This is a genomic window from Profundibacterium mesophilum KAUST100406-0324, assembly GCF_009835145.1.
Taxonomy (GTDB): Bacteria; Pseudomonadota; Alphaproteobacteria; order Rhodobacterales; family Rhodobacteraceae; genus Profundibacterium; species Profundibacterium mesophilum.
In genome coordinates this window covers 1-56085 of record NZ_APKE01000023.1, presented here as the reverse complement: position 1 = coordinate 56085, position 56085 = coordinate 1, and the positions used below count along the sequence as shown (strand labels likewise).

Sequence of the window (56085 nt, the reverse complement as noted above, 5' to 3'; positions counted from 1 at the left end):
CAAGGGCGACGAGCATTCGGAGGGACGGCGCGAGGAATTCTTCCCCACCCGCTATGCGCTCGATCCGATCTTCATCGCGCAGAAACTCGGCGGGCTGCTGATCGAGGAAGGGCGGCGCACTGACCGGATCGAGGCGATGCTGGAGCGCCTGTTGGATGCCGCGCGCGGCGCCAATACCGAGGAGATTGCCGCGCGCCTTCCCTATTTCTGCTCCGGATGCCCCCACAATACCAGCACCAGGGTGCCGCAGGGCCACAGGGCCTATGCCGGGATCGGCTGCCACTACATGGTGCAATGGATGGACCGCGAGACGGTCGGTTTCACCCAGATGGGCGGCGAGGGGGCGAACTGGATCGGCGAGGCGCCCTTCTCCAGGCGCGCGCATGTCTTCCAGAACCTCGGGGATGGCACCTATAACCATTCCGGGGTCATGGCGATCCGGGCCGCGCTCGCCGCCGGCACGAACATCACCTTCAAGATCCTCTACAACGACGCCGTCGCCATGACCGGCGGGCAGGGCAACGAGGGCGGGCTCACCCCCGACCGCATCGCTCGCGAGGTCTCGGCCATGGGCGTGCGGGAGATCGCCGTGGTTTTCGACGAGAAGGAGGAGCCGGAGCGCGCCGATTTTCCAACCGGCGTCGCCTGGCATCCGCGCGCCGAGCTCGAACAAGTGCAGACCCGACTGGCCGAGGAGCCCGGCGTCAGCGCGATCATCTACGTGCAGACCTGCGCGGCCGAGAAGCGACGCAGGCGCAAGAGGGGCCAGTTCCCCGATCCGCAGACACGCGTTTTCATCAACACCGACATTTGCGAGGGCTGCGGCGATTGCGGCGTGCAGTCGAACTGCGTCAGCCTCGTGCCGGTCGAGACGGAGCTGGGCCGCAAGAGAGCGGTGGACCAGTCCTCCTGCAACAAGGATTACAGCTGCCTCAACGGCTTCTGCCCGTCATTCGTGACGGTCGAGGGCGGCCGGCCGCGCAAGGCCGCCGTCGCCGAGCTCGAGATCGGGGATCTGCCGCTGCCCGAACTGCCGAAGATCGCGGGAACCCATAACATCGTGATCACCGGCGTCGGCGGAACCGGGGTCGTGACCATCGGGGCGATCTTGTCGATGGCCGCCCATGTCGACGGCAAGGGGGCAGGCATGATGGAGATGGCCGGCCTGGCGCAGAAGGGCGGCGCGGTGCATATTCATTGCCGCATCGCCGAGAAGCCGGGCGATATCAGCGCGATCCGCGTGGCCACCGGTGAATGCGACGCGTTGATCGGGGGCGACCTGGTCGTCTCGGCGGGGCCCAGGACGCTCGGGCTGATGCGGCGGGAGAACGCGGGGGCCGTGGTCAACAGCCATGAGATCATCACCGGCGATTTTACGCGGGACACCGAGTTCAGGTTGCCGGCGGACCGCCTTGTCCTTGCGCTCGAACGGCGGGTGCCGGGACGGTTGCAGATTTTCGATGCCAGCGCGCTCGCCGGACGCCTCATGGGCGATACGATCTTTTCGAACATGATGATCTTCGGCGCGGCGTGGCAGCTTGGCCTGATCCCGGTCGGCTTGCCGGCGATAGAGAAGGCGATCGAGCTGAACGGTGCCGCCGTGGAGCGCAACCGCCGCGCCTTCGAGATCGGGCGCTGGGCGGCATTGCATCCCGAGGAGGTGCGCCGCCTCGGCGAGGATGCGCCCGGCATGGACATGCGCGATCTTTCGGGACGGATCGACTACAGGGTGGATCACCTCACCGCCTACCAGTCGCGCCGATACGCTGCGCGCTATCGCAAGCTGGTCGACGCGGTGTACGAAGACGCGGCGCTGCGCGAGGCGGTGGCGCTCGGCTATCACAAGCTGCTGGCCTACAAGGACGAGTACGAAGTCGCGCGGCTCCTGGCGCGCACGCGCGAAATGGTACGCGAATCCTTCGAGGGTGATGTCGGGCTGACCTTCCACCTCGCGCCGCCGGTGCTGGGCGCGAAATCCTCCGGCGGACGGCCAAAGAAGCGGCCCTTCGGTCCATGGGCCGAGCGACTCTTCCCGCTGCTCGCGCGCTTCAAGGGGCTGCGCGGCACGGGCTTCGATCCTTTCGGAAGGACGGCGGAGCGGAGGATGGAGCGCGCCCTGATCGCGCAATACGAGGCCGATATGCGGCCCCTTCTCGCGGCTCATGCCGAGGGGCGCCTGTCGCTCCAGGCGCGGGAAGCGGCGATCGAGCTCGCGCGCCTTCCCCTGGCGATCAGGGGGTTCGGCCCGGTCAAGCAAGCCGCCGAGGCAGCGGCCGCGAAGCGCCGCGAGACGCTTCTTTCCCGGATCGGCGGGAGCCCGGATGAGATGCTCACCGCGGCGGAATAGGCATTCGCGCACGTGTCTGCGCGCGCGCCGGCGCAGTGGACAACAGTCCTTACGTTGCCTATTGCAGATCGGGGCGGCCGGCGATCCCCGGTGGCCTTCCCATGGTCCCGCGCGGGCCCGGACAGGCGGAGAGAGCACGATGGCGGTAGGTATCTTCGACAGCGGATTGGGTGGGCTGACGGTCCTCGATGCGGTGGCCAAGCGCCTTCCCGATGTCCCGTTCGTCTATTTCGGCGACAATGCCAACGCGCCCTACGGCGTGCGCGACGCCGACGACATCTATGGGCTGACGACAGCCGCCACGCAGCGTCTCTTCGATGCCGGTTGCGACCTGGTGATCCTGGCCTGCAACACCGCGAGCGCGGCCGCGCTGCGCCGGATGCAGGAAAGCTGGGTTCCACCCGGCAAGCGGGTCCTTGGTGTCTTCGTTCCCATGATCGAGGCGCTGACCGAGCGTCAGTGGGGCGACAACAGCCCGCCGCGCGAGGTCAAGGTGAAGAACGTGGCGCTCTTCGCGACCCCGGCGACGGTAGCCAGCCGGGCCTTCCAGCGCGAGCTGGCTTTCCGGGCGATCGGGGTCGACGTGGAGGCGCAGGCCTGCGGCGGTGTGGTCGACGCGATCGAGGAGGGCGACCAGATCCTCTCCGAAGCGCTGGTGCGCAGCCATGTCGAGGCGCTCAAGCGCAAGATGCCCTCACCGGACGCGGCGGTGCTGGGCTGCACCCATTACCCCTTCGTGGAAGAGGTCTTTCAGGACGCGCTGGGCCCCGATGTCGAGGTCTACTCGCAGGCCCGTCTCGTCGCCGACAGCCTTGCCGACTACCTCGACCGCCATCCGGAGATGGTCGGCGGGGGCAAGGCGCGCTTCCTGACGACCGGGGACGTGCGCAAGGTTTCGGCACAGGCCACCCGCGTCCTGCGCCGCGAGATCAACTTTCAGCCGGCCTGACCTGCCGGCTTCCATCGAATATTTCCGGGAGACATCATGTCCCACAAGATCGCCATCCTCGGAGCGTCTGGCTATACCGGCGCCGAACTCGTCAGGCTCATCGCGACGCATCCCGATCTGCAGATCGCGGCGCTCAGTGCCGACCGGAAGGCCGGCGAGGAAATGGCTAGCGTCTTCCCGCACCTGCGCCATCTCGACCTTCCGCGCCTGGTGACGATCGACGAGATCGATTTCTCCGGCATCGATCTGGTCTTCTGCGCCCTGCCGCATGCCACGAGCCAGGCAGTGATCGCGACGTTGCCGCGTACGGTCAAGATCGTCGATCTGTCGGCCGATTTCAGGCTCCGCGATCCCGAGGCGTACAAAAAGTGGTACGGGAAGGCGCATGAGCAACCCGAGCTGCAGGCCGAGGCGGTCTACGGGCTCACCGAGTTTTACCGCGGCGAGATCCGCAAGGCGCGCCTCGTGGCGGGAACGGGCTGCAATGCCGCCACCGGGCAGTTCGCGCTTCGCCCGCTCATCGCGGCGGGCGTGATCGATCTCGACGAGATCGTCATCGACCTGAAGGCGGGGGTCTCCGGCGCGGGCCGCTCGCTGAAGGAGAACCTGCTCCATGCCGAGCTTGCCGAGGGGTGGCATGCCTATGCGGCCGGCAGTACCCATCGTCACCTCGGCGAATTCGACCAGGAGTTCAGTGCCCTCGCCGGACGCCCGGTCGAGGTGCAGTTCACGCCCCACCTGCTGCCGGCCAACCGCGGCATCCTGGCGACGGTCTACGTTCACGGAGAGCCTGAGGAGATCGACGCAACACTCCGGAAAGCCTACGAGAACGAGCCTTTCTGCGTCGTGCTGCCGATGGGCGATTTGCCATCTACCCGCCACGTGCGCGGCTCGAACTTCGTCCACCTTTCCGTTGTGCCCGACCGGCGCGCCGGACGCTGCACCGTCTTCGCCGCCCTCGACAACCTCACGAAGGGGTCATCCGGGCAGGCTTTGCAGAATGCCAACCTGATGCTAGGTCTCGATGAGACAATGGGGCTGATGGCGGCACCGCTCTTTCCCTGAGGAACGCGATGAAAAGTCTCAAGAAGAAGCGCCGTATCCAGATCATCGCGGTCGCGGTCGTGGCGCTGACCGTATCGACCGGGCTCATCGGCTACGCGATGCGGGACGGGATCAACTTCTTCAGGGCTCCCGCACAGGTCCTTGCCGAGCCCCCGTCGCCGAACGAGACGTTCCGCATCGGCGGGCTGGTGGAGGAGGGCAGCCTTCAGCGCGGCTCCGGCGAGACGGTCCGCTTCAAGGTGACCGACGGTGCCGCCAGCATTCCCGTCGCCTTCACCGGGGTGCTGCCCGATCTCTTTGGCGAAGGCGAGGGCATGGTCGGCACCGGACGCTACATCGACGGCACCTTCGTCGCCTCCGACATCCTTGCCAAGCATGACGAGACCTACATGCCCAAGGAAGTGATCGAGGCGCTCAAGGAGCAGGGCGTCTATCAGGAAGCGGACGCGGCGGTTCCCATTAATTAACGCCGCTCCTCGACCTTCGCCGGGCATATTGCCGCGAAGGAGCGTTCGCAATGTCCACCATCAGGAAGATCGCGGAAGGCATCCTTTCGCGCGAAGGCGGGTTCACGGATGACCCGGATGATCCCGGCGGGGCGACGCGTTTCGGGGTGACCCTCGGCACGCTTCGGCGTCTCGGACGTGATCTCGACGGCGACGGGACAGTCACCCGCGCCGATCTCATGCGCCTCGAGAAACACGAGGCGGTCGATATCTTCATCGCCCACTACTTCGAGGCGCCCGGTCTCGGGGCCTTGCCGGAAGCGCTGCATCCGACCGTCTTCGACATGCAGGTGAATGCCGGCGCCAATGCCATCCGCATCCTGCAGCGGCTCCTGTGCGAGATGGGGTTCACCGTGGCGATCGATGGCCGCATGGGACCGAGGACCGCCGCCGCGTCGGCCAGGGCGATGGCGGCCGCGCCGCGCCACCTCGTCGACGCCTACGGTATCGCGCGGCGCAACTACTATTACCGCCTAGCCGATCGCCGGCCGCCCTTGCGCAAGTTCGCAAGGCGGCGCGATGGCGGCAAGGGGGGCTGGATCCTTCGCGCCGAGACCTTCATTTCGCGGCGCTTCCATCTGAGCGCCCAGGAACATGGCGAAAGGGTAGCATCATGGGCTTGATCGACCGTCTTTTCAGTCTCGTCTTCTCGCCCCGCTCGGCCTTGCGCGAGACGGTCGAGGTGTTCCGCGAGAATGCGGAAGCCTCCGCTGTCCGCCGGGCCGCGGATGGCGCAGGCGCGCGCGCGCAGTTTGCCGCGGAGTTCAGAACCGAGGGAAGAAGCATGTTCGACCGCTTCATCGACGGGTTGAACCGCCTGCCGCGCCCCATGATGGCATTGGGAACCCTCGGCCTCTTCGTATCCGCCATGGCCGATCCCGCCTGGTTCTCGGAGCGGATGCGGGGCATCGCCCTGGTGCCCGAGCCGCTCTGGTGGCTTCTGGGGGCGGTGGTCTCGTTCTATTTCGGGGCACGGCACCAGGCGAAGGGACAGGCGTTTCAGGCCAGTGTGCTGCGCAATCTCGCTCGGGGGCCTGCGCCGCGTGCGGCACCGGACGATCCCGTGCCGGAGGGGCCTGTGCCTGACGGCCCCACCGCTCCCGGCCCCGCAAGCGGCGAGAGCAACGCCGCCCTCGCCGAATGGAGGCAGAAGCGTGGGCGGTAACGGCATCGTTGGTCTCGCGGCGGAGTATGGACCTTGGGTGATGCTGGTCTTCTACCTGCTCTACAGGGACATGCAGAAGGACGAGGTCGCGCGCGCCGCGCTCGAGCGCAACACGCGCGTGTTGTCGGAGCTGAACCTGCTGCTGCGCGAACGTCTTCCGAGGGGGTGAAGGTCATGTCGTTCAGAAAACTCATGCAGGTGGTCCCACACCTTATGGCGCGCCGCGGCCTCTCGCGGGTCAAGGGCGAGCTACCGGCAGCCGCGGCCCGGAACGAGGCCGCCGCCGGCGCGCTAGCGGACACCCTTGCGCGCCGCGCGCCTCCCGCGCCGCGCCGCGCGGCAAGGCGGCTCAAGCTGGCGAGCGGCTGAAACGGGCGGGGCGGGGGCGGCGAGGCCGGACAGGCAGGCCCGGCCCCGCCCCCGCCCGGCCCGAACCCACCCGGCGAAATGCACCTTCCTGCGCTGTAAGCCACTGATAGGGAGGCGGTTTCACTTTTGCGTTGGTGGATTGGCTAGATCGGCCGCGCACTGTAGTCTGCGGCCATGATAATCGAGCTTGGACATTTCGCCCTGATTCTCGCCCTGTGCACGGCGACGATCCAGATGATCCTGCCACTGATCGGCGCGTCGCGTGGATGGCCCGGATGGATGGAGGCCGCGAGGCCGGCGGCCACGGCGCAATGCCTGCTGCTGGTCTTCGCCTTCGGCGCGCTCACCTACGGTTTCGTGACCTCGGACTTCTCGTTGCGGGTGGTCGTGTCGAACTCGCATACTGCCAAGCCGATGCTTTACAAGATTACCGGCGTCTGGGGGAACCACGAGGGCTCCATGCTGCTGTGGTCGCTGATCGTCGCGCTCTACGGCGCCATGGCGGCCTGGTTCGGGGGCAATCTCCCCTCGACCCTGCGGGCGCGTGTGCTCGGCGTGCAGGGGGCGATAGGCATCGCCTTCCTGTCCTTCCTGATCTTCACCTCGAACCCGTTCGAACGACTGGCGGTCCCGCCCTTCAATGGCGAGGATCTCAATCCTCTGCTGCAGGATCCGGGCCTCGCCTTTCATCCCCCCTTCCTCTATCTCGGCTATGTCGGGCTCTCCATGTCCTTCTCCTTTGCCATCGCGGCGCTGATCGAGGGCCGGGTCGATGCCGCCTGGGGCCGCTGGGTGCGCCCCTGGACGCTCGCGGCGTGGCTGTTCCTGACCGTCGGCATCTCCCTGGGATCCTGGTGGGCCTATTACGAGCTTGGCTGGGGCGGATTCTGGTTCTGGGACCCGGTCGAGAACGCCTCGTTCATGCCGTGGCTTCTGGCGGCCGCACTCCTGCATTCTGCCATCGTCGTCGAGAAACGCGAGGCCCTCAAAAGCTGGACGATCCTTCTGGCGATCCTTGCCTTCGGCTTCTCGATGATCGGTGCCTTCATCGTGCGCTCCGGCGTGCTCACCTCGGTCCATGCCTTCGCGACCGATCCCGAGCGCGGCGTCTATCTGCTGGCGATCACAGGGGTTTTCATGGGCGGCGGGCTGATGCTCTATGCCGCGCGGGCAGGGGCGATGGAGGCGAAGGGCGTCTTCTCGACCTTGAGCCGCGAAAGCGCGCTCGTGGCCAACAACGTGCTTCTGGCCGTGGCCTGTTTCGTCGTCTTCATCGGCACGGTCTGGCCGCTGATCGCCGAGCTCTTCTTCGACCGAAAGCTCAGCGTGGGTCCCCCCTTCTTCGACGCGGCCTTCACGCCTTTCGCCGTGGCCCTGCTGGCGATCCTGCCGATCGGGGCGACGATGCCGTGGAAGCGGGCGCGCATTGGGCGGGTGATGCGGCCCCTTTGGGGCGCCATGGCGCTCAGCATCGCGGTGGGCGCGCTGATCTGGGTCATGCAGACCGGCGGCAACATGCTCGCGCCGGTGGGATCGGCGCTGGCGCTCTGGCTCCTGCTCGGGACGGTGATCGACCTATGGAGCCGCGGCGGACGCGGCGGGATCGGCACACGCCTGCGCCGTATCGCCCGGCTGCCGCGCGCCGACTGGGGCAAGGCGGTCGCCCATGCCGGCGTCGCGGTCACGGCCTTCGGAATGACGGCGCTTCTGGCGTGGGAGTCCGAGGATATCAGGATCGCGCGCGTCGGAGAGCCCTTCGAGGTGGCCGGCTACACCGTGACGCTGGACGAGGTCGAGGAGACCCGCGGGCCCAACTACTTCTCGACGATGGGACGGATGACGATCACGCGGGACGGGACGGAGATCGCCGTCCTGCGCCCCGAAAAGCGCATCTATCCGGTCGCGCGCGTGCCGACCACGGAGGCCGCCATCGACAGCACCGTTCTGCGCGATCTGTACCTTGTGATCGGCGATCCGCAGGATGACGGCGGCTGGACCGTGCGCACCTATGTGAAGCCCTTCGCGGGCTGGATCTGGGCGGGCTTCATCATCATGGCCCTTGGCGGCGTGTTGAGCCTGACCGACAGGCGGTTCAGGGTAGCCGCCGGCGCGGACCATCGCCGCAAGAGTGGCGGTGCACGCGCGGTGCCCGCGGAATGAGGCGCCTCGTCCTCGCCCTATGCCTTCTGGCCGGCCCGCTCTGGGCCGTCCAGCCGGACGAGATCCTCGACGATCCGGCGCTTGAGATGCGTGCGCGCGAGCTGAGCCAGGGGCTGCGCTGCCTCGTCTGCCGCAACGAGAACATCGACGAGAGCGACGCCGATCTCGCGCGCGACCTGCGCCTCTTGGTGCGCGAGCGGCTGGTCGCGGGTGACAGCAACGAGGAGGCGATGCGCTTCATCGTCGCCCGCTATGGCGAATACGTCCTGTTGCGCCCCGATACGAGCGGCTGGAACATGCTGCTCTGGATCGCGGGTCCGCTCGCGCTCTTGGGCGGATTGGGCGTCGCGGGCATGATGATCCGGGGACGGTCCCGCGCGCCAGAACCCGAAACGCTGAGCGACGAGGAGCAGGCGCGGCTGGACGATTTGCTCTCGCGCTGACGCGGCTTCCCGCTTTCCTCGCCGCGGCCCCGGCCTATGCTGGACGCAACTGTGGAGGAGGAACGGGAATGGATTACCGGACGATCGGTTTCACGGTCGAGGAAAACGTGGCGGTCCTGACGCTTCGGCGTCCCGACAAGATGAACGCGCTCAACAGCGAGATGCGCCGCGAAATCATCGACGCACTCGGACGCGGCGCGCAAGATGCGCGCGCGCTGGTTCTGACCGGGGAGGGGCGTGCCTTCTGCTCGGGCCAGGAACTCGGCGAGAACGGCGGCATGGAGAAAATCGATCTCGGCCGGGTTCTGCGCGAGGAATACGAGCCGATGCTGCGCGCGATCTATGACTGTCCGGTCCCGACCATATCGGCGGTCAACGGTCCTGCCGCCGGCGCGGGAGCCAATCTCGCGCTCGCGGCCGATGTCGTTATCGCGACCGAAAGCGCGAGCTTCCTGCAGGCCTTCACGCGGATCGGACTGATCCCCGATGCGGGGGGGACCTACTGGCTGCCGCGGCAGGTGGGCATGGCGCGCGCCATGGGGGCGGCGCTTTTCGCCGAACCCGTCACCGCGCGGCAGGCCGCCGATTGGGGAATGATCTGGGAAGCCGTTCCCGATGACGCGTTCGCTGCACACTGGAAAAGCCGGGCACGAAAGCTCGCCGCCGGGCCGACGCAGGCCTACGCACACGTGAAGACGGCTCTCAGAAGCTCTTTCGAGAACACGCTCGACGTGCAGCTCGATCTCGAGGCCGAATTGCAGGGTAAATGTGGAAAGACCGCTGATTTCGCCGAGGGCGTCGCGGCCTTTCTCGAGAAACGTCCGGCGCGCTACGAGGGCCGCTGAGACCGTGCCGTCCGCAGGGCGCCGTGCCCTGCGGATCGTGGACCCGCGCGGAGCACCCGCTCAGAGCATCGCATTGTAGGGGTCGAGCAGCGGGTCCTCGTCATCCTCGTCTTCGTCCCGGTCATGCTCGCAGCGATCCTCGTTCAGGATCGGTCCGTTCTTGAAGAGCCAGGCAATGATGTCCTCCTCTTCCTCATCACCGCGATGCGCGGTGTCCCCGTCGGCATCATCCTTGCCCGAAGGCTGACGGCCGTCGTCATCGCGCGCCTCGTGGGCGGGACGGGAAGGGGCACCGTGGCGATCCTCGTCGTCGCCATGGGCGTCGTGGTCGCGATCGTCCTCGTCCTCTTCGTCATGGTCATCGTCGTCATCCTCGTCATGCTTGGCGGCATATTTCGAGTCCGATCCATACTTTCCCCCGGGCCCATACTTGCCCTCCGGTCCGTATTTGTCATCGTCCTTGTCGTCCTTGTCGTCCTTGTCGTCCTTGTCGTCCTTGTCGTCCTTGTCGTCCTTGTCGTCTTCTTTTTTACGTGCCTTCTCTTCCTCCTCCTCCGCTTCCTCGCGGGCCTTTTCCTTCTCTGCCTTTTCCTTCTCCTTCTCCTTCTCCTTCTCCTTCTCCTTCTCCTTCTCCTTCTCCTTCTCCTTCTCCTTCTCTCCCTTTCGCGGCTTTTCTGCTTTCTCGGGTTTCGAGGCGGCGCGATCGGCTTCCGCGCGGTCATCCCGCACGTTTTCCGGCCTGTCGTCCTCTGCACCGCGCGGTGCATCCTCGTAGCCGTTCAGCAGGTCGCCCTCGTCCGCCGACACGGGCGGCGCCCCGTCGGAGGCCGAGGCGTAGCATTCTTCGATGCCCGGCGCGGTGCCGCCCATCTTCAACGATCCCTCGCGCCCCATGTCGATCTCCCCGACGGAGGACATCCGCACGCCCATATGCTGTCCGGCAATCATCTCGAGGCTGAGCGGGCGATCCTCATGCGAGATCACGAAGCTGGTGCTTTGGATGTCATCCTGGCCAGTGCCGGGAGTGCCGAGCGCGACACCGCCGTCGAAGGCACCGTATTCGGCGAGGATCGAGCCGTTGATGTTGGCGCCCCCTCCGAGATCGCTGATGCCGTCCTCGAGCAGGTCAACCTCGTGCACCATGTCACCCGAGACGCTCAGCCCGTCGAGAATGTCCTCGTCGGCAACGTCGAAGAAGAAGCCGCGCAGGTCGGCGGCAGAGCCTTCCTCCGTCTCCACATCCAGCGTCACCTCGATCCCTCCATCGGGCAGTTCGGTGAGGGTGACGAAGGTCGGCACGGGGCCGTCCATGGTGAAGTCCATGCTGCGAAGGGACCCTTGGGCGCCAACCATATGGGGCAGCTGCGTTGGTTCGGTCATGCGGCATCCTCGTTTCTGCGGGCGTCATTCCGCGAAACTGTCTGCCTTCCGATTCAGGCCCCTTTTGGTTCGGCTTGCGGCAGCCGGGCGGCATTGTTGCCGCCCGAGCCACTTTTCGCGGTGGGTGCCGCGATTATGCGTCATCCACCCGGCGCACCTCGACGGATTGATCCTGGAAGTTCGCCATGCCGAAGGTGGTCATGAAGGCGACATCCGCCGCGTCGCGCCCGACGCCGATCATCGCCATCTCGTCGGCCTTGGCCATCAGGGTCGCATCCACCAGGTGCCATGCTCCGCCAAGGTAGATCTCGGCCACTGCGTGAAAATCGGGCGGATCGACATCGGGGGCATAGACCGACGCAAAGCGGGCCGGGATCGCGCCGGCGCGCGCCAGCGTGATCATCACATGCGCGTAGTCGCGGCAGATGCCCTGGCGCTGGATAAAGCTGTCGGAGGCGCTGGTCTGTGCGTTGCTGCTTCCGGGCACATAGGAGAAATGCTCCGCGATCCAGTCGCGGATGGCCACGATACGCTTCCCGCCCGAGACTGTGCCGAACTCCGCCGCGACAAAGGACTGGAACTCGTCGGAGGGGCAGAACCGGGAAGGCATCAGGTACTTGATCGTATCGCCGGGCAGCTCGTGCACCGGGTTCTGTTCAAGCTTGGCAAGGTCAAGCGCCTCGCGCGTCACCTCGACCCGGGACTTGTAATCGCAGGTGAAACGGCCCTCGCCGCGCACCCAGACCCTGTCGCCGATATTCTCCTCGGCCGGGATGCGGCGAAAGTGATCGAGCGGACTGGTCCAGATCTGCGGATCGATGAGACGTTGATCCGGCAGGGGCGCGGCTTCGAGCTGCAGGAGGATGTCGGAGGGTGCGTTGAGCGTGTAGTCGAGCCGAGCCGTGATATCGAGGAGCATTTCCGCCCTTTCCTTGATGGCGCATCACAAGGAGAAACCGCCCCGGGGCGGGGCGGTTCCTTTGGATCGCGATGAGATCGGTCGCGGGGTCAGCGATTCTCGACATCCACGTAGTCGCGCGTCGTCGCACCCTGGTAGAGCTGACGCGGACGCCCGATGCGCAGCTGCGGATCGGAGATCTGCTCTTTCCACTGCGAGATCCAGCCCACGGTCCGCGCCACGGCGAAAATCGGGGTGAACATCGAGGTCGGAAAGCCCATCGCGTCGAGGATGATGCCGGAATAGAAGTCGACATTGGGGTAGAGCTTCTTCTCGGCGAAATACGGATCCTCGAGCGCGACGCGCTCCAGTTCCTTGGCAACCTGAAGCGTCGGGTTGTTCTCGATCCCGAGCAGATCGAGCACCTCGTCGGCGCTCTCCTTCATGACTTTGGCGCGCGGGTCGAAGTTCTTGTAGACGCGGTGTCCGAAGCCCATCAGGCGGAACGGATCGTTCTTGTCCTTGGCGCGGGCGATGAACTCGGGGATGCGGTCGGGCGTGCCGATCTCGCGCAGCATCTCGAGGCAGGCCTGGTTGGCGCCGCCATGCGCCGGTCCCCAGAGGCAGGCGATGCCGGCCGCGATGCAGGCGAAGGGGTTCGCGCCGGAGGAGGATGCCAGGCGCACCGTCGAGGTGGAGGCGTTCTGCTCGTGATCGGCATGAAGGGTGAAGATGCGGTCCATCGCCCGGCTCAGGATCGGATCGACGACGTAATCCTCGGCCGGAACCGAGAAGCACATGCGCAGGAAGTTCGACGCGTAGTCGAGATCGTTGCGCGGATAGACAAAGGGCTGGCCCACGGAATACTTGTAGGCCCAGGCGGCGATCGTCGGCATCTTGGCGATCAGGCGGATCGAGGCGACCTCGCGCTGCCAGGGATCGCCGATATCGGTGCTGTCGTGGTAGAAGGCGCTCATCGCGCCGACCACGCCGACCATGACGGCCATCGGATGCGCGTCGCGGCGGAAGCCCCTGAAGAAGTTCATCATCTGCTCGTGGAGCATCGTGTGATTGGTCACACGGCCCTCGAAATCCTCGAGCTGCTCGGCGGTGGGAAGCTCGCCATAGAGCAGCAGGTAGCACACTTCGAGGAAATGCGACTTGGCCGCCAGCTGATCGATCGGGTAGCCGCGGTGCAGCAATTCGCCCTTGTCGCCATCGATGAAGGTGATCGTGCTGTCGCAGGACGCGGTCGAGGTGAAACCCGGATCGTAGGTGAAGACATTGCCCTGCGCATAAAGCTTGCGGATGTCGATCACGTCAGGTCCGGCAGAGGGCGAGTACATCGGCAGTTCCAGTTCGGTATCACCGAAGCTCAACTTGGCCGTCTTGTCGCTTTGTGCCATTCGTAATCCCTTCCTGGACGGGTTCTCCGGCATATCCGGACCCGATTATGATTAATTGCCGGACGCGGGTCCGGCGGCATCCCCGATCCGGGACAACGATTCCTCGCGGCCCAGAACGGTCATCATGTCAAAGACACTGGGGGTGGACATGCGTCCCGCCAGTGCAGCCCTGAGCGGCCCGGCGACCTTGCCCAAACCCACGCCGCGTTCTTCGGCCAAACCGCTGGCACAGGCTTCGAGCGCGTCACGCGACCAAGTAGCATTTTGCAACTGCGGCGTCAAACTGCTCAGTATACTTCGGGATACCGGATCGAGAGCCTTCTCGGCCTTCGCATCCGGCGAAATCGGCCGCGAAACAAGGGCAAAACGCGCCTTTTCGAGAAGATCGCCAAAGGTCTTCGCACCACTTTTCACATGCGGCATCGCCGAAAGCAGGCGGCTGCGCTGCGTTTCGTCGAGCGGCTCTTGGCCGCTGGAGGCGAGAAAGGTGTCGATCTGCGCAAGAAGGGCGTCATCGGCCATCGCGGCGATATGCTGCCCGCTCAGATGGCCGAGTTTCTTGAAGTCGAGCCGGGCGGGGGATTTTCCGATACCGGAGAGATCGAACCAGTCGAGCGCCTCGGCATCGGTGAAGAATTCATCGTCGCCATGGCTCCAGCCAAGCCGCGCGAGGTAGTTGCGCATGGCCGCTGCCGGGTAGCCCATGTCGCGGTATTCCTCGACACCAAGCGCCCCGTGACGCTTGCTGAGCTTCTTGCCGTCCTCTCCATGGATCAGAGGGATATGCGCCCAGACCGGCACGTCCCAGCCCATGGCGCGATAAACGAGCATCTGTCGCGCGGCATTGTTGAGGTGATCGTCGCCGCGGATCACGTGCGTGACGCCCATGTCATGATCGTCCACCACCACCGCGAGCATGTAGACGGGTGTGCCGTCCGAGCGCAGCACGATCATGTCGTCGAGCTGGTCGTTGCGGATCGTCACGCGGCCCTGGACCTCATCCTCAATGACCGTCTCGCCGTCGAGCGGTGCGCGAACGCGGATCGCGTAAGGGGCGTCGGGATGGGCTTCGGGATCGACGTCGCGCCAGGGCGAGCGAAAGAGGGTGGAGCGATTCTCTGCCTTCGCCGCCTCGCGGAACGCGGCGATCTCCTCCTGCGTCGAGAAACACTTGTAGGCGGCGCCGCTCTCGAGCATCCGCGTCGCCACCTCGGCGTGGCGCGCGGCGTTCGCAGCCTGGCTGACCGCGTCACCGTCCCAGTCGAGCCCGAGCCAGGTCAGACCTTCGAGGATCGCGGCCGTCGCCTCGGGCGTCGAGCGGGCGATGTCCGTATCCTCGATCCTGAGCACGAAGCGTCCACCACGGCCGCGCGCGTAGAGCCAGTTGAACAGAGCCGTGCGTGCCCCGCCGATATGAAGAAACCCCGTAGGGGAGGGGGCGAAGCGCGTGACGACCGGCTGCTCTGACATTGTCGGAAATTTACCTTTTGGAAACCATGGGGGGAGACCCTGAGCGGATCTAGACAACTACCCAAGGGGTGACAAGGGTGCGGATGCCGTCCTCCATGCTGCGCCGTCTGGATGCCACCCTCGGTGCGCAGCAGGGACGGCTCTTTTGCTGGGCGCCGGTCTGCCTTGCCGCCGGGATCGGCTTCTATTTCGGCCTCCCGCGCGAGCCTTCGACCTGGCAATGGGGGGCGTCGGCTGCGCTTTTCGCGCTTTTGCTGCTGGGTGGCCTCAGGGCCCATGTCCTGCGCCCGCTGGCGTTCGGGGCGGCACTGATCGTCGCGGGGCTGCTCCTTGCCGGCCACCGCACACATTGGGTCGCCGAGCCCCGTCTCGACTGGCGTTATTACGGACCGATCGAGGGGCGGATCGTCCTGGTAGACCGCTCCGCGAGCGGGCGCCCGCGGCTCACCCTCGACCGTGTCGTCCTGTCGCGGGTCGCGCCGCATCACGTGCCGGCCCGCATCCGCATCTCGCTGCACGGCGCCTCGGGGGATCTCGATCCTCGGCCGGGCATGACGATCATCACCACCGGCCATCTCGGCCCCGCATCCGGACCCTCCGAGCCGGGCGGCTTCGATTTCCGGCGCCATGCCTGGTTCGCGCGGCTGGGTGCGATCGGCTACACACGCGCGCCCGCGCTCCTCCTGAGCCCGGCAAGGGGCGGGACGGAGCTTCTGGTGGCGCGCCTGCGCGACCGGATCTCGCGCGGGGTGCGCGCGGCGCTACCCGGCGAGACCGGCGCCTTTGCCGCGGCGATCACGACAGGGGATCGCTCGGTGATGAGCGCGCAGACGCTCGCCGCGCTGCGCAGCTCCAATCTCGCGCACCTGCTGGCAATCTCGGGACTGCATATGGGGCTTCTGACGGGGACCGTCTTCTGGGCCCTGCGCCTGTGTCTCGCCCTCGTGCCCACGCTCGCGCTGGGGGCTCCGATCAAGAAATACGCGGCCATCGGCGCCCTCGCGGCGGGTGCGGGCTACCTGGCGCTGTCGGGCGGCAATGTCGCCACGCAGCGGGCCTTCATCATGGTCGCGGTGGTCTTCGGCGCGGTGCTCGGTGACCGGCGGGCGATCACGCTGCGCGCCGTCGCGGCCGCGGCAATGATCGTCCTGATCCTGCGCCCGGAGGCACTGACCGGCCCCGGCTTCCAGATGTCCTTCGCCGCGACGACCGCGCTCGTGGCCATCTTCCGCGCCTTGCGCCACAGCCCCGGGCCCGCCTTGCCGCGATGGACCGCGCCCGTCATCGGAACCTTGCTTTCCTCGGCCATCGCGGGGGCTGCGACCGCGCCCTATGCCGCGGCGCATTTCAACCAGATGTCGCGCTACGGGCTGATCGCGAACCTGCTTTCGGTGCCCCTGATGGGGGCGTTGGTGATGCCGGCGGCGGTGCTGGCGGCCGTCCTCGCTCCGTTCGGCGGCGGCTGGATCGGCCTTGCGATCATGTCACCGGCCATCGACTGGATCCTCGGGGTCGCGCTTTATGTCTCCGCGCTGGAAGGGGTGCTCTGGCGCATCGTCACGCCGGTGCCCGCCGTGCTGCCGCTGATCAGCCTTGGCGCGCTCTGGGTGATCTTGTGGCGCGGCCGCGCCCGCTGGGCCGGTATCGCGCCCGCAATGCTGGCCCTGATGCTATGGCTGCAGACCGAGCGGCCGCTCCTGCTGGTCAGTGACAGCGGCGGGCTTCTGGGACGGCTCGGGGCCGAGGGAAGGGCATTGAGCAAACCCCGGGGCGAGGACTTCACGGCGATGTCCTGGCTCGAGAATGACGGCGATGACGCGGATCGCGATACGGCCTTCGCGCGTCCGGGCTTCACGGGCGTGCCGCCGCGGCGAGAGACGCGGATCGCCGGCCGCCCGGTCCGCCACCTGACCGGGCGCGGTGCGGCGGCGGCATTCGAGGCGGCCTGCGCGGATGGCGGTCTCGTCATCCTCTCGGTCCCCGCGCCGGATGTGCCCGCCGAGCACTCCTGCACGGTCCTCGACGAGAACGATCTGGCGAGGCTGGGCGCCGCCGCGATCCGGACCGGGCCCGGCGGGTGGCAGATCACCGGCGCCCGCGACGCCGCCGCGCACCGCCTCTGGGGGCGGTGAGCCGATGCGCGGCGCTCAGTAGGAGCGGATCAGGCCGACGAGGCGTCCCTGCACCTTGACCTGGTCATCGCGGAAGACACGCGTCTCATAGGCAGGGTTCGCGGCCTCCAGGCTGATGGACCGTCCATCGCGGCGATACCGTTTCAGCGTCGCCTCCGAATCCTCGACCAGCGCCACGACGATATCGCCGTTATCAGCGGCCGCCACTTCGCGGATCACCACAAGATCGCCGTCGTTGATCCCCGCCTCGATCATCGAGTCGCCCTTGACCTCAAGCGCGTAATGCGCGCCGCGGCCCGAAAGCATCTGTCCGGGGACCGTGATCTGATGGGAAACGGCACTGATCGCCTCGATCGGCACACCGGCCGCGATCCGTCCCATTACCGGCAGGTCGACGACCTGCGCGGATGTCGCGGGGGCGGGCGATGCCTTGGCCGGCGGGGCCCCGCCCTCGATCACTTCGGGCGTGAACTTGCCACCGCCCATCGCCTCAGGGAGCTTGACGATCTCGATCGCGCGGGCGCGATGTGCAAGCCGGCGGATGAAGCCGCGCTCCTCCAGAGCAGTGATCAGCCTGTGGATGCCGGACTTGGAGCGCAGGTCGAGCGCTTCCTTCATCTCGTCGAAAGAGGGCGGCACGCCATCCGCCTGAAGCCGGGTGTGAATGTAGTGAAGCAGGTCCATCTGCTTGCGGGTCAGCATGTTCATGCCCTCATCCTTGCGCCGCGGCATGGCCCCCTCCCATGCGGGAAAAGAACAAAGCCGCAGCAGGTCCGCCTTTGTTCTACCGCTGTTCACTTTTTGTGTCAAGACCGGGTCGTAACCGGCGAGAGTTGCGGGACTTCGATCCTCACGTGCCCTCGCCGGGGCATTCGGGACCTTGTCAGAGAGCGAGGTAGGGGACGCGCTCCCCGATTGCGCGCGCGCGGTCGTGCGCGGGCCGGATGATGAGGGCATCGGCACCCGCGAGGACGGTCAGCAGTGCGCTGTCCTGACGCTCATGGGCGCGGAGGCCGGCGGGCTCCATCATGGCACGCATGTAATGGGCCCGTGGACCGTTCGCCGGGAGGGCCGCGGCGAGCGGTGCCTCGCGCTGAACGTCCGCATCCGGCGCCAGACCGAGCATGACACGCAATGCCGGCCGCACGAAGACGAGCCCGCAGACCATCGAGGAGACCGGGTTTCCCGGCAGTCCGATCATCGCCGCCCCGTCCATGCGGCCGGCCATGAGCGGTTTTCCCGGCCGCATCGCCACCTTGTAGAAAGCGCGTTCGAGGCCGCGCGTCTCGGCCACCCTCGCCACCAGGTCGTGATCGCCGACGGAAGCGCCCCCGATGGTGATGACGAGATCGGCGCCCCGGGCCAGGTCGAAGACCGCGGCAAGGCTGCTTTCGGTGTCGCGTGCGATGGGCAGGATCCGGCCATGACCGCCCGCGGCATCCACCATCGCCTTGAGCCCGAAATTGTTAGAGGCCACGATCTGATCCGGGCCGGGTGTCTCGCCGGGCATCACGAGCTCGTCGCCGGTGGCGATGATCGCGACTTCCGGCCGGCGCATGACATCGACGTTCCCGTGACCCATCGCGGCGAGCAGCGCGATGTCGGAGGGGCGCAGGGGGCGGGCCGGATCGAAGCTGTCATCCTGCGCGAAGTCGGTGCCGGCGGGCCGGATATAGGTCTGCGTGTCGAGATCGCGCGCGAGGGTGATCGTGTCGCCCCGGCGTTCGACATCTTCCTGGATGATGACACGGTCGGCGCCCGGCGGGACCGGTGCCCCGGTGAAGATGCGGACCGCCGCGCCCTTGCCGAGCGTGCCGCCGAAGCCGCGCCCGGCGGCCGCCTCGCCGATCACCTCGAAGACGGCGCCGGGCCGGACAGCGGCATTCTCGACGGCATAGCCGTCCATGGCGCTTGCCGGGAAGGGAGGCTGGGTGCGGCGGGCGCGCACCGGCTCCGCGAGAACGCGGCCGGCGGCGAGGGACAGTGGAACGGTTTCGCTCCCGAGCGGGGCGACGAGGCTCAGAACCTTCTCGCGCGCCTCCGCGACGCTGATCACCGCGATACCTCGTAGCGCCCCGACTTGCCCCCATCCTTCAAAACCAGCCTGACAGTCTCGATGACCATGCCTTTCTCGGCGGCCTTGACCATGTCGTAGATGGTCAGCAGGGCGGTGGTGACGGCCGTCAGCGCCTCCATCTCGACGCCGGTCTGTCCGCCGGTCTTGACCGTTCCAGTAACCCGGATGCCCGGCAGGCTGTCATCGGCCGTCAGCTCGATCGCGACCTTGGTGATCGGGAGGGGATGACAGAGCGGGATCAGGTCGGCCGTCTTCTTGGCCCCCATGATGCCGGCAAGACGCGCGACCCCGAGCACGTCGCCCTTCTTCGCGCGCCCTTCGGTGATCAGGGCGAGCGTCTCGGCGCTCATCGTGATGGCGCCCTCGGCCACGGCGACACGCGCGGTCACCGGCTTGCCGGACACGTCGACCATATGCGCATGGCCGTCGGCATCGAAATGGGTCAGGCTCATCACATGGTCCCCGAGGTCAGCGGATCGGCCAGCAGTACGCGGGTCGCGGCAGCGACATCGTCGTGGCGCATCAGGTGCTCGCCGACCAAGAAGCAGCGCGCGCCGTAACGCGCGAGATCGGCGAGTTCGGCCGGATGGGACAGGCCGCTTTCGGAGACGATCGTGCGCCCCGCCTCGACCATCCGCGACAGGCGCCGCGTCGTGTCGAGCGAGGTGTCGAAGCTGTGCAGGTCGCGGTTGTTGATGCCTATCAGGGACGAGGAGAGGTTCATCGCACGGGTAAGCTCGTCGTCGTCATGCACTTCGACGAGGCAATCCATGCCCCAATGCGTCGCGGCGGCCTCGAGCTCGGCGGCCTGACCGTCATCGAGGGCGGCCATGATGATCAGGATGCAATCGGCGCCGAGCGCGCGGGATTCGGCGACCTGCCACGTATCGAAGAGGAAATCCTTGCGCAGGACCGGCAGTTTCACGGCGCTGCGTGCCTCGGCGAGGTAGCTGTCATCGCCTTGGAAGGACGGCGCGTCGGTCAGCACCGACAGGCAGGCCGCGCCGCCCGTCTCGTAGGCGCGCGCCAGAGCGGCGGGATCGAAATCCTCGCGGATCACCCCCTTGGACGGGCTGGCCTTCTTTATCTCGGCGATCAGCCCGTAGCCGCCATTGGCCGCCGAGACCAGCGCCTCGCGGAAGGGGCGCACGGAAGAGGCCGCGCGGGCGTCCGCCTCGATCGCATCGCGGGGGCGTTCGGCTTTGCGCGCCGCGATTTCGTCAAGCTTGTAGGCCTTGATGCGGTCGAGAACGGTGGTCATGGGCGGAACTCCGGGATTGCGGGGGGCGGAAGGGGCTTGCGCCCCCGGCCTGCGGCCTCCCCCCAAGGTATTTTGTCGAAGGTGAATGGCAAATTTCGCATCCCGAAATCAGGCCTCGCACGCCGCAGGTCCAAGGGTGGGGCATCGCAGGCCCGCAGGACCCGCACCGCCCCTGTCAGGATGCGCGCGTCACCAGGGCATGGCGCTTGCGCCCGGCGCTCAGCTTCACCGGGGTGTCGAAGGCGGCGGCATCAAGCATCATGCCGGCATCGACGAGCGGTGCATCATCCAGCTTCGCGCCGTTCTCGGAAATGAGGCGCTTGGCCTCCTTGCCCGACTTCGCCAGGCCCGCGCGCACGATGAGCTGCACCACGGAGATGCCTTCGCCGATATCCTCGGCACTGAGCGCGATGGTGGGCAGCGCCTCGCCGACACCGCCGCGCTCGAAGACCTCGCGCGCGGTCGCCTCGGCCTCGGCCGCCGCCGCCGCGCCATGGCACAGCGTGGTAATCTCGTTGGCGAGGACGATCTTGGCGGCGTTGATCTCGGCACCGCCGAGCGCTTCGAGCCGGGCGCATTCATCGAGCGGAAGCTCGGTGTAGAGGCGGGCGAAGCGTCCGACATCGGCATCGGCGGTGTTGCGCCAGAATTGCCAGAACTCGTAGGGCGATCGCATGTCGGCATTGAGCCAGACGGCGCCATCGGCGGTCTTGCCCATCTTCTTGCCATCCGAGGTGGTCAGCAGCGGCGAGGTCAGCCCGTAGATCTCGTGATCGAGGACCCGGCGCGTCAGGTCGATCCCGTTGACGATATTGCCCCATTGGTCGGAGCCGCCCATCTGCAGCACGCAGCCATAGCGGCGGTTCAACTCGAGGAAGTCGTAGGCCTGCAGGATCATGTAATTGAATTCGAGAAAAGAGAGGGACTGCTCGCGGTCGAGGCGCGATTTGACCGACTCAAAGGCGAGCATCCTGTTCACCGAGAAGTGCCGCCCGATGTCGCGCAGGAAATCGAGGTAGTTCAGCCCGTCCAGCCATTCCGAATTGTCCACCATCACGGCGTCGGACGGGCCGTCGCCGTAGGCGAGATACTTGCCGAAGACCTGCCCGATCCCGGTGATGTTCTCGTCGATCCGCTCGGGCGTGAGCAGCGGACGCTCGGCGGCGCGGAAGCTCGGATCGCCGACCTTCGTCGTGCCGCCGCCCATCAGGGTGATCGGCTTGCCGCCGGTCTTCTGCAGCCAGCGCAGCATCATGATCTGGATCAGGCTGCCGACATGCAAGGAGGGCGCGGTGGCGTCGAAGCCGATATAAGCGGGCGTGCCCCCGGCCAGCATGGCATCATCGAGACCCTGGTAATCGGTGCAGTCGGCGAGGAAGCCGCGCTGCATCATCACAGCAAGGAAATCGGATTTCGGGTGGTAGGTCATCGGCTCATCGTCCATTCTCCGCTCGCCGGGAGGGGTATATCCGGGCGGGCAACGAAGGGAAAGCCATGTTGAGGGAAAGGCTGTCTGCCGGACCGGTGCGCGCGCTCGGCGCGATGTCCGGGACCTCGCTCGACGGGGTCGACGCGGCGGTTATCGTGACCGACGGTATCACGATCACGGACTTTGCCGAAAGCGCCTACCGCCCCTATGGCCCCGAGGAGCGGGGCGTGCTGCGCGCGGCGCTGGGGCAGTGGGAGGGCGGCTCTGCGGCCGGCGATCTGGTCGAGAGCGCCCATGCCGAGCTTCTGTCGGGCTTCGAGGATGTGGCCCTGATCGGTTTTCATGGCCAGACGGTCGCGCATGAGCCGCGCGGACGCGGCACGCGGCAGCTTGGCTGCGGGCAGGTGCTCGCCGATGCGCTCGGCCGCCCCGTGGTCTGGGATTTCCGCTCGGCGGATGTCGAGATGGGCGGCGAGGGAGCGCCGCTCGCGCCATTCTTCCACCATGCCTGCGCGCGGTGGATGGGCGCGCGGGCGCCACTCGGGATCGTCAATCTCGGCGGCGTCGGGAACATCACCTGGATCGATCCGTCGATCCCGGCGCCCGAACTGCCCGGCGCCTGCCTCGCCTTCGACACCGGCCCGGCCAATGCGCCGCTGGACGATCTGATGGCGCTCAGGCGCGGGGCGAGCCGCGACGAGGGCGGTGCGCTCGCCGCCCGCGGAGAGGTGAACGACGCGGTGCTCGAGCGGCTGTTGTCGGGCGCGTTTTATCGGCGGATGCCGCCCAAGTCACTCGACCGCGACAGCTTCGCCTGGCTCGCGGAGGCGGTGAGCGGCCTCGATGACGCCGACGCGGCCGCGACCCTTGCCGCCTGCATGGCCGGAAGCGTCGCCGCGGCGCTCGAGCATTGCCCCGTGCCGCCGGAGCGCCTTCTGATCACCGGGGGCGGGCGGCACAATGCCGCCGTGATGGAGATGATCCGCGCGGCGGTCGATTGTCCGGTCGATCCGGTGGAGGAGGCCGGGCTCGACGGTGACATGCTCGAGGCGCAGGCCTTCGCCTATCTCGCGGTGCGCGTGGCGCGTGGGTTGCCGACATCCTGCCCCGGCACGACCGGGGTGGCGGCGGCCGTGGGCGGCGGCGTCGTCTCGCACCCGTCCGGCAGGTAAGCCGCTGGCAGTCCCGGCGGGGACGGGCGGGGGCCGAACCGGCGCGCCGATCAAGTCGCGGTGATGTCCGCCTCGGCGCAGACGATTTCGGTGCCGCCCGCATGAACGAGCTGTGTGTCTCGCAGGCGCGGCCTGTAGAGCCGCGTTCCCTCGGGCGCGGCGACGGGCGCGGCGAGGCGGGCGGCGGTCCGGATCGCGCCGGCGCCTCCCAGAAGGGCGGCCGCGCGGCCATGCAGGGTCACTTCCTGATCGGGGCCCATGACGAGCGGGCGCTCCGGGCGGCCATGTCCGAACGCATGGGCGGGGATGACGCAGACCCGGGCCGCATGCTCCACGTCGAGCGACAGCAGGGGCCTTGGTCCGGCGCGGGTGACGATCATGTCGCGGGGGTTGAGGAAGCGGGCCGGTATCGCGCCATCGAGGGTCAGGATGGCGGTCCCGCCGGCGATTCCCGTTCGGCCCGCCCGGCCCATTCGGGGCGCTTCCCCGGCTCTCCGGGCCATGTCCATGAATGCGCCGATATCCATGTTGTCCGAATCCTCATGGAGGGCCGTTTGTCGACGCCTGCCGCGAGGGTGGGGAGCAATTGCGGCGCGGGTGGCGAGGAATTGTGGCGATAATTCGACGCGGGCCGGGACGGGCACGCGCCTTTTCCCCTCGCATCCGAGCGGTGGCTTTGCTATGGGGGCTGAGATTTTCGGGGCCGTGCCAGTGCGGCCCCTAACGGAGCATGCGGGTGTGGCGGAACTGGTAGACGCACCAGATTTAGGTTCTGGCGCCGCGAGGCGTGGGGGTTCGAGTCCCTTCACCCGCACCAAGAGACAAGAAGGACGGGAATAGACATGCAGGTCACCGAGACCCAGAACGACGGTCTGAAGCGCGGGTATCACATCACGGTCACGGCGGCCGAGCTGGAGGCCAAGGTCAACGAGAAGCTGACCGAGGCGCAGCCCGATGTCGAGATGAAGGGCTTTCGCAAGGGCAAGGTCCCGATGGCCCTGCTCAAGAAGCAGTTTGGCCAGCGCGTCATGGGCGAGGCCATGCAGGAAGCCGTCGACGGCGCGATGTCCGAGCATTTCGAGAAGACCGGCGACCGTCCGGCGATGCAGCCCGAAGTGAAGATGTCGAATGCCGACTGGAAGGAAGGCGACGATGTCGAGGTCGACATGAGCTACGAGGCGCTTCCCGATATTCCCGATTTCGACGCATCCGGCCTAAAGCTCGAGCGGATGACCGTCGAGGCGGACGACGAATCGGTCGATGAGGCGCTCGAGAGCCTGGCCAAGAACGCGCAGAACTTCGAGGACCGCGAAGAGGGCGCCGCCGCCGAGGATGGCGACCAGGTGGTGATCGACTTCAAAGGCTCGATCGATGGCGAGGAATTCGAGGGCGGCGCTGCCGAGGATTATCCCCTCGTGCTGGGCTCGGGCTCGTTCATTCCCGGCTTCGAAGAGCAGCTCAAGGGTGCCAAGGCCGGCGACGATGTCGAGGTCACGGTGAACTTCCCCGAGGATTACCAGGCCGAGCAGCTCGCCGGCAAGGAAGCCAAGTTCGCCTGCACCGTGAAGGCCGTGAAAGCCTCCGCGCCCGCCGCGATCGACGATGAGCTGGCCAAGAAGTTCGGCGCCGACGATCTCGAGGCGCTGAAGGGTCAGATCCGCGAGCGTCTTTCGGCCGAATACGGCCAGGCCGCGCGTGCCGTCCTCAAGCGCCAGCTGCTCGACCAGCTCGACGAGCAGGTCAGCTTCGATTTGCCGCCCAGCCTCGTCGAGGCCGAGGCGAACCAGATCGCGCATCAGCTCTGGCATGAGGAAAACCCCGAGGTTCAAGGCCACGATCACCCCGAGATCAAGCCGACCGAAGAGCATAACAAGCTCGCCGAGCGCCGCGTGCGCCTCGGCCTGCTGCTCGCCGAGCTGGGCCGCAAGAACGAGATCCAGGTCACCGACGCCGAGATGACCCAGGCGGTCATGAACCAGGCGCGCCAATATCCCGGCCAGGAGCGCCAGTTCTTCGAGTTCGTGCAGCAGAACCCGCAGATGCGTCAGCAGCTGCAGGCACCGATCTTCGAAGACAAGGTCGTCGACCACATCTTCGAGCAGGCCGACATCTCCGAGAAGAGCGTCAGCAAGGACGAGCTGCAGAAAGCTGTCGAGGAGCTCGAGGACGAGAGCGACGAGACCGCCGCCGCCTGATCCATAGCGCGCCTCCCCCCGGGGGGGCGCTGCAAGCCCGGAGATGCCGCCTCCCTTGCTGACAAGGGGGGCGGTTTTCGTTTGGGGTGTTGACAGTTTCGCAATCCGGACTGGCCCCGGCACGATGCGTGGACGGCGTGCGGCACATGTGGGGACCCATGCCGGCGGCCACCCCGGGACTATTGAGGTTCGCGCTGGAAGGGCGGATCTCGCCGTCTTGAGGGGACGGGCCCTATACGGGGCAACGCCATGGGGATGCCCGCATCGTTTTCAGCGAACGACGCGCACCGCTCCACCGCGCACGGGAATGATGTGCTCTGCCTTGCCGCGCGGTTCGGCTCAGTTGCGATTGACCCGGCAGAAAACCTTCTTGCGCCGCAGAAGGCGGCACAGATCGCTGGCCTCCTCCCGGCTTGCGGCGGCAAGCTGCGCTGTCAGGCGCGGGCGGGTGCCGAAGCCCGGGATCACGGCATCGACGATGCGCATCTCGGGCCCCGACAGAAGGTCGGGATGCTCCCGCCGCAGGCGTGCCGCGAACCGCTCCACCGTCGCGCGCCGCGTTCCGGCGGCCACGATCACCCCCCAGGGCGGTTCGGGATCGCGGAAGCGGCGCACCGACTTGCCGGCGGCCATCCTGCGGCAGGCTTCCTCGAAACCGCGCTCGGGATCGAGCCTGTAATCGATCTCGGCCGGGGGGCTGTCGCGCCAGGTCACGCCGCTATGCCCGGTGATGGCCGCCACGTAGGCGCGGGTTTCGGGTGGGAGACCGCGCCGGCCGGCGGCGAAATCGGCAAGCCGTGCCTCGCCGGCATTGTAGGCGGCGGCCGCCAGTCCTTCCGATCCGAAAACTTCGGTCAGCTCCGCGAGATAGTGCGCGGAGGCAAAGATCGCGGCTGCCGGGTTGAAGGGATCGTCGAGCCGGCGCAGGAGGGCGGTTCCGGGCATGAATTGCGCAATGCCCTGCGCGCCCGCGGGGCTCACGGCATTCGCGTCGAACAGGCTTTCGCGCCAGAGCAGCCGAGCGAAGAAATCCGCGTCGATGCCCGCATCGGTGGCGGCGGCCGAGATGGCGCGGCAAATATCGGCGCCGTAGCTGATGACCCCGATGCAGTGCCGCCGGTCTTCGGTGCAACGCTTCTCGGTCCTGCGCGCCGGCGGTCGGCGCGTGGCGCGCTCGGGCAGCGGCGCCGAACGCTCACCGATCACCGGGGGCGTGCTGCTGGTTTGCAGGACTGCCGGCGCGGGAGTGGCCATGAGCGACAGTGCTGCCGCCAGTCCGGTGACGAAGGTCCTGAGCCGCATGCTGTGTGTCATGCTGCTCGATCTAGCCGCGCGCGCATCGCGGGAAAGGGCATGCACGAACGAAAAAAGGGCGCCCGCGATGCGGACGCCCCCTTTGCCCTGAACGGGACGGGACGGGACGGGATCAGTCGTTGTCGTTCATCCGGTTGGAGTTCAGCGCAACGAGCTGAGCCAGCGTGTAGGCGTCGGCATCGACGCCGAGGCTTCCGGCGAGCTGGGCCTTGGCTGCCGCGTTCTGGCTGTTCTCGCGCTCACCCGAGAGGATGTAATCGGCGCGGAACGCGTCATTCTCGCGGCGGGCATCGTTCAGGCGCTGCAGCTCGTTGGTGTCGAGCGTGCCGGGGGTGACGCCGGCGCTCAGCGAGAGCTGTGCGGGGCCGCTGACGCTGTCGCGGGTCGTGACGTCGCCGGCATTCTTCTGGATGAAGGCGATACGGTCACGGGCTTCGGAGCTGTCCTCGGCCTTCAGCGTCTTGAGAAGGGTCAGCTCGGAAAGGGTATAGGCACCGGGGGTGACGCCGATCGAGCGGGCCAGTTGCGCTTCGCCCGCGGGCAGGCGCTCGGCGGAGGCGGGAAGGGCACCTGCGAGGGTTGCGGCAGCGGCGGTGGCGGCGATGAGGGATGCGAATTTCATTTTGTCTCTCCAGTCATGTGCAGCGTCAGGCTGCGAATTTGTTGTGTGCGGGGCGGTGCCCGTCGTCTGAGACAGAAGATAGATACCTGCGTCAAAGAACGGTATTGGGCAAAGTTGACGTGGCTCTGTGCATATATGCGCATCACAGCTCTGTGCGTCAGTGAACCTTTTTCGACCAGCTTCCGTAGCGTTCTGTATCTCCGCGCATGCGGCTCGGTTGTCGGGAGGCAAAGCATGCCACAACGCGAAAGGGCCGCATCCTTCGATGCGGCCCTTCGGATCGGGTTACAAGTTGGAGCGGACCTGCCGCTCCGTACCGGTCAGCTGCGATCGTCCTCGGACTGATCCTGCTCGTCGGACTGCGCCTCGCGGGGCGCGTCCTCGTCATCCTCGTTCTGAGCCGCTCCGATATCGTCGAAGAGCTCCTGGATTTCGAACTCCGCGGCGGCCTCTTCTTCGGCGGCCAGTTCCTGGATGGACTTGCCCGATGCCTGAAGCTCGGCTTCCTCGGGCGAGCGTGCCACGTTCAGCTCGATCGTCGCGATGACCTCGGGATGCAGCGTCACGGTGACGTGGTGCAGGCCGAGTTCCTTGATCGGCGCGTTCAGCGCGACCTGGCGGCGATCGAGGGTGAAGCCCTCTTCGTTGGCGGCTTCGGCGGCGTCGCGGGTCGAGACGGAGCCATAGAGCGCACCACCGTCGGAGGCGGAGCGGATCACGACGAACTGCTGCCCGTCGAGTTTCTCGGCGAGCTGTTCGGCCTCGCGCTTGGTCTCGAGGTTGCGCGCCTCGAGCTGCGCCTTCTGGCCTTCGAATGCCTCGATATTGGCTTTCGACGCCCAGAGCGCCTTCTTCTGCGGCAGCAGGAAGTTACGGGCGTAACCTTCCTTGACCGAGACGACATCGCCCATCTGGCCGAGCTTGGCCACGCGTTCGAGAAGGATAACTTGCATGAGAGGTCTCCTTATTTCACGGCGTAGGGAAGGAGCGCGAGGAAGCGGGCGCGCTTGATCGCGCGGGCCAGCTCACGCTGCTTCTTGGACGACACGGCGGTGATCCGCGAGGGAACGATCTTGCCCCGCTCGGAGATGTAACGCTGCAGAAGGCGCGTGTCCTTGTAGTCGATGGCGGGAGCATTGTCGCCCGAGAAGGGGCAGACCTTGCGGCGGCGGAAAAACGGTTTGGCGGCCATTGTGATGATCCTTTCGCGTCAGACTTAGCGGCGGCTGCGACGGTCGTCGCGCTCGTCGCGTTTCTGCATCTGGACGGATGGGCCGTCCTGGTGGTCATCGACCTTGATCGTCAGAACGCGCATCACATCGTCGTGCAGACGCATCAGGCGCTCCATCTCCTGCACCGCGGTCGCCGGGGCGTCGGTGCGCAGGAAGGCGTAATGGCCCTTGCGGTTCTTGTTGATCTTGTAGGCCATCGTCTTGACGCCCCAGTATTCCTGATCGACCAGCTTTCCGCCGTTGTCGTTCAGGATAGCGCCGAAATGTTCGATGAGTCCCTCGGCCTGCGTGTTCGACAGGTCCTGACGGGAGATGAAGACATGCTCGTAGAGCGGCATGTGAGCTCCAGTTCCATATGGGGCGCATTTCATAGACCGGGGAGGAAACCCGCCGCGTCCCGGTCACGAGAGGCTGCGCCGATGACGGTCATCAGCGGCGGGATTTCGCTGCTCTAACGCTTTCCGCAAATTGATGCAAGCAGGTCCCAATGCCGCCCGATTCTCCACTTAGCTCAAAGCGGCGCCAATACAGGAATACCGCCCATGGTCATCGAACGCATCATGCAGCTCGCAGAGCAAATCCACCTGCCGCCGCAGCTCGTGGCCGAACCAACCGAGACCGGCTGGATGCTGCGGCAGCTCGACTGGCGCCAGAGGCTCTCCGCACCGCTGGAGAACGTTCTGCGCATCGGCGGGGCGGGCGCCGTGGCTCTCGCGCTGTCGGACTGGATCATGCCCGGAAGCGCGTCGCCCTTCGCACCCGACGGCGCGCGGCTTCTCTCGACCCTCGTTCTGGGGGGGATCGGCTGGGCCGGGTTCATGGTTGCGGAGCGCGGGGTCGAGCGGCGCGTGCAGCTCGATTTCCATCGCGGGCTCTTGGTACGGATCGTGCGCAACGCCCGGGGCCGCAACCGCTACCTCGAGCCGATCCCGCTCGACGCGGTGCAAAGCGTCTATGTCGCCCGGCGCCACGGCGATCAGCCCGGCAGCTCCCTCTTCGTTCGGGCCGCCGGCCTTGCCGAGCCGCTTCTCCTGGGCAGCGGCGCGACAAGCGAGCTGGAACGGCTTCAGCGCGAGATCTCGGCGGCCTTCCGCAGGCGTCACGACACTGCCGCCGCCGCCGAGAAGCGCCGCCGGAAACGCACGGAACGCCCCCTGCCCAAGCTTCCCAAGCAGGTGAGCCGCTGGGTCATTGCGCAGAGCGCTTGGCGGACCGGTCCCTGAACCGGGATTTTTGAACCGGTAAGTGCCGGCGGGCACACCGCAATCACATATCGGCGCAGCGCGCGGATCAGCCGGGCGAGCGTGCCGGGTCCGCCGAGCGGGGGAACGTCCGCTCCTCGCCATACGTGCCGTCTTCCTTCTGGATTTTCACCGAGCCGCGACCATCCGGGAGGACGGATTCGAGCGCGCCGCCGGCGGTCGCATCCTCCTTGTTGTCGAAGCGGTGAATTTGCGTTCCGCTCTCATCCTCGCGCAAGAGCCATCCCGGCCCGTCCTGCTCGGGGACGAGCGTGAATTTCCTCAGATTCGACATCTTGCTCACCTCCTTCTCGTGATCCGTCGCGCATTCCCGACAATTCCGGTCTGCCTCGCGATGCTCCACCGGATCGGTGCGCGCCGCAAGGGGGGGAGGGCGGCGGCTGCGCCCCTCCCTGATCGAAAGGAGGGGGCGGACATGACAAGGGCCCGGTCATTGCCGGGCCCTCTTCCATGATTTTCCAGGCAGGTCCCGCCAAGGGGCCTGTCCGGTCCGATCAGGCGAAATCGAACTCGTCGATGCGCATGGTCTGATCGCGGAAGCCGAGCGCCTCGATATTCTCGAACGTGTCGGTGCCGTCATAGCCGGTGCCGTTGAGATGGCTGACCTGGTAGGTGTCACCATTACGGGAGACTTCGTATTCCGAACGGTTCTGGGTCAGGAAGAGCGTGTCGAACCCGGTGCCGCCGTCGATCGTGTCATTGCCATCGAGACCGTAGAGGCGGTCGTTTCCGGCCTTGCCGTCCAGCGTGTCATTGCCCGAGCCTCCATAGAGACGGTCCGCACTGCGACCGCCATTCAGGAAGTCGTTGCCACCGTTGCCGGCCAAGACGACGTTGCCATTGGCACCGCTGAGCACGTCGCTTTGATCCGTGCCGAAGGCTTTCTTCAGGCCGACGGAATTGTTCATGGTCACGTTGACGCCGGCACCGGTGATACGGCTGGCATCGATAATGGAGACATTTGAGGTATCTCCGTCGACCATGATCTCGGTGCGTCCGGCATCGTTGTCGAGCAGGGTGAAGGCCGAATTCGTGCTGTCGATATCGAGACGGTTGGTCGGGCTGTTGGCAAAGGCGTTGCCTGCGATGTTGACGCGGCCATTATTGGCGGAGGCCAGCAGGTTCGACGGATCTGTGTTCACGTTGATCGTGCGGTCAGCGAAGACGAACTGCTCGACATAGACGATCTCGTCCACACCTTCCGAGCCGGTGCCGTTCAGGTGGCTGACAATGGTGCGGCCATTGGCGCTGGAGATGGTGTAATCGCCAAAGTTGCCGGCGAAGCGGGCGATGTCGAAGCCCTCGCCGCCGTTGATCTTGTCGTCGCCGGCTTGGCCCGAGAGCTCGTCATTGCCACGCCCACCGAAGAGGAAGTCACGCCCGTCACCGCCGAAGAGGCGATCGCGGCCGCCGCCACCGGTGATGTCGTCATCGCCGCCATAGCCAGCGATCGTGGCATTGCCGCCCTTGGAGGTCAGGAAGTCATTGAACTCGGTGCCGAAGATCTTCTTGAAAGCCGAGGTCGAGACCAGGTTCACGAAAACGCCGGTATTGGTGATGCCGGTCGCGTCGATGCTGGAGATGTTCGAGGCATTGCCGGAGATCGGGATCTCGGTGCGCGTCGCGTCGTTGTCCTGCACGATCACGCCGTTGGAATTGGTGATGGTGATGAAGCGGAAGGGGTTGTTGTCGAAGCCGGTGCCGCTCACCTTCAGCGTCGCGCCGTTGGAGGTTGCGGTCAGGTTGGTCGGCGGCGTGCTGATGTTGATCGAGCCGTCGGCGAAGACGAGGCTGTCGATATAGACGAGGCTGTCCACGCCGTCGGCGCCGTTGCCGTTCTGATGGCTGACCTGGGTGCGGCCATTCACGTTCGTGATCGTGTACTCGCTGCGCAGGCCAGAGAAGACAGCGGCGTCAAAGCCGCGGCCACCGTTCATCGTGTCGTTGCCGCCCTGACCGTAGAAGAGATCGCCGCCGCCGTTGCCGATCATCTGATCGTCGCCGTTGCCGCCATAGAGGCGGTCGCTGCCCTCGCCGCCGAACATCGAATCGTCGCCGTCGAAGCCGGCGAGGGAGCCGCGGCCGCCGTCGAGCGAAAGGTTGTCGTTGAAATCGGTGCCGCGGATTTTCTTAAAGCCCGAGCCCCCGAAGCTGACGGCGACGCCGGCATTGGTGATGCCGCGCGCGTTAACCTCGGCCACATCGCTGGTATTGCCGGTCACGGTCACGTTCTCACGGGCAGCGCCGTTGTCACTGATGGTGACGGTTCCATCGACGGCGACGATCACGCGGTCAAACGGGTTGTTGTCGGTCGCGCTCCCGGTGATCGAGAGGACTTTCCTGTTTACGTTGGCACTGAGCATGGCGAACCTTCCTGGTTTGACGCGTTGTCTTGTTGGGCCGGCGAGGGACGGGCCGGGGCCCACAAGCCTTGAAAAAGAGCTTACTGAGTTCGAATTTCAACACTCGCTATCAAAATTCGGCACCCTTCACAATTCACGTTGGCGCGGGGAAGCAGAGTTATGCTTGCGAAGGGCTTGCTCGCTGATTTCTGGACGAAATCTGCTCTTTCGAGCTGTCTTGATGCCCGCAGTGCGAGCGGTATCAGCAGGCTTGCGAAACACTGTGTTGACGTGAATGCAGGCAATGCCGACCCTGTTATTCGGCGATTCGGCACGATTTGGTTGCAATCGGCCGCGTCGTACGGTCGAGGACCCAGGATCGCCGTCATCCTTCACGAAGATTGCGCCACACCTCCGCGACAATCGCCATGGCCCCGTGAAACTGTCTCTGTCCCGTGATGCGCTTCGGGCGGATGGATTTGGTCAACATGCCGCTAAAGAAGGGCTTTCCCGAAAGTCTGGCAAAACGGGGGCAGCTCCGTCTGATTTGAGTCGCATCTGTCATGCCTAACCACGGGTAACGCAAGATCAGGAAAAGGACGGGACAGGACATGACAGAGGGAATCTTCGCTCAGACAGAAGCACAGAATTCGGCTACGGTTGGCCAGTTCCAGAGCAACGCCGCATTCACTCGAAGCGCGGTGAGTTCCGACGATCTGTTCGGAGCCGATCGCTGGACCATCGTCGACATCGCGCGCGACGAGATCTTCTTCGAGGTGACGGTTCCCGAAATGACGCTGATGCCGGACTCTCGGCACCTCAAGACCGACGGTTTCGCAGATGTGCGGAGTGGATCCCTCGTGACGGGTCAGGGGACGCAGGAGGCGGACGATGTTGGCCCCTCCGCGCGAATGGAATGGCACGAGTTGTCCGGGGACGGTATCCTCGGCGCCGTGCAGACGGAGGCGTTCCTCGCCGGTTCCGGCGCGGAACGGGGCGGTCTTTACCATGATGGCGTCCCTGCGCCGAGCTTGCCGGACGGCGTGACCGGAGGGCACCGTGATGCGGATGCGGTCTCGTCCGCCCCGGCGCAGGGGGGTGCGATGCCCGATGCCTTCGGGCAGGAGACGCCGGAGGCGCCGGGCGCACCGGAACCGCAAGACGGTGCCAGCGGCACCGGGACCCGCAATGACGCAGGGGTACCGGAGCTTTCGACGGCCGCGCAGCACGGATCGGCGGGTATTGCGCAGAGCGGCATCGACAAGGGATCGGCATTCGCGCCCGGGCCGGCTCCGGCGGCTGGCGCGCGCTTCGGTGACGCAGGCACGCGCTCCGGTGACGTTGGCACTGCGGAAAGTGCGGGTGCCGCGCCGGAAGCAACCCCGGCGCTCGCCGATCTGCAGGACCCCGTGATCCCCATGGGCGAGACGGAGGGTGCCGCGGCACAGGACCCGGCACCGCTTCCGGGCGGCGGGACGGGTCTACCGGCCGCGCAGGGGGCCTCTCCGGCATCGCCAGCGGCCGAGGCCTCGTCGCAGCCCGATGGGATGGACGGCACCGCGCCCGCGATGCACGCTAGTGCCGCGACCGTGGCAGGGGATGACGGACGCTTCCTCGTCGAACTGGAGCTCGACCTGAGCGAGATGGCCCTGGCGGTCGGGATCAATTCCGCTGCATCGCAGACCGAGATCGGGACGGCGATGCTCGACGGTCTGTCCGTGAGCAGCACGGCACCGATCTCCGGCGGGCTCGACGCTGCGGGATCAGCGATGCCGATCGGGCGTGATGCGGAGATTGCGGATTCGGGCGCGGCCGAGCTCGTTGAAGCGGGAATCGCCGCCCTCGGAACGGCCGGTGTTTTTGCGGTCGAGGGCGGGGCGGAAGGCGATCAGGTGACCTTCAACGCGGTTTCCGTGCAGGAAGCAGGCGAGGCGACCGACCAGTTCGATTTTTCGAGCGGAGCGGCCCCCGCCGGCGCTGCGACCGCGACGAACGGGGGCGAGCCCGCGCAATCAGGCATTCCTGCCTCTCCTGACGGGGGCGCGGTGCTCATGCCCGTTCCCGGCGCCGCCGCTGCGCCGGTTTCGGCCCTGACGGTATCCGACGAGACCGAGATCGCCGCGATCGAGGCCGCCGCCGCGCAAGAGGCACTGCTGCCCTTGCCCGCGCAGCAGCCCGCCGAAATCGATGCCGATCAGTTCGCTTTCGCCTCTTCGGAGACGTCTGCGGGCAGCGTCGACGAGGGGTTTTTCTGAGTCGGACGCCGGACCGGATGCCGTATCGAACCGATACGCGTCCGGTCCGCTGACATCCGGGCAGGCAGATGATGCCATACACGCACCACTGGCGTCGCGCCGATAGTGCGGCGCGGTAACTGGCGTCATTTTACTGGGAAAACGTGGTGCCCGGGGGCGGAATCGAACCACCGACACGAGGATTTTCAATCCACTGCTCTACCCCTGAGCTACCCGGGCACGGGAGCCGGAGAATGTCCCCGGCGGGTGGCGCTGTCTTAGACGCGGCGGCGGGGCAAGTCCAGAGGCCCAAGGGGAAAAATCAATGCGGAAGCGAAGGTTTTTCCGGAGCCGTCTCGTCTTCCTCCTCGCCCACGCCTTCGGGCAGGGAATAGCCGCCCGTCAGCCATTTCCCGAGGTCGATATCGGCGCAGCGGCGCGAGCAGAACGGCCTGTAGCTCGGCGAAGCGGGACGGGCGCAGATCGGGCAGCTCATCGGTTCCAACCCTTGGGAAGCGTCTCGTGCAGCGGCAGGCGTTCGCGCTTGCGCTGCAACTCGAAGCAGCCAAGCGGCGTCCAGCCCGCCAAGATGGTATCCACGCTGTCGGCGCGGAAGGCGGCGCGCAGGACCTGCTCGATGGTGCGGCGTTCCTTCTTGGCCATCGGTGCGAGGTCGATGGTCACCTGACCGCCCAGACCGCGGCAGCGCAGCTGAGCGGGCAGGGCCCTGATGGCGGCGATATTGGCCTTCAGCCCCGCGGCGAGCGAAGTGTCGGCGCCGGTGTTTACATCCACCGTGACCATCGCGCGCGTCGCCTCGACATACATCCGCCCCTCACCGCCGAGCTCCACCGCCGGGCCGCGCAGCGCGTCGATGGCATCGATCACGCCAAGCCGGTCGAAAGCGTCGGCATCGGTTTCGATGGCATCCGGCATCTGCCAGTCGCGCCAGGCCAGCGCATGGGGATCGGGCCCGTCCAGCAGCAGCTCCGGCGCATTGCCATCCTCGGCGAGGATGGCGCGGGCGGTCGCGATCGTGGCGAGGATGTCATCGGCGATGTCCTCGTCGCTGCCGGTCTCGGCGGCGGAGCGAAGGATCAGGCCGAGATCGGCGGGCGGGCCGGCCACGTCATGGACCAGCGCAAGCAGTTCGTCGCGCCGCTCGTCGTCGCGCAGGCTGCGGCTGACATTGTAGCCCGGGCGCCCCGGGGTGACGATCACGAACCGCGACTTGAAGAGAATGTCAGGGGTGACGGGAGTGGCCTTGCCCGGCTCGGCATGGCCCGTCGTCTGAACGGTCAGCGCATCACCGGGGGCGATCCCCTTGGATTGCCGCAAGAAACCGCGCGCGCCATCCGCAAGTTTCAGGACGATGCCGCCCTGACCCTTCATCGGACGGTCGGCGACGGCCCTGTAGGTGGCGCCGAGGGCGGGGCGGTCGCCGCCATCCTCGATCAGCAGATCGTCGAGCCGGCCATCGACGAGCAGCGCGGCGGCGCGCCGGTCCGCAAGGGTGCCAAGCACCACGATCCGGCCCTTCATGCGCGCCTCCAGACCGGCAGGCCAGCGGCGGCGAGAACATGGGCGGTTTCGGCGAGCGGCAAGCCGACGACGGCCGAGAAGGATCCCCTGATCCACGGGATCAGCGCGCCGGCCGGTCCCTGGATGCCATAGGCACCGGCCTTGCCGCGCCAGTCTTCGGTCGCGAGGTAGCCGTTCACCTCGTCATCGGAGAGGCGTTTCATCATGACGGTCGTCACCACGTCCCGCTCCCATCGCTGCGTGCCGCATCCGGCGGCGATCGCGGTGATCACCTTGTGCCGGCGACCCGAAAGCGCGTGGAGGAAGGCCGCGGCCTCCTTCTCATCGCGCGGTTTACCCAAGATGCGCCGCCCCAGCGCCACGGTGGTGTCGGCGCAGAGCACGACCTCGCCGGGGCCGGGGGGCAGGGCGGCCAGTTTCTGGCGCGCCATGCGCTGGCAATAGGGGCGGGGAAGCTCGCCGCGCTCGGGCGTCTCGTCGATCTCCGGCGCCCTGACGGCATCGGGAACGAGCCCGAGCTGCGCGAGCAACTCGAGGCGCCGGGGCGAGCCCGATCCGAGGATCAGGCGCATCGCGGCCTCACTTGAACCGGTAATTGATCCGTCCCTTGGTCAGATCATAGGGGGTCATCTCGACCTGCACCTTGTCACCTGCCAGAACGCGGATGCGGTTCTTGCGCATCTTGCCTGCCGTATGTGCGATGATCTCATGGCCGTTCTCCAGCTCGACCCGAAACGTCGCATTGGGCAGGAGTTCCTTTACGACGCCTGGAAATTCGAGCAGTTCTTCCTTGGCCATGTCGACTCCGTGTTTGCTGCCGGCGGATCTGCCGGCGTGGCACTAGATGAGGCCAAAGCGCCGCATATTCAAGACTTCATCACCGCAAGGGGGCGGTGATTTATGTTCTGAATGCAGTCCAGCTGCTCATCCCAGTGCTCGGAGACCGAAACCTGCGCGGCGCCGCGATAGTCGGGAAGCTCGTCGACCTCGATCTCGGCATAGGTCCAGCCGGGTTGATCGAGCCGTCCATCGGCGAGGATGCCCGATGTGCCGAAACCCGAATCAGGCGGACCGAAGATGCCGCCGGCACCCGAATTCTCGTCGAGGTAGGGGCAGAGCGGCGTGGCACCGACCGTCGCGGATTGCACCGCCACGCATTGCCCTTCGAGCGCGCGGGCACGTCCCGCGACCCTGACGCGCGTGTAGCCGGCCGGCCCGTCGGTACAGGACGGAATGAGGAGGACATCGCAGGGCAGGGCGCGTGCGAGAAGTGGGAACTCCGAATCGTAGCAGATGAGGATCGAGATCCGGCCCAGATCGGTGTCGAAGGCGCTCAACCCGCGTCCTGGCGACAGCGGCGTCTCGCGGCGCTCCCAGGGGGTGAGGATCTGCTTGTCCTGAAAGCCGCGCCGCCCGTCCGGCGACAGGAAGGTCGCGCGGTTGACGATCTTGCCACTGTCGAAATCGCGCGTGGGACCGCTTCCCGCGAGGATATGCACCCCGTAATCGGCGGCAAGGCGCGCGTGCACGTTGATGCCGTCGGCCATCGCGGCGACCGCCGAGAGGGCCCAGCCATCGGGCTGCGCGGCATCATGCGGCTCGCCGATCAGCGAGGCCTCCATGCCGGCATATTCGGGAAAGACCAGAAGCTCGGCTCCTTGTTGGGCCGCCATCGCCACCCACAGTTCGAGCTTCTCCTCATAATCGGCCCAGCTGGCATGCCAGTCGACGGGATATGCGGACGTTGCGATCTTCACAGTTCTCTCATCCAAATCTGCATCTGCTTGATTGTCTCCTGATCCTCGCCCCGGTCGCGCCAATGGTAGTAGGTCGTCATGTCGTCCATCCGCGCATAGCCGCGCTTTTCCCAGAAACCGTCGAGGGGCTGGTAATCCTCGGGGCGGGCGGGGTGATCGTCGGGGCGCATCACCGAGCAGAAGGTCGCATATCTGCGCCCGAGCGCAACCGCGTGCTTCTCGCGCTGATCGAAGAAGGCATGCCCCAGCCCATGGCCGCGATATTCCGGCAGCAAGACCGATTCGGCGCAGTAGAAGATCTGATCCACCTCGTAGCCGGCCTCGGCATAAGGTTGCACGTATTGCGGCTCGTGATCCTCGAGCGGGGTGCCGGTCGCGGCACCGATCAGCGTCTGCCCGTCGAAAGCGCCGACGAGGATCGCCCTTTCATTGTCGCGATACGTCTCGCAATAGGCACGCTCGTAGGCGTAGTCGCCGTCGTAGTAGTAGGGGAAGTCGTGGAAGACCTTGATCCGCAGCCGTGCAAGGGCATCGAGCTGCGGCTCCACGTCGTCGCCCTTGAGAATTCTGATGTCGACGCTCATGCGTGCTCCGTCGCTGGGCCGAACCGCTCGAGGATCAGTTGGAGGATCCGGTCGCGGGTCTGGCGGTAGGTATCGAGGATCGCCTCGCGTCCGTCGCCCGTCGCGACGGGTGTCGCGACCGGCCAGTATTCCACGCGCATGCCGCGGTCCCTGGTCAGATCGAGCGCCCGGCGCCGGGACGCCGGAGACAGGGCGACCACGAGGTCGAAACCGGAGAGATCGTCGCCCCGGTCCCGCATTTCGTCGAAGGAACGGGTCCGGTGGCGCTCCAGTTCCACGCCGATCTCGCGGCAGACCGCGACCGCGAAGCCGTCGATCTCCAGCTCGCCGCGCAATCCGGCGGATTGCACGTAGAGCGCGCGGCCGTGAAGCCGCTTCATGATGCCTTCCGCCATGGGGGAGCGCACCGCGTTCTGATCGCAGCAGAAAAGAACCGCGCGCGGAAGCCGTGCCATGCGGGCTAGCTCCCGAACTGCAGGACGCAGATCAGCGTGAAGAGACGGCGCGCGGTGTCCAGATCGATCCGCGCCTTGCCCTCGAGCCGTTCCGCGAGCACGCGCGCGCCCTCGGTATGGATGCCGCGCCGCGCCATGTCGATCGTCTCGATCTGACTGGGCGGCAGGCGCTTGACTGCGTCGAAATAGCTCTCGCAGATCTGGAAGTAATCCTTCACCACCTGCCTGAAGGGGCCCAGAGAGAGATGGAAGGCCGCGACCTCGGCGCCGTCCAGCTCGGCGATCTCAAGGACGAGACGCCGCTCGCGGATGGCAAGGGTCAGGGCATAGCCTTCGGGGCTTGCGGGATGCTCGACCAGAGCGAAGCTGTTCTCCTCGAGCAGGTCGAAGATCGCCACCCGCCGTTCCTGCTCGATGGCCGGCGTGGGGGGCGGCAATCCCGCATCGTCGATCGCGATCCGCCTGATCCCGCTCATGATCCCGGCATCTCGTTGCGCTTGGCGAGCCGCGCGCTGACGGAAAGGCCGTGTGCCTCGAGGCTTTCGGAGCGCGCCAGCGTCTCGGCCGCCGGCCCGATCGCGGCAAGGGCCGCCGGGGTCATGGTGGCCATGGTGCTGCGCTTCATGAAATCGAGCACCGACAGGCCGGAGGAGAAGCGGGCCGAACGTGCCGTCGGCAGCACGTGGTTCGGGCCGCCCACGTAATCGCCGATCGCCTCCGGCGTCCACTGGCCGAGGAAGATGGCCCCGGCGTGACGGATACGGCCCGCCAGGGCCTCGGGATCGGCGACGCAAAGCTCGAGATGCTCCGGTGCGATCCTGTCGGACAGGGCGGCCGCCTCCCGCAGATCGCGAACCGTGATGATGGCGCCGTTCTCGCGCCAGCTCTGCGCCGCGATCGGGCCGCGCTGCAGCGTGGCAAGGCGCGCCGCGACCGCTTCGGCCACGGCATCGCCGAAGTCCGCATCCGTGGTGATCAGGATGGATTGCGCGCTGGGATCATGCTCGGCCTGGCTGAGCAGATCGAGCGCGATCCAGTCAGGATCGTTCTGCGCATCGGCGATCACCAGGATCTCGGAAGGGCCGGCGATCATGTCGATGCCCACCTTGCCGAAGACCCGGCGCTTGGCCGCCGCGACATAGGCGTTGCCCGGCCCGGTGATCTTGTCCACGGGACGGATCGTCTCGGTGCCATAGGCCAGTGCCGCGATTGCCTGCGCGCCGCCGATGCGGTAGACCGTCTCCACCCCCGAGAGCCGCGCGGCGAGAAGCACCAGCGGATTGCTCTTCCCGTTCGGGGTGGGCGCCGTGATGACCAGCCGGTCGACACCGGCGACACGGGCGGGAATCGCGTTCATCAGCACCGAGGAGGGGTAGGAGGCGGTGCCGCCCGGAACATAGAGGCCAGCGGCCGCGACCGGACCCCAGCGCCAGCCGAGCCTTGCCCCTTGCGCATCGGTCCAGTCGGCATCCTGGGGAAGTTGGCGGGCATGGTAGTCGCGGATGCGCTCGGCGGCGAGTTCGAGCGCGGCGCGCTCCTCGGCCGGCACCTTGGCGCATTCGGCCTCGATTTCCTCCTCGCTGAAGGCGAGTGTCTGTGGGGTCAGGCGCAGACCGTCAAACTTTTCAGTCAGCTCGATGAGCGCCTCGTCGCCGCGCGCGCGAATCTGGGCGATGATCCCCGCCACCGTCTCGTCGACATCGGGGCTGTCCTCGCGCTTCATCTCCAGGAGGGCGGTGAAGCGTCGTTCGAAATCCGCGTCTTCGCTCGACAGGCGCATCGGGCCGCGGCCCTGCGCCGGGGCGGGATCGTCCGTGCCGGTCCCGAGGGCAGGGGCGGCAAGGGCAGGATCGTCCGATCCGCGCGGCGTGTCGGGATGGGCTGGCATCTTTCCCGACGGCGCGGCGTAGGGGCGGGTGACATCGCGCAGGCTCACCTCGAGCGTCTCGACATCGAGGGCAATCGCGCCGTCGCCGGCCAGCGTCAGCAGCAGTTCGCCCGTGCCATCCTCACCGGGCGTGAAATCGATCGACAGGATCGACAGGACCGTGTCGCGCTCGCCGCGGTCGATGCCCTGGCTGCGCACGGTCTGCACATCCTCGATGCTCAGGACCGACTGCACGCGCTCGAAGGGGCGCTTGCGCCGCTCGGCAAGGGGTGCATCCTCCCATCTGAACCGGTTCACCAGAAGCGCGAAGCGGCGCTGTCCACGCTGCCAGCGCATCTCGGTGATCGGAAAGACGGCGTCCTGCGCGAGGGACGAGATGATCTGCAGATCCTCCGTGTCGAGCGCCCTGAGCCGCACGGGCCGCTCCGCGCCGTCGGCGAAACTTGCATCCCCGGTATTTGACGTCATGTTCCCCTGATCCTCTCGATCTTCGCGCCACAGGCACTCAGCTTTTCCTCGACACGCTCATAGCCGCGATCGAGGTGATAGACGCGGTTGACCACCGTCTCGCCTTCCGCCGCCAGGCCGGCGAGGATCAGCGAGACGCTGGCGCGCAGGTCCGTGGCCATGACCGGGGCCCCGCGCAGCCGCTCGACGCCGGTGACCGTAGCGTGTCCGCCATGCACATCGATACGCGCACCCATGCGGATCAGTTCCGGGGCATGCATGAAGCGGTTCTCGAAGATCTTCTCCTCGAGCACGGACGTGCCGTCGGCGGTGCACAGGAGGGCCATCATCTGCGCCTGCAGATCGGTGGGAAAGCCCGGGAAGGGCTGCGTCTCGATATCGACCGCGCGAATGCGGTCGCCGCGCCGCGCGACCTTGAGGCCGCGCTCCGTCTGCTCGACATGGATGCCGGCCTCGTCGAGCTTCTCGCAGAAGGACTGCACCAGTTCGATCCGCCCGCCGAGGCATTCGACCTCGCCGCCACAGAAGGCGGGGGCCAGCATGTAGGTGCCCAGCTCGATGCGGTCGGTGACCACCGGATGGGTGGCGCCGTGCAGCGCGTCGACCCCCTCGATGGTGATGCGCGCGCTGCCCTCGCCCTCGATCCGCGCGCCCATGCGGCGCAGGCATTGCGCAAGATCGACGATCTCGGGCTCGCGCGCGGCGTTCTCGATGACGGTCGTGCCCTTGGCGAGGGTCGCGGCCATCAACACGTTCTCGGTCGCCCCGACAGAGACGATCGGGAATACGACGCGCCCGCCCCTGAGACCGCCCGGCGCCTTGGCATGGACGTAACCGTCGCGCAGCTCCAGCTCGGCGCCAAGCGCCTCGAGGCCCGCGAGATGCAGATCGACGGGGCGTGCCCCGATCGCGCAGCCGCCCGGAAGCGAGACCTCGGCATGACCGAAGCGCGCGAGCAGCGGGCCGAGCACGAGGATCGAGGCGCGCATCTTGCGCACGATGTCGTAATCGGCGCGCTGCGATGTCAGCGCATGGGAGGACATGGCCAGGACCTGGCCCGATTGCAGCGCCGTCACCTCGGCGCCGAGCGACTTGAGCAGCGCCGTCATCGTGGCGATGTCGCTCAGGCGCGGCGCGTTGGTCAATGTCAGGGGGTCATCGGTGAGCAGCGTCGCCGGCATCAGCGCGAGACAGGCGTTCTTGGCCCCCGCGATCGGGATGGTGCCGTTCAGCGCGTGGCCGCCGGTTACGAGAATCGAATCCATGATCTGTCCTGTCTCATTCCGCCCGGTCGGGGCTTTCGGGGTCGCGGGCGCGGTCCGGTGCGTTGGGATCGGACCGCGCCGCGTCGCCATCCTCCGGCGCGTTCCCGGCCGCGTCCCGCGCGCGGGCCTGCGACTTGCGCCGGGCAAGGTTGGCCTTCAACGCGGCCTTAAGGCGGTCCTCGCGCGTGGCGGGGGGGCGTCGTCTGCCGGGCGTGCCGTCTCGGGTGCTCATGTGGGGTGCTTAGCCGAGGCCGGACCACCCGTCCAGATCGCCGGGCCAAACATCGCATCATGCGGCGCGGGGGCCAGATGTCATGCGGAACGCCCCGGACGAGAGGGGCCTCGGTCTCACGGCCAAAACGCCGTGGCGGGTATGCGGGGGCAGGGGCGCTGGCGGCAGGGAAGGAGGCATGCCGGCAAAAAGGCAAAAACCCCGCAACCACCCCCTTGCACCCTGCAGGCTTTGCGACTAATCAGCCGCCACCGACACGGCGCTGCTGTAGCTCAGAGGTAGAGCACTCCCTTGGTAAGGGAGAGGTCGAGAGTTCAATTCTCTCCAGCAGCACCATCGGTTTTCCCACATGATGACCCAAGACCGCCAGGGGCGCGCGATGCCGCTTGCCGTTTTCCCCACGGCGCAGGATGCGTGCCCGGCGATGGTGCCCCGGCGCGGAGGCGAAAGCCGTGCATATCCGCAAGCGGCGCGGGGTGGGCGATCCGCGCGCACCATTCCTCCCCCGGACTTTCCTTCAGGGAAACCCTTGCATTGGCCAGATGCGGCTGCATGGATGGAGGCAAGATCGGCGCCTCGAGCGGAGGCAGTCATCGCGACGGGGCCGCAGAGCCCCATTCCAAGGGAGACAGACCATGTTCCACAAGCAGATCGCGACCGTCAGCGCGGCGGCCCTCCTTGCCTTTTCGGCCGTTCCGGGCCTTGCCGAGACCCATGCCATGACCGAGCACCCCGAGACCGGCGAGGCACTCGCCGCCGAGCAGACCTACAGCTATCGCCTGCTCGACCAGTTCCCCACGCTCGATCCGCAGCTCAACGAGGAAACCGCCGGCAATCACGTGATCCGCCAGCTCTTCGAGGGGCTGATGATCCAGGATGCCGAGGGCAACCTGCGCCCGGGCGTCGCCGAGGGCTTCGAGGCCAGCGAGGGCAACACCGTCTACACCTTCAAGCTGCGCGAGGATGCGACGTGGTCGAACGGTGATCCGGTCACGGCGCAGGATTTCGTCTATGGCTGGCAGCGCGCCGCCGATCCCGAAACCGCCTCGCCCTATGCCTGGTATGTCGAGCTGACCTCGATGAAGAATGCGGCCCAGATCGTAGCGGGCGAGATGGACCCGTCCGAGCTTGGCGTCGAGGCGGTGGACGAGCGCACGCTGAAGGTCACGCTGACACAGCCGCTGCCCTATTTCCCGGCGATGACGACCTATGCGACGCTGCTGCCGGCGCACAAGGCCACGATCGAGGAGTTCGGCTCCGACTGGACCCGCCCCGAGAACATGGTCAACAACGGCGCCTACAACCTCAAGGAGCTGGCGCTGAACGAGTATTTCACGCTCGAGAAGAACCCCGAATACTGGGATGCCGAAAATGTCATCATCGAGGAGGTGACGGGCCTCGTCATCAACGACGAGAACCAGGCTCTGACACGCTACGAATCGGGCGAGTTCGACATGCTCGAGCCGCTTCCCGCCGGCGCCTATCCCCGGCTCGAGGAGGAACGCCCGGACGAGGCGCATTCCGTGCCGCGCCTGTGCTCGTATTACTATGCCTTCAACCTGCGCGACGATGCCAAGCCCGAGTTGCAGGATCCCAAGGTGCGCGAAGCGCTCAACCTCGCCGTCGACCGCGAGGTGATCGTCGATCAGATCCTGCAGGGCGGACAGACCCCGGCCTACAATTTCGCCCATGCCGCCACGGCCGGCTTCGAGATGCCGAACATCGCCATGGCCTCGATGAGCCAGGCCGAGCGCGACGCGCGTGCCAAGGAGCTGATGGAGGAGGCCGGGGTCGATGAGCTCGAGCTGAAGCTGATCTACAACACCTCCGAGAACCACAAGCAGATCGCCACTGTGGTCACCCAGATGTGGAAACAGAAGCTTGGCGTCGAGACGACGCTCGAGAACATGGAATGGTCGACCTATCTTGACGTGCGCAAGGCCGGCAATTTCGATCTCGCGCGTTCGGCGTGGTGCGGGGACTACAACGAGGCCTCAACCTTTCTCGACCTGCTCACCACCACCCATGGCTCCAATGACGGCCAGTTCTCGAACGAGGAATACGACGCGCTGATGGCCGCCTCCAAGACCTCGGACACGCCGAACGAGCAATACAGCCAGGCCGAGCAGATCATCGCCGAGCAAAGCGCGATCATCCCCGTCTATCACTACTCCAACACCTTCCTGCTGAACCCGGCGGTGAAGGGCTTCCCGATGCAGAACGTCGAGAACAACTGGTACGTGAAGGATTTCTATCGCACCGCCGAGGAGTGATCCCCTGACCCAACGGGCGCCTCGGCGATAGGGCCGGGCGCCCCGCAAACCCGAAGGGCCGCGCATGACCGCGTTCATCCTGCGACGCCTCGCGATCGCGATACCGACCATCCTGGCGCTGATCGTCTTTTCCTTCCTGCTCATGGAGGCCGCACCCGGCAGCCCGTTCGCCAGCGAGCGCGGCGTGCCGCCGGCCGTGCTCGCCAATCTCGAGGCGAAATACGGGCTCGACCGCTCGCTTCTGGAGCGGATGGGCATCTATGTGTGGAACGTCATGACGCAATTCGATTTCGGCCCCTCCTTCAAGTTCAAGGACCGCACCGTGAACGACCTGATCGCGCAGGGCTTTCCGGTGACACTGACCTACGGGTTCTGGTCCTTCCTCGTGGCGATCACGGTGGGCGGCACGCTGGGGCTGCTCGCAGCCGTCTACCACAATTCCTGGCTCGATACGCTCGCGGTCGGCATCTCCGTCGGCGCGCAGGTGCTCCCCAATTTCGTGATGGCCCCGATCCTCGTGCTCATCTTCACCCTGTGGCTGGGCTGGCTGCCCGGGGGCGGCTGGCGCGGCGGGCAGGCTGCATACGTGATCCTGCCGGTGATCGCGCTCAGTACGTCCTACATGGCCTCGATCGCGCGCATCACGCGCTCCTCCATGCTCGAAGTGCTGGGGGCGGGCTTCATCAGGACGGCCCGCGCCAAGGGGCTGCCGATGCGGCGGATCGTCCTGCGCCATGCGCTCAAACCGGCCCTGCTGCCCATCATCTCCTATCTTGGGCCGGCCTTCGTCGGGATGATCACCGGATCGGTGCTTATCGACGTGTTCTTCTCGACGGGGGGGATCGGCCAGTTCTTCGTCAACTCGGCGCTGGCGCGCGACTACTCGGTGATCATGGGGATCACCATCCTGATCGGTACGCTCACCGTTCTGTTCAACCTTCTCGTCGACGTGCTCTATGCCTGGATCGACCCCAAGATCAGGTACTGAGCATGATGCTGTTTCGCCGGGCAATCGCATCCGCGCCGAGGCTGCAGGCCGCCGGCGCCGACACGCCGGCCGGACGCTCGCTCTGGGCCGATGCGCGGGCGCGTTTCCTGCGCAACCGCGCGGCGGTGGCGAGCCTTGCCATCCTCGGGCTCGTCATCGCCTTCGCGCTCTTCGGCCAGCATTTCGCGGTCTGGAACAACGAGGAGATCGACTGGGCGATGCTCGGCAACGTGCCGCAGGTGGGCGGACCGTCCCTGTCGAACGGACATTATTTCGGGGTGGACGAGACGGGGCGGGATCTTTTCGCGCGCACCGTGCAGGGCACCCGGATCAGCCTCATGGTCGGGATTGTCGGCGCGCTCATCTCGGTCGTCGTGGGCACCGCATGGGGCGCGACCGCGGGCTATGTCGGCGGGCGCACGGACCAGGTCATGATGCGCATCGTCGATCTGATGATGTCGATCCCCTACATGTTCGTGCTGATCTTGCTCCTCGTCGTGTTCGAGCGCTCGCTGATCATGCTTTTCGTCGGGATCGGCCTGATCTCCTGGCTCGACATGGCGCGGATCGCGCGCGGCCAGACATTGAGCATCAAGAACCGCGAATTCGTCGAGGCGGCGATCGCCACCGGGGTGCGCCGACCGGTGATCATCTGGCGCCATATCGTGCCGAACCTGCTGGGGGTGGTGATCGTCTACGCCACCTTGCTCGTGCCCAGCATGATCATCTTCGAAAGCTTCATCAGCTTTCTCGGTCTCGGCGTTCAGGAGCCCTCCACGTCCTGGGGTGCGCTGATCAACGCGGGGGCGCAGAACATGCGCAACGAGACGCCCTGGATGCTCGCCTTTCCGCTCGCCTTCTTCGTCGTCACCCTTTTCGCCTTCTTCTTTCTGGGGGATGGGCTGCGCGATGCGCTCGATCCCAAGGACCGCTGATGAGTTTGCTCCGCATCGACGATCTCCATGTCAGCTTCCGGACCAATGACGGCACGGTGAACGCGGTGAACGGCGTCTCGCTCGATCTGGCCGCGGGAGAGACTCTCGCAATCGTGGGCGAGAGCGGGTCCGGCAAGAGCCAGACCGCCTTCGCGCTGATGGGCCTCCTGGCGCGCAACGGCACCGCCAACGGCTCGGTGCGCTTCGATGGGCGCGAGATCCTCGGCCTGCGCCCGCGCGCGCTCAACGCGATCCGCGCCGAGCAGATCGCGATGATCTTCCAGGACCCCATGACCTCGCTCAATCCCTACCTGCGGATTTCCGAGCAGATGACCGAGGTGCTGCGGCAGCATCTGGGACTGTCGCGCAAGGCGGCGCTGGCACGGGCGATCGAGATGCTCGATGCCGTGCAGATCCCCGGCGCCGCGCAGCGCATCCGAATGTATCCGCACGAGTTCTCGGGAGGGATGCGTCAGAGGATCATGATCGCGATGGCCCTTCTGTGCCGCCCCCGCCTGCTAATCGCGGATGAGCCGACCACGGCGCTCGACGTGACGGTGCAGGCGCAGATCATCCAGCTTCTGGAGGAGCTGCAGCGCGAGTTCGACATGTCGATGATCCTGATCACGCATGACCTGGGCATCGTCGCGGGAAGCTGTGCGCGCACCGTCGTCCTCTATGGGGGGCGCGTGATGGAGGAGGGCCCGACCGAGGCGCTCTTCCACGCCCCGTCCCATCCCTACACCGCGGGATTGCTGGCCGCCGTGCCGCGCCTCGACATCGTGCAGGACGCGTTGCGCACGATTCCGGGCGATCCGCCGGACATGTCGCACGCGCCGCCGGGCTGCCCCTTCGCGCCGCGCTGCGCGTTCGCGATGGATGCCTGCGCCCGGATGCCGCCGCTGGTGCCGCGAAAGGCCGGCGAGGGATCGTGGCTGCGTGCCTGTCATGCCGATCCGGAGGCGGTACGATGAGCCTTCTGCAAGTCGAGAACCTGTGCGTCGGCTTCGACGTCAAGCCGCGCGGGGCCTGGCCCTGGACCCCTCCTGACCGTTTGCGGGCGGTGGAGGACATGAGCTTCGAGCTGGCAGCCGGCGAGACGCTGGGCATCGTGGGCGAGAGCGGCTCGGGCAAGTCGACGCTCGCGCGGGCGGTGATCGGAACCGTCCCGGCGCGTTCCGGGCGCATCTTGTGGGAGGGCACGGATATCCTCGCGCTGGGCGCCGAGCCGCGCCGGGCGATGCGCCGCGACATGCAGATGGTGTTCCAGGATCCCCTGGCGGCCCTGAACCCGCGCATGACGGTCGGCCAGATCATCGCCGAGCCGCTGCGCACGCATCTGCCGAAGCTCGGCCGAGCCGAGACCCGAAACCGCGTCGGGGCGATGATGGAGCGCGTCGGCCTGCTGCCCGGCCTCGTCAACCGCTATCCGCACGAGTTCTCGGGCGGACAATGCCAGAGGATCGGCATCGCGCGCGCCCTCATCCTCGAGCCGCGTCTCGTCGTCTGCGACGAGCCGGTCTCCGCCCTCGACGTGTCGGTGCAGGCGCAGGTGGTCAACATGCTGCGCGCGCTGCAACGCGACATGGGGCTGGCGATGATCTTCATCGCCCATGACCTGAGCGTCGTGCGCCACATCTCGGACCGTATCCTCGTCATGTATCTGGGGCGCGAAATGGAGGAGGCGCCGGCGGGCGCGCTGATCGGCGATCCGCGCCATCCCTACACGCAGGCCCTGATCTCCTCGGTGCCGATCCCCGATCCGGCGGCCGAACGCGCCCGCGCCCGTCCCGTCCTGCAAGGAGAGCTTCCTTCGGCGCTCGATCCGCCATCGGGCTGCGTCTTTCGCACGCGGTGCCCGCGGGCGCGCGAGAGCTGCGCCGTTCCCCCGGTGCCGGTCCTGCGCCACGGCGCGCGGCATCTCGTGGCCTGTCCCTGGCACGGGCCCCCGGCCGGACCCGAGGCCGAAGCCCCGGCAGGGAAGGGCGGGGAATAGGCGGCGCGGGCATGCAGGGGCGCGCGTCCGGGGATGCGGCGCATCCAGGCACATCGATCGCGCCGGCCCCGCGCCATGCACCCTTCCACCGGCGGGCCTGCATGGCTAGTCTCGCGCCGCATGATGTAGCGGAGACCCCATGAGCCCGGTTCAAGATCACCCCTTGCGTTACACGCTGTCGAACGAGCTGCATGCGCGGCCGTTCCCGACACTGACGCCGCCCTGTTTCGCCGCGCATCTGGCCATCAAGCAGCCGCGCGATGCCGCCGCGCGCGACCGGAGCCTCGACCGCGCGCATCTGCTGGAGCTTCTCGACCGCTTCGGAGCGCAGCATCCCGAACCGGAAGCCACCCATTACTTCGGCAAGATCGGACGCTACGAGCTGAAATGGGAGCAGCATACCGAGTTCGTCACCTATACCATCTTCGGGCCCGGCGTGGCCGACCGTCCCTTCGATCCGTCGCAATTCTCGGTCTTCCCCGACGATTGGCTGGCGCGGGCGCCGGGCACGCGGGTCACGTCCGTCCTGATCCGGGTCGAGCCGATCCCGGACGAGAATGCGATGATGGAGAAGCTCAAATCCTGGCTCGTGCCCGAAAGCATGGCCGTCAGCCGGGTTCTCGACGCCTCCGCGGTGATCGCGTCCGATTTCCGGATCGACCCGGCGGGGCATATGCGCATGGCGGTCTTCACGGCGCCGGGAACCGGGGCACGCCGGGTCGGGCGCATCGTCCAGAGGCTTTGCGAGATCGAGACCTACAAGGCGATGTCGATGTTGGGACTGGCGCGGGCGCGGGTCCTGTCGGGCAACCTGGGGCAGCTCGATCGCGAGCTCGGCGCCCTGACGACCGAGATGACGGCCGAGGTGAGCCAGCCGGACGTGACCTTGAAGGCCCTTCTGGAGACCTCCGCCGAGCTCGAGACGCTGCTGGCGCAAAGTTCCTTCCGTTTCGGGGCGACGACCGCCTACGAGGCGCTGGTCAACCAGCGTATCGCGGTTCTGCGCGAGGCCAATCTCGGGGGTCGCCAGACGCTCGCCGAATTCATGATGCGTCGGTTCGACCCATCGATGCGCACCGTCAAGGCGACGGAGAAGCGGCTGCACGAGATGTCGGACAGGGCGATCCGGGCGGGCAACCTGCTGCGCACGCGGGTCGATGTCGAACGCTCCGCGCAGAACCAGGAACTGCTCGAGAGCATGGATCGCCGCGCCGATCTGCAACTGCGTCTGCAGCATACCGTCGAAGGGCTCTCGGTCGTCGCGATCAGTTATTACGCGGTGAGCCTTGCAAGCTACCTGGCCTATCCCGCCCTGGGTCCGCTTGGGCTGAGCAAGGGGATGGGAACGGCGATCCTGACGCCGGTGGTGGTGCTCCTGGTCTGGGCCATGGTGCGCCGGATCCGCAAATCCGTGGAATAGGGCCGGCGGCCCGCCGCCGCCCGCGCGGTCTGGCCCGGGCCCGTGTTGCTCCTCCTTCGGCGCTGTGCTTGGGTCATCCTGCGGCCGAGGGCCGCACGATCTTCGGGAGGGAGATGACATGGACCGGATAACGACTTCGGCGCTGGCCGGCATCGCGGCATTGCCGCTGCTTGCGGCCGCGCAGATCGCGGCGGCCGGCGAGGCGGCGCGCTACAGTTTCGCCTCCGACACGCTCGGACGCGACTACGCCTATACGATCTACACACCGGATGGCTACGAGGATGGCGATCTGCGCTATCCGCACATGTATCTTCTGCATGGCTCTTTCGGGAACGAGACCGACTGGCTGCGCAAGGGGAACGCGAAGGCGACGCTCGACCGGATGATCGAGGAGGGGCGCATTCCGCCCGCCGTGGTCATCATGCCCGGCAGCGAGAGCTGGTGGGTCGACGGCTACAACGAGAAGGCCGAGACGGCATTCTTCGAGGACCTGATCCCGCATGTCGAAAGCACATGGCGGGTGATCCCCGAACGCGAGGGCCGGGTGATCGGGGGGCTGTCGGCGGGGGGCTACGGCACCGTCAACTTCGTGCTCGAGCATCCGGACATGTTCGCCGCCGGCGCGGCCCTGTCGCCCGCCTCCTACGTGCCGCAGCCGCCCGAAAGCTCGTCGGGCAACCGGCATCCGGCCTACCTGGACGCCGAGGGCAACTACGATCCGGCGAAATGGACCGAGCTGAACTATACCGCCCATATCGACGACTACATGGCGCAGGAGACCGTCGTGCCGCTCTACATCAACTCGGGCGATCACGATGTCTTCGACATCGCCTACCATGCCGCCGTGCTCTACCAGGCGCTGCGCGAACATCAGCCCGACGCGGTCGAGTTCCGCGTCGTGGACGGCGATCACGAATGGCGGGTCTGGGAGGAAACCCTCCCCGAGGCGCTCGAATTCGTGTTCGGCCATGCCGCCTTCCCCGGTGGCACGCTGCCGGCCTCGGAAACGGATGCGCGGCAGGAGAACGCGCAAGGCAACGGCCAGGACAACACGCAGGACAATGCCCAAGGCACTGCGCAGGATAACGGGCAGGCGGCCCAGTAACCGGCAGGCGTCCCGCCAGTGCGGGGCGCCGCATCACGGGGAGAGCAGGAATGGAGGCGGCGCGGCATTCCGATGGCCCGGTCACGGCGGCCACGACGCGGCGGTTTCGCGGCCAGGTGCCGCAGGAGGCCGATCTGGTGATTATCGGCGGCGGGATCGCCGGGGTCACGGCAGCGCTCTTCGCAGCGCGCGCCGGGCTCAGATGCGTCCTTCTGGAAAAGGGGCGTATCGCGGGCGAGCAATCCTCGCGCAACTGGGGCTGGATCCGCCAGCAGGGGCGCGACCCGGCGGAACTACCCATCGTCGTCGAGGCGGCGCGGCACTGGCGGCGTTTCGATACCGAGACGGGCGGCGCGCTCGGGCTGCGCCAGACGGGCACGCTCTACCTGGTGGACAGGGAGCGCGATCTCGAACGCTACGACGCGTGGCTGCCCCATGCCCGCGCGAACGGGATCGAATCGAAACTTCTGAGCGATGTGCGCTGCTACGAGATGATGCCGGCGGCCGCGGGCGGCTGGAAGGGTGCGCTCTGGACGGCCAGCGACATGCGCGCCGAGCCTTTCGTGGCGGTGCCGGAACTGGCGCGCCACGCGGAGCGCGCGGGGGCCGTGATCTGCGAGGAGGTCGCGGTGCGCCGGCTGGACATCGTCGCCGGCAAGGTCGCGGGGGCGGTGAGCGAGACGGGGCGGATCAGCGCGCCGCGGGTGGTCCTGGCGGGCGGGGCATGGTCGTCGCTCTTCTTGCGCAATCACGGTGTCTGGCTGCCGCAGCTTTCCGTTCGTGCCTCCGTGGCGGCGACGGCCCCCATGCCGGAGGTCTTCGCGGGATGTGCCGCCGACAGTCGCCTTGCCTTCCGCCGCCGGGCGGATGGGGGCTACACGCTCGCTCCAAGCAACTGGCACGAGCTTTTCATCGGTCCCGATGCGTTCAGGGCGCTGCGGGCCTTCGCGCCGCAGATCCGCTCAGATCTCGCCGGCACCGCCTTCCGGCCCGCCGCGCCGCGCGGCTGGCCCGACGCCTGGAGCACGCCGCGCCGCTGGAGCGGCGACGAGGTATCGCCCTTCGAGCGGATGCGCGTGCTCGATCCCCGGCCCTCGCCGCGCAAGCTGCGCGAGATCGCCGGCCGTTTCGCGGCCCGCTTCCCCCGCATTGGGCCGGTGCGCCTTGCCGGGCAATGGGCGGGGATGATCGACACGATGCCCGACATCGTTCCGGTGCTCGACCGCTGCGCGGCCCTGCCGGGGCTGATCGTGGCCACGGGGCTGTCCGGGCACGGCTTCGGGATCGGCCCCGGGATCGGCCGCATCGCCGCCGATCTGGCGATGGACCGCGATCCGGGGCATGATCTGACCCGGTTCCGCATGGGCCGATTCTCCGACGGTAGCCCGATCGCACAGGGCCCGCATCTTTGACATGTTCAGGAAAACAGGACCATCATCCGATGCCATTGACCAATCGCTTTGCCGAGCTGCTGCCCCAGATCACGCAATGGCGCCGTGATATCCATGCCCATCCCGAAATCCTCTTCGACACGCAGCGGACATCTGCGCTGGTCGCCGAGAAGCTGCGCGCGTTCGGCTGCGACGAGGTGGTCGAGGGGCTTGGGCGCACCGGCGTCGTCGGGTTGATCCACGGCCGCGCAACCGGTTCGGGCCGGGTCGTGGGTCTGCGGGCGGACATGGATGCGCTTCCCATACGCGAGGCGACCGGGCTCGAGCATGCCTCGACGGTTCCGGACGCCATGCACGCCTGCGGACATGACGGCCATACCGCGATGCTGCTGGGCGCGGCGCAATATCTCGCGGAGACGCGCAATTTCGACGGCACGGTCGCGGTCATCTTCCAGCCGGCCGAGGAAGGCGGCGGCGGCGGCCGGGAGATGGTCGAGGACGGGATGATGGAGCGGTTCGGCATCCAGGAAGTCTATGGAATGCACAATTGGCCGGGCATTCCGACCGGTGAATTCGCGATCCGGCCCGGACCCTTCTTCGCGGCGACCGACATCTTCGAGATCACCATCGAAGGGAAGGGGGGTCACGCCGCCAAGCCGCAGGACGCGATCGACAGCACGGTGGTCGCGAGCCACGTGGTGCTCGCCCTGCAGAGCATCGCCTCGCGCAATGTCGATCCGGTCGAGCAGGTGGTCGTCTCCGTGACCAGCTTCGAGACATCCTCGACCGCGTTCAACGTTCTGCCGCAGAGCGTCACGCTGAAGGGCACGGTGCGCAGCCTCACGCCGCAGGTGCAGGATCTCGCGCAGGATCGCCTGCACCGCATCGCCGAGCAGACGGCGCTCGCCTTCGGCGCGGCGGCGCGGATCGACTACACGCGCAACTATCCCGTCATGGTCAACGAGACCGACAGCACCCGGTTCGCCGCGGATGTTGCGCGCCAGGTCGCGGGAGGCTGCGCCGAGGCGCCGCTCATCATGGGCGGAGAGGATTTCGCCTTCATGCTGGAGGCGCGTCCGGGCGCCTATATCCTCGTCGGCAACGGCGACACGGCTCCGGTGCATCACCCCGAATACGATTTCAACGACGAGGCCATTCCGGCGGGATGTTCGTGGTGGGTGCAGCTTGCCGAGCAGCGGATGCCGCTCGGCTGAAAAGAGGGCGCGGGCGGGGCAGGGCATGCTGGCATCCCGTCCCGCTTTCCCATGCCCGTCCGGGGATCAGCCCCCGGTATGGCTCATGTGGCGGGTCATCTGCCCGTCGGCACGTTGACGCGAATAGTCGAAATCGTGCCCCTTGGGCTTGAGCGAGATGGCGGCGCGGATCGCGTTCTCGAGCACCGCGTCATCCTCGCTGGCGCGCAGGGGCGCGCGCAGGTCGGCCATGTCCTCCTGTCCGAGGCACATGTAGAGCTCGCCGGTGCAGGTCAGGCGCACACGGTTGCAGCTCTCGCAGAAATTATGGGTGAGGGGGGTGATGAAGCCGATCTTCTGGCCCGTCTCCTCGAGCCGCACATAGCGTGCCGGACCGCCCGAGCGCTCGGTCAGCTCCGTCAGGGTATATTCGCTCGCCAATTGCCGGCGCAGATCGCTGAGCGGCCAATACTGCCCGACCCGGTCCTCGTTGCCCAGATCGCCCATCGGCATCACCTCGATGAAGGTGAGATCCATGTCGCGCTCGGCGCACCACCGCGTGAGATCGAAGAGCTCCTCCTCGTTGAAGCCCTTCAGCGCCACGGTGTTGATCTTGACCCGGAGCCCGGCCTTTTGCGCGGCGTCGATGCCCTTCATCACTTGCGGCAGGCGGCCCCAGCGGGTGACGCGGGCGAATTTCTCCTCGTCGAGCGTGTCGAGCGAGATGTTCACCCGGCGCACGCCCGCGGCATAGAGATCGTCGGCGAAGCGGAAAAGCTGCGAGCCATTGGTGGTCAGTGTCAGCTCCTTGAGAGCGCCGCTGTCCAGATGCCGGCTCATGTTCTGGAAGAAGCTCAGGATGCCGCGCCGCACCAGAGGCTCGCCACCGGTAATGCGCAGCTTCTCGACCCCGAGCCCGACGAAGGTCGAGCACATCCGGTCGAGCTCCTCGAGGGTGAGCAGTTCCTTCTTGGGTAGGAACGTCATGTTTTCGGCCATGCAATAGACGCAACGAAAATCGCAGCGATCTGTCACCGAGACGCGAAGATAAGAGATCGCGCGCTGGAACGGGTCTATGAGCTTGTTTTCCATGGGTCCGATTCTAGGTAGCGTATGGCCCGCCCGCAAGGGGCCTTCGCCATTGATGACGGGCGGGCGGATCACTAACCTGTGGAACATGATCATGCACCGCGCAATCCTGGCCCTTCCGGCCATCGTCCTTCTTGCCGCCTGCCAGCCTGCGATGAACGGCGCGCGCACGGCCGCCACCCCGCGCGCCGACATGCCGCCCGCGGCGCCCCAGGCGCCCCCCGCGCCGGCGCCCGCGCAAGTCGTCAAGGCACCGGCCCCGCCCGCAAGCGCGCGCACGGCTGCCGCGCTCGATACCACGACGCCCGAGCAGAAGGCGGCCGCGGCGCGCAAGCCCGCGGCCGATGCCGAGCGTCTGCTCGGGGAGACCGTGGCCTCGCTCGGGGATGCGACGCGCCCGGGGCTCTGGATCCGCACGCCCCTCGCCGATGCGGCCGGTAGCGGCCGGGTCGAGGATGCGGCAAGCGGCAAGAGCGCGATGGTCGAGCTGATCCCTCTGGATGGACCCGACACCGCCGGTAGCGAGATCTCCCTCGCTGCCCTGCGCGTGCTGGAGATCGGCCTGACGGATTTGCCGACGCTCAAGGTCTACGCGCAGTAATCCTGTCGACGCTTCAGGGCGTGGTCCTTCCGCTTGAGGGCAGTGCGACCGGGGGAGGGGGCTTGGTTATGGCATCGTGTCCCGTCCTTCTTGCCACCCCGGCCGTGCAGCGGTCGGGCGGCGCGCCGGGGTGGCACTTTCAAGATCCCGTGGTCCGCGCGGTGGCGACCAGGCGCACCAGTAACTTCATGGTTTCCATCGGCTGGCCAGATGCCGCGTCTTCTCGTTGCCAAGTGATGCGCATCATCGTCGGTACGGGAAGGTCCCCTCCTGTCAGGTGTTCCAGGTTGTTCGGGTCCGAGCCGCGATCCGATCGGGCTTGCCGAGCAATGACGGGACTGGCCGAAGTAGGGCGACCCACCGAGCGCAGACATATCCTCTTGCGCAGCGCAGATTCCCCAAGCGCTCCCTTTTGTCGCCCTCTGGAAGCGCCTCTGCGCCCGAACAGTCACCCGCCGGCGAGGAGGGGTGATGGAGCACTGAACTTTTCCCAATCGACATGCGTTGACGATGAAAACGCGCTGCTGCGGTTTAACCGTATCGTTTGGGGCCTATATACTTAACTAGCCGCATTGACGGCTAGTTCGGTTTCCCTAGACACCGGATTCCGGCTAGTGATAGGTACGTT

54 protein-coding genes, 3 tRNA genes and 1 pseudogene (1 of these 58 only partly in view) are annotated in these 56085 nt (G+C 66.8%); 27 read left to right on the top strand and 31 right to left on the bottom strand.

Annotated elements, in window-relative coordinates; translation table 11 throughout:
• The 10 genes from PMES_RS09995 to PMES_RS09950 all read left to right on the top strand — a co-directional run.
• A protein-coding gene (locus PMES_RS09995) for an indolepyruvate ferredoxin oxidoreductase family protein (protein ID WP_159965573.1) crosses the window boundary here: on the top strand, positions 1–2347 show its 3' portion. 1091 nt of this gene lie to the left of the window's left edge; the window shows 2347 of its 3438 coding nt (coding positions 1092–3438); its start codon lies off the left edge, out of view; the stop codon is at positions 2345–2347.
• Between the two features lie 139 nt (positions 2348–2486).
• Complete coding sequence (murI, locus tag PMES_RS09990; RefSeq protein WP_159965572.1) at positions 2487–3296, top strand: glutamate racemase; 810 nt, start codon at positions 2487–2489, stop codon at positions 3294–3296.
• 36 nt (positions 3297–3332) lie between these two features.
• Positions 3333–4361: an N-acetyl-gamma-glutamyl-phosphate reductase gene (argC, locus tag PMES_RS09985; RefSeq protein ID WP_159965571.1), complete on the top strand. Its 1029-nt coding sequence runs from the start codon at positions 3333–3335 to the stop codon at positions 4359–4361.
• Positions 4362–4369: 8 nt separating this feature from the next.
• Positions 4370–4828, top strand: coding sequence for a cytochrome c maturation protein CcmE (gene ccmE, locus PMES_RS09980; protein WP_159965570.1), 459 nt, complete (start codon positions 4370–4372; stop codon positions 4826–4828).
• 50 nt (positions 4829–4878) lie between these two features.
• The gene (locus tag PMES_RS09975) at positions 4879–5490 is read left to right on the top strand and encodes a holin-associated N-acetylmuramidase (protein ID WP_159965569.1); all 612 of its coding nucleotides are present in this window, start codon (positions 4879–4881) and stop codon (positions 5488–5490) included.
• Positions 5481–6032 (top strand): 3TM-type holin, encoded by a 552-nt coding sequence (locus PMES_RS09970; RefSeq protein ID WP_159965568.1) that lies wholly within the window; start codon positions 5481–5483, stop codon positions 6030–6032. The genes PMES_RS09975 and PMES_RS09970 overlap by 10 nt, the downstream gene beginning before the upstream one ends.
• A complete protein-coding gene (locus PMES_RS09965; RefSeq protein WP_159965567.1) occupies positions 6022–6201 on the top strand; it encodes a hypothetical protein in 180 nt (59 codons plus the stop codon). Before PMES_RS09970 ends, PMES_RS09965 begins: the two co-directional genes overlap by 11 nt.
• 374 nt (positions 6202–6575) lie before the next feature.
• On the top strand, positions 6576–8561 hold the full coding sequence (locus PMES_RS09960; protein WP_159965566.1) for a heme lyase CcmF/NrfE family subunit: 1986 nt from the start codon (positions 6576–6578) through the stop codon (positions 8559–8561).
• Complete coding sequence (locus PMES_RS09955; RefSeq protein WP_159965565.1) at positions 8558–9004, top strand: cytochrome c-type biogenesis protein; 447 nt, start codon at positions 8558–8560, stop codon at positions 9002–9004. The genes PMES_RS09960 and PMES_RS09955 overlap by 4 nt, the downstream gene beginning before the upstream one ends.
• Positions 9005–9072: 68 nt before the next feature.
• Positions 9073–9849, top strand: a complete 777-nt coding sequence (locus PMES_RS09950) for an enoyl-CoA hydratase-related protein (RefSeq protein WP_159965564.1) — start codon at positions 9073–9075, stop codon at positions 9847–9849.
• A gap of 60 nt (positions 9850–9909) precedes the next feature.
• Here the strand turns inward: PMES_RS09950 and PMES_RS09945 are convergent, their stop codons facing one another.
• The 4 genes from PMES_RS09945 to gltX all read right to left on the bottom strand — a co-directional run bounded on the left by PMES_RS09945 (position 9910) and on the right by gltX (position 15003).
• Complete coding sequence (locus tag PMES_RS09945) at positions 9910–11229, bottom strand: hypothetical protein (protein ID WP_159965563.1); 1320 nt, start codon at positions 11227–11229, stop codon at positions 9910–9912.
• Positions 11230–11362: 133 nt separating this feature from the next.
• The gene (locus PMES_RS09940) at positions 11363–12148 is read right to left on the bottom strand and encodes a transglutaminase-like domain-containing protein (RefSeq protein WP_159965562.1); all 786 of its coding nucleotides are present in this window, start codon (positions 12146–12148) and stop codon (positions 11363–11365) included.
• A gap of 89 nt (positions 12149–12237) precedes the next feature.
• The gene (gene gltA / locus PMES_RS09935; protein WP_159965561.1) at positions 12238–13533 is read right to left on the bottom strand and encodes a citrate synthase; all 1296 of its coding nucleotides are present in this window, start codon (positions 13531–13533) and stop codon (positions 12238–12240) included.
• Positions 13534–13584: 51 nt separating this feature from the next.
• Positions 13585–15003 (bottom strand): glutamate--tRNA ligase, encoded by a 1419-nt coding sequence (gene gltX, locus PMES_RS09930; RefSeq protein WP_159965560.1) that lies wholly within the window; start codon positions 15001–15003, stop codon positions 13585–13587.
• Positions 15004–15098: 95 nt separating this feature from the next.
• On the opposite strand from gltX, the gene PMES_RS09925 reads away from it, so the two are divergent.
• Positions 15099–17135 carry a ComEC/Rec2 family competence protein gene (locus PMES_RS09925; RefSeq protein ID WP_159965559.1) on the top strand — a complete coding sequence of 679 codons (2037 nt, stop codon included), beginning with the start codon at positions 15099–15101 and terminating at the stop codon, positions 17133–17135.
• 15 nt (positions 17136–17150) lie between these two features.
• On the opposite strand, the gene lexA is transcribed toward PMES_RS09925, so the two are convergent.
• The 5 genes from lexA to tyrS all read right to left on the bottom strand — a co-directional run bounded on the left by lexA (position 17151) and on the right by tyrS (position 21902).
• Positions 17151–17837, bottom strand: a complete 687-nt coding sequence (gene lexA / locus PMES_RS09920; RefSeq protein WP_159965597.1) for a transcriptional repressor LexA — start codon at positions 17835–17837, stop codon at positions 17151–17153.
• 181 nt (positions 17838–18018) lie between these two features.
• Positions 18019–19191 (bottom strand): molybdopterin molybdotransferase MoeA, encoded by a 1173-nt coding sequence (locus tag PMES_RS09915; RefSeq protein WP_159965558.1) that lies wholly within the window; start codon positions 19189–19191, stop codon positions 18019–18021.
• Entirely contained in the window at positions 19188–19667 is a 480-nt protein-coding gene (gene moaC, locus PMES_RS09910; protein WP_159965557.1) for a cyclic pyranopterin monophosphate synthase MoaC, read from the bottom strand. Before moaC ends, PMES_RS09915 begins: the two co-directional genes overlap by 4 nt.
• Positions 19664–20473 (bottom strand): indole-3-glycerol phosphate synthase TrpC, encoded by an 810-nt coding sequence (trpC, locus tag PMES_RS09905; protein WP_159965556.1) that lies wholly within the window; start codon positions 20471–20473, stop codon positions 19664–19666. Before trpC ends, moaC begins: the two co-directional genes overlap by 4 nt.
• A 175-nt stretch (positions 20474–20648) precedes the next feature.
• Positions 20649–21902 (bottom strand): tyrosine--tRNA ligase, encoded by a 1254-nt coding sequence (gene tyrS / locus PMES_RS09900; RefSeq protein ID WP_159965596.1) that lies wholly within the window; start codon positions 21900–21902, stop codon positions 20649–20651.
• 65 nt (positions 21903–21967) lie between these two features.
• Between tyrS and PMES_RS09895 the strand changes: the two genes are divergently transcribed.
• Positions 21968–23074, top strand: coding sequence for an anhydro-N-acetylmuramic acid kinase (locus PMES_RS09895; protein WP_159965555.1), 1107 nt, complete (start codon positions 21968–21970; stop codon positions 23072–23074).
• Positions 23075–23124: 50 nt separating this feature from the next.
• Here PMES_RS09895 and PMES_RS09890 read toward each other — a convergent pair whose 3' ends face one another.
• Complete coding sequence (locus PMES_RS09890; RefSeq protein ID WP_159965554.1) at positions 23125–23601, bottom strand: Hint domain-containing protein; 477 nt, start codon at positions 23599–23601, stop codon at positions 23125–23127.
• 205 nt (positions 23602–23806) lie between these two features.
• Between PMES_RS09890 and PMES_RS09885 the strand changes: the two genes are divergently transcribed.
• Positions 23807–23891, top strand: a tRNA-Leu gene (locus tag PMES_RS09885).
• Between the two features lie 25 nt (positions 23892–23916).
• Entirely contained in the window at positions 23917–25269 is a 1353-nt protein-coding gene (gene tig / locus PMES_RS09880; protein ID WP_159965553.1) for a trigger factor, read from the top strand.
• A gap of 339 nt (positions 25270–25608) precedes the next feature.
• Here the strand turns inward: tig and PMES_RS09875 are convergent, their stop codons facing one another.
• The 5 genes from PMES_RS09875 to rpsF form a co-directional block, all read right to left on the bottom strand.
• On the bottom strand, positions 25609–26583 hold the full coding sequence (locus tag PMES_RS09875; protein WP_159965552.1) for a lytic transglycosylase domain-containing protein: 975 nt from the start codon (positions 26581–26583) through the stop codon (positions 25609–25611).
• A gap of 112 nt (positions 26584–26695) precedes the next feature.
• Positions 26696–27205, bottom strand: coding sequence for a hypothetical protein (locus PMES_RS09870; RefSeq protein ID WP_159965551.1), 510 nt, complete (start codon positions 27203–27205; stop codon positions 26696–26698).
• A 320-nt stretch (positions 27206–27525) separates the two neighbouring features.
• On the bottom strand, positions 27526–28158 hold the full coding sequence (gene rplI / locus PMES_RS09865; RefSeq protein WP_159965550.1) for a 50S ribosomal protein L9: 633 nt from the start codon (positions 28156–28158) through the stop codon (positions 27526–27528).
• An 11-nt stretch (positions 28159–28169) separates the two neighbouring features.
• Entirely contained in the window at positions 28170–28397 is a 228-nt protein-coding gene (rpsR, locus tag PMES_RS09860; RefSeq protein ID WP_088664074.1) for a 30S ribosomal protein S18, read from the bottom strand.
• Positions 28398–28421: 24 nt separating this feature from the next.
• Complete coding sequence (gene rpsF, locus PMES_RS09855; protein WP_159965549.1) at positions 28422–28775, bottom strand: 30S ribosomal protein S6; 354 nt, start codon at positions 28773–28775, stop codon at positions 28422–28424.
• A gap of 204 nt (positions 28776–28979) precedes the next feature.
• Here rpsF and PMES_RS09850 point away from each other — a divergent pair, with 204 nt between their 5' ends.
• Positions 28980–29660 carry a hypothetical protein gene (locus PMES_RS09850; RefSeq protein WP_159965548.1) on the top strand — a complete coding sequence of 227 codons (681 nt, stop codon included), beginning with the start codon at positions 28980–28982 and terminating at the stop codon, positions 29658–29660.
• Between the two features lie 67 nt (positions 29661–29727).
• Here the strand turns inward: PMES_RS09850 and PMES_RS09845 are convergent, their stop codons facing one another.
• Together PMES_RS09845 and PMES_RS09840 are read right to left on the bottom strand one after the other, a co-directional pair.
• The gene (locus PMES_RS09845) at positions 29728–29973 is read right to left on the bottom strand and encodes a DUF2188 domain-containing protein (protein ID WP_159965547.1); all 246 of its coding nucleotides are present in this window, start codon (positions 29971–29973) and stop codon (positions 29728–29730) included.
• Positions 29974–30193: 220 nt separating this feature from the next.
• Entirely contained in the window at positions 30194–32062 is a 1869-nt protein-coding gene (locus tag PMES_RS09840) for a calcium-binding protein (RefSeq protein ID WP_159965546.1), read from the bottom strand.
• A 590-nt stretch (positions 32063–32652) separates the two neighbouring features.
• On the opposite strand from PMES_RS09840, the gene PMES_RS09835 reads away from it, so the two are divergent.
• Positions 32653–34296, top strand: a complete 1644-nt coding sequence (locus PMES_RS09835) for a hypothetical protein (RefSeq protein ID WP_159965545.1) — start codon at positions 32653–32655, stop codon at positions 34294–34296.
• Positions 34297–34440: 144 nt separating this feature from the next.
• On the opposite strand, the gene PMES_RS09830 is transcribed toward PMES_RS09835, so the two are convergent.
• The 13 genes and pseudogenes from PMES_RS09830 to PMES_RS09775 all read right to left on the bottom strand — a co-directional run bounded on the left by PMES_RS09830 (position 34441) and on the right by PMES_RS09775 (position 42466).
• Positions 34441–34515, bottom strand: a tRNA-Phe gene (locus PMES_RS09830).
• 82 nt (positions 34516–34597) lie between these two features.
• Positions 34598–34771: a DNA gyrase inhibitor YacG gene (locus tag PMES_RS09825; RefSeq protein WP_159965544.1), complete on the bottom strand. Its 174-nt coding sequence runs from the start codon at positions 34769–34771 to the stop codon at positions 34598–34600.
• Entirely contained in the window at positions 34768–35817 is a 1050-nt protein-coding gene (locus PMES_RS09820; protein WP_159965543.1) for a ribonuclease E/G, read from the bottom strand. The genes PMES_RS09825 and PMES_RS09820 overlap by 4 nt, the downstream gene beginning before the upstream one ends.
• Positions 35814–36389: a Maf family protein gene (locus PMES_RS09815; protein ID WP_159965542.1), complete on the bottom strand. Its 576-nt coding sequence runs from the start codon at positions 36387–36389 to the stop codon at positions 35814–35816. The genes PMES_RS09820 and PMES_RS09815 overlap by 4 nt, the downstream gene beginning before the upstream one ends.
• Before the next feature lie 7 nt (positions 36390–36396).
• Positions 36397–36615, bottom strand: coding sequence for a translation initiation factor IF-1 (infA, locus tag PMES_RS09810; RefSeq protein WP_007205486.1), 219 nt, complete (start codon positions 36613–36615; stop codon positions 36397–36399).
• Between the two features lie 68 nt (positions 36616–36683).
• Complete coding sequence (locus PMES_RS09805; protein WP_159965541.1) at positions 36684–37574, bottom strand: carbon-nitrogen hydrolase family protein; 891 nt, start codon at positions 37572–37574, stop codon at positions 36684–36686.
• Entirely contained in the window at positions 37571–38158 is a 588-nt protein-coding gene (locus PMES_RS09800) for a GNAT family N-acetyltransferase (protein WP_159965540.1), read from the bottom strand. Before PMES_RS09800 ends, PMES_RS09805 begins: the two co-directional genes overlap by 4 nt.
• Positions 38155–38613 carry an arsenate-mycothiol transferase ArsC gene (locus PMES_RS09795; RefSeq protein WP_159965539.1) on the bottom strand — a complete coding sequence of 153 codons (459 nt, stop codon included), beginning with the start codon at positions 38611–38613 and terminating at the stop codon, positions 38155–38157. Before PMES_RS09795 ends, PMES_RS09800 begins: the two co-directional genes overlap by 4 nt.
• A 5-nt stretch (positions 38614–38618) precedes the next feature.
• A complete protein-coding gene (locus PMES_RS09790; protein ID WP_159965538.1) occupies positions 38619–39089 on the bottom strand; it encodes a UPF0262 family protein in 471 nt (156 codons plus the stop codon).
• Positions 39086–40393 carry a histidinol dehydrogenase gene (hisD, locus tag PMES_RS09785; protein WP_236549770.1) on the bottom strand — a complete coding sequence of 436 codons (1308 nt, stop codon included), beginning with the start codon at positions 40391–40393 and terminating at the stop codon, positions 39086–39088. Before hisD ends, PMES_RS09790 begins: the two co-directional genes overlap by 4 nt.
• Before the next feature lie 108 nt (positions 40394–40501).
• Positions 40502–40969: pseudogene (locus PMES_RS16705) on the bottom strand (DUF2948 family protein); the annotation flags it as partial.
• The gene (gene murA / locus PMES_RS09780; protein ID WP_159965536.1) at positions 40966–42234 is read right to left on the bottom strand and encodes a UDP-N-acetylglucosamine 1-carboxyvinyltransferase; all 1269 of its coding nucleotides are present in this window, start codon (positions 42232–42234) and stop codon (positions 40966–40968) included. The pseudogene PMES_RS16705 and the gene murA, both read right to left, overlap by 4 nt.
• A 13-nt stretch (positions 42235–42247) precedes the next feature.
• Complete coding sequence (locus tag PMES_RS09775; RefSeq protein ID WP_159965535.1) at positions 42248–42466, bottom strand: hypothetical protein; 219 nt, start codon at positions 42464–42466, stop codon at positions 42248–42250.
• A 261-nt stretch (positions 42467–42727) separates the two neighbouring features.
• Between PMES_RS09775 and PMES_RS09770 the strand changes: the two genes are divergently transcribed.
• The 10 genes from PMES_RS09770 (at position 42728) to PMES_RS09725 (ending at position 53788) form a co-directional block, all read left to right on the top strand.
• Positions 42728–42802, top strand: a tRNA-Thr gene (locus PMES_RS09770).
• Positions 42803–43101: 299 nt separating this feature from the next.
• Positions 43102–44739: a peptide ABC transporter substrate-binding protein gene (locus PMES_RS09765; RefSeq protein WP_201288988.1), complete on the top strand. Its 1638-nt coding sequence runs from the start codon at positions 43102–43104 to the stop codon at positions 44737–44739.
• A gap of 64 nt (positions 44740–44803) precedes the next feature.
• Positions 44804–45727 (top strand): oligopeptide ABC transporter permease OppB, encoded by a 924-nt coding sequence (gene oppB / locus PMES_RS09760; RefSeq protein WP_159965534.1) that lies wholly within the window; start codon positions 44804–44806, stop codon positions 45725–45727.
• A 2-nt stretch (positions 45728–45729) separates the two neighbouring features.
• Positions 45730–46662 (top strand): ABC transporter permease subunit, encoded by a 933-nt coding sequence (locus PMES_RS09755; RefSeq protein WP_201288987.1) that lies wholly within the window; start codon positions 45730–45732, stop codon positions 46660–46662.
• Positions 46662–47636 carry an oligopeptide/dipeptide ABC transporter ATP-binding protein gene (locus PMES_RS09750; protein WP_159965533.1) on the top strand — a complete coding sequence of 325 codons (975 nt, stop codon included), beginning with the start codon at positions 46662–46664 and terminating at the stop codon, positions 47634–47636. The genes PMES_RS09755 and PMES_RS09750 overlap by 1 nt, the downstream gene beginning before the upstream one ends.
• The gene (locus tag PMES_RS09745) at positions 47633–48658 is read left to right on the top strand and encodes an oligopeptide/dipeptide ABC transporter ATP-binding protein (RefSeq protein WP_159965532.1); all 1026 of its coding nucleotides are present in this window, start codon (positions 47633–47635) and stop codon (positions 48656–48658) included. Before PMES_RS09750 ends, PMES_RS09745 begins: the two co-directional genes overlap by 4 nt.
• 139 nt (positions 48659–48797) lie before the next feature.
• Positions 48798–50078 (top strand): DUF3422 family protein, encoded by a 1281-nt coding sequence (locus tag PMES_RS09740; protein ID WP_159965531.1) that lies wholly within the window; start codon positions 48798–48800, stop codon positions 50076–50078.
• Positions 50079–50196: 118 nt separating this feature from the next.
• Positions 50197–51183 (top strand): alpha/beta hydrolase, encoded by a 987-nt coding sequence (locus PMES_RS09735; protein ID WP_159965530.1) that lies wholly within the window; start codon positions 50197–50199, stop codon positions 51181–51183.
• Positions 51184–51233: 50 nt separating this feature from the next.
• The gene (locus tag PMES_RS09730) at positions 51234–52595 is read left to right on the top strand and encodes an NAD(P)/FAD-dependent oxidoreductase (protein WP_159965529.1); all 1362 of its coding nucleotides are present in this window, start codon (positions 51234–51236) and stop codon (positions 52593–52595) included.
• A 29-nt stretch (positions 52596–52624) separates the two neighbouring features.
• The gene (locus PMES_RS09725; protein ID WP_159965528.1) at positions 52625–53788 is read left to right on the top strand and encodes a M20 aminoacylase family protein; all 1164 of its coding nucleotides are present in this window, start codon (positions 52625–52627) and stop codon (positions 53786–53788) included.
• A gap of 66 nt (positions 53789–53854) precedes the next feature.
• Here PMES_RS09725 and moaA read toward each other — a convergent pair whose 3' ends face one another.
• Positions 53855–54859, bottom strand: coding sequence for a GTP 3',8-cyclase MoaA (gene moaA / locus PMES_RS09720; RefSeq protein ID WP_159965527.1), 1005 nt, complete (start codon positions 54857–54859; stop codon positions 53855–53857).
• Positions 54860–54950: 91 nt separating this feature from the next.
• On the opposite strand from moaA, the gene PMES_RS09715 reads away from it, so the two are divergent.
• Entirely contained in the window at positions 54951–55457 is a 507-nt protein-coding gene (locus tag PMES_RS09715) for a hypothetical protein (protein ID WP_159965526.1), read from the top strand.
• The last annotated feature ends 628 nt before the right edge of the window (positions 55458–56085 follow it).

Coding starts and splice junctions, on each gene's coding strand:
- murI (WP_159965572.1), top strand. CDS start 2,487: ATGGCGGTAGGTATCTTCGACAGCGGATTGGGTGGGCTGACGGTCCTC.
- argC (WP_159965571.1), top strand. CDS start 3,333: ATGTCCCACAAGATCGCCATCCTCGGAGCGTCTGGCTATACCGGCGCC.
- ccmE (WP_159965570.1), top strand. CDS start 4,370: ATGAAAAGTCTCAAGAAGAAGCGCCGTATCCAGATCATCGCGGTCGCG.
- PMES_RS09975 (WP_159965569.1), top strand. CDS start 4,879: ATGTCCACCATCAGGAAGATCGCGGAAGGCATCCTTTCGCGCGAAGGC.
- PMES_RS09970 (WP_159965568.1), top strand. CDS start 5,481: ATGGGCTTGATCGACCGTCTTTTCAGTCTCGTCTTCTCGCCCCGCTCG.
- PMES_RS09960 (WP_159965566.1), top strand. CDS start 6,576: ATGATAATCGAGCTTGGACATTTCGCCCTGATTCTCGCCCTGTGCACG.
- PMES_RS09955 (WP_159965565.1), top strand. CDS start 8,558: ATGAGGCGCCTCGTCCTCGCCCTATGCCTTCTGGCCGGCCCGCTCTGG.
- PMES_RS09950 (WP_159965564.1), top strand. CDS start 9,073: ATGGATTACCGGACGATCGGTTTCACGGTCGAGGAAAACGTGGCGGTC.
- PMES_RS09945 (WP_159965563.1), bottom strand. CDS start 11,229: ATGACCGAACCAACGCAGCTGCCCCATATGGTTGGCGCCCAAGGGTCC.
- PMES_RS09940 (WP_159965562.1), bottom strand. CDS start 12,148: ATGCTCCTCGATATCACGGCTCGGCTCGACTACACGCTCAACGCACCC.
- gltA (WP_159965561.1), bottom strand. CDS start 13,533: ATGGCACAAAGCGACAAGACGGCCAAGTTGAGCTTCGGTGATACCGAA.
- gltX (WP_159965560.1), bottom strand. CDS start 15,003: ATGTCAGAGCAGCCGGTCGTCACGCGCTTCGCCCCCTCCCCTACGGGG.
- PMES_RS09925 (WP_159965559.1), top strand. CDS start 15,099: ATGCTGCGCCGTCTGGATGCCACCCTCGGTGCGCAGCAGGGACGGCTC.
- lexA (WP_159965597.1), bottom strand. CDS start 17,837: ATGCTGACCCGCAAGCAGATGGACCTGCTTCACTACATTCACACCCGG.
- trpC (WP_159965556.1), bottom strand. CDS start 20,473: ATGACCACCGTTCTCGACCGCATCAAGGCCTACAAGCTTGACGAAATC.
- tyrS (WP_159965596.1), bottom strand. CDS start 21,902: ATGACCTACCACCCGAAATCCGATTTCCTTGCTGTGATGATGCAGCGC.
- PMES_RS09895 (WP_159965555.1), top strand. CDS start 21,968: ATGTTGAGGGAAAGGCTGTCTGCCGGACCGGTGCGCGCGCTCGGCGCG.
- PMES_RS09890 (WP_159965554.1), bottom strand. CDS start 23,601: ATGGATATCGGCGCATTCATGGACATGGCCCGGAGAGCCGGGGAAGCG.
- tig (WP_159965553.1), top strand. CDS start 23,917: ATGCAGGTCACCGAGACCCAGAACGACGGTCTGAAGCGCGGGTATCAC.
- PMES_RS09875 (WP_159965552.1), bottom strand. CDS start 26,583: ATGACACACAGCATGCGGCTCAGGACCTTCGTCACCGGACTGGCGGCA.
- PMES_RS09870 (WP_159965551.1), bottom strand. CDS start 27,205: ATGAAATTCGCATCCCTCATCGCCGCCACCGCCGCTGCCGCAACCCTC.
- rplI (WP_159965550.1), bottom strand. CDS start 28,158: ATGCAAGTTATCCTTCTCGAACGCGTGGCCAAGCTCGGCCAGATGGGC.
- rpsR (WP_088664074.1), bottom strand. CDS start 28,397: ATGGCCGCCAAACCGTTTTTCCGCCGCCGCAAGGTCTGCCCCTTCTCG.
- rpsF (WP_159965549.1), bottom strand. CDS start 28,775: ATGCCGCTCTACGAGCATGTCTTCATCTCCCGTCAGGACCTGTCGAAC.
- PMES_RS09850 (WP_159965548.1), top strand. CDS start 28,980: ATGGTCATCGAACGCATCATGCAGCTCGCAGAGCAAATCCACCTGCCG.
- PMES_RS09845 (WP_159965547.1), bottom strand. CDS start 29,973: ATGTCGAATCTGAGGAAATTCACGCTCGTCCCCGAGCAGGACGGGCCG.
- PMES_RS09840 (WP_159965546.1), bottom strand. CDS start 32,062: ATGCTCAGTGCCAACGTAAACAGGAAAGTCCTCTCGATCACCGGGAGC.
- PMES_RS09835 (WP_159965545.1), top strand. CDS start 32,653: ATGACAGAGGGAATCTTCGCTCAGACAGAAGCACAGAATTCGGCTACG.
- PMES_RS09825 (WP_159965544.1), bottom strand. CDS start 34,771: ATGAGCTGCCCGATCTGCGCCCGTCCCGCTTCGCCGAGCTACAGGCCG.
- PMES_RS09820 (WP_159965543.1), bottom strand. CDS start 35,817: ATGAAGGGCCGGATCGTGGTGCTTGGCACCCTTGCGGACCGGCGCGCC.
- PMES_RS09815 (WP_159965542.1), bottom strand. CDS start 36,389: ATGCGCCTGATCCTCGGATCGGGCTCGCCCCGGCGCCTCGAGTTGCTC.
- infA (WP_007205486.1), bottom strand. CDS start 36,615: ATGGCCAAGGAAGAACTGCTCGAATTTCCAGGCGTCGTAAAGGAACTC.
- PMES_RS09800 (WP_159965540.1), bottom strand. CDS start 38,158: ATGAGCGTCGACATCAGAATTCTCAAGGGCGACGACGTGGAGCCGCAG.
- PMES_RS09795 (WP_159965539.1), bottom strand. CDS start 38,613: ATGGCACGGCTTCCGCGCGCGGTTCTTTTCTGCTGCGATCAGAACGCG.
- PMES_RS09790 (WP_159965538.1), bottom strand. CDS start 39,089: ATGAGCGGGATCAGGCGGATCGCGATCGACGATGCGGGATTGCCGCCC.
- hisD (WP_236549770.1), bottom strand. CDS start 40,393: ATGCGCCTGTCGAGCGAAGACGCGGATTTCGAACGACGCTTCACCGCC.
- murA (WP_159965536.1), bottom strand. CDS start 42,234: ATGGATTCGATTCTCGTAACCGGCGGCCACGCGCTGAACGGCACCATC.
- PMES_RS09775 (WP_159965535.1), bottom strand. CDS start 42,466: ATGAGCACCCGAGACGGCACGCCCGGCAGACGACGCCCCCCCGCCACG.
- PMES_RS09765 (WP_201288988.1), top strand. CDS start 43,102: ATGTTCCACAAGCAGATCGCGACCGTCAGCGCGGCGGCCCTCCTTGCC.
- oppB (WP_159965534.1), top strand. CDS start 44,804: ATGACCGCGTTCATCCTGCGACGCCTCGCGATCGCGATACCGACCATC.
- PMES_RS09755 (WP_201288987.1), top strand. CDS start 45,730: ATGATGCTGTTTCGCCGGGCAATCGCATCCGCGCCGAGGCTGCAGGCC.
- PMES_RS09750 (WP_159965533.1), top strand. CDS start 46,662: ATGAGTTTGCTCCGCATCGACGATCTCCATGTCAGCTTCCGGACCAAT.
- PMES_RS09745 (WP_159965532.1), top strand. CDS start 47,633: ATGAGCCTTCTGCAAGTCGAGAACCTGTGCGTCGGCTTCGACGTCAAG.
- PMES_RS09740 (WP_159965531.1), top strand. CDS start 48,798: ATGAGCCCGGTTCAAGATCACCCCTTGCGTTACACGCTGTCGAACGAG.
- PMES_RS09735 (WP_159965530.1), top strand. CDS start 50,197: ATGGACCGGATAACGACTTCGGCGCTGGCCGGCATCGCGGCATTGCCG.
- PMES_RS09730 (WP_159965529.1), top strand. CDS start 51,234: ATGGAGGCGGCGCGGCATTCCGATGGCCCGGTCACGGCGGCCACGACG.
- PMES_RS09725 (WP_159965528.1), top strand. CDS start 52,625: ATGCCATTGACCAATCGCTTTGCCGAGCTGCTGCCCCAGATCACGCAA.
- moaA (WP_159965527.1), bottom strand. CDS start 54,859: ATGGAAAACAAGCTCATAGACCCGTTCCAGCGCGCGATCTCTTATCTT.
- PMES_RS09715 (WP_159965526.1), top strand. CDS start 54,951: ATGCACCGCGCAATCCTGGCCCTTCCGGCCATCGTCCTTCTTGCCGCC.